The 48,423-nt window shown below is 37.6% G+C and carries 49 protein-coding genes and 14 tRNA genes; 60 read left to right on the plus strand and 3 right to left on the minus strand.

Annotation, left to right across the window (positions count from 1 at the left end; genetic code table 11):
• Positions 1-2: 2 nt before the first annotated feature.
• From V2145_RS20920 to rocF, 9 genes are all read left to right on the plus strand, one after another.
• Positions 3-77 (plus strand) — tRNA-Glu (locus tag V2145_RS20920).
• Between the two features lie 23 nt (positions 78-100).
• Positions 101-176: transfer RNA gene (locus V2145_RS20925), tRNA-Val, on the plus strand.
• 10 nt (positions 177-186) lie between these two features.
• Positions 187-262, plus strand: a tRNA-Thr gene (locus tag V2145_RS20930).
• An 8-nt stretch (positions 263-270) separates the two neighbouring features.
• Positions 271-354, plus strand: a tRNA-Tyr gene (locus tag V2145_RS20935).
• Between the two features lie 6 nt (positions 355-360).
• A tRNA-Gln gene (locus tag V2145_RS20940) sits at positions 361-435 on the plus strand.
• Between the two features lie 4 nt (positions 436-439).
• A tRNA-Lys gene (locus V2145_RS20945) sits at positions 440-512 on the plus strand.
• A 9-nt stretch (positions 513-521) separates the two neighbouring features.
• Positions 522-596: transfer RNA gene (locus tag V2145_RS20950), tRNA-Gly, on the plus strand.
• Between the two features lie 22 nt (positions 597-618).
• Positions 619-694 (plus strand) — tRNA-Ala (locus tag V2145_RS20955).
• A 151-nt stretch (positions 695-845) separates the two neighbouring features.
• Positions 846-1,745 carry an arginase gene (gene rocF / locus V2145_RS20960; RefSeq protein WP_094913149.1) on the plus strand — a complete coding sequence of 300 codons (900 nt, stop codon included), beginning with the start codon at positions 846-848 and terminating at the stop codon, positions 1,743-1,745.
• Positions 1,746-1,783: 38 nt separating this feature from the next.
• Here the strand turns inward: rocF and V2145_RS20965 are convergent, their stop codons facing one another.
• Positions 1,784-1,942: an aspartyl-phosphate phosphatase Spo0E family protein gene (locus V2145_RS20965; protein WP_094913150.1), complete on the minus strand. Its 159-nt coding sequence runs from the start codon at positions 1,940-1,942 to the stop codon at positions 1,784-1,786.
• A gap of 160 nt (positions 1,943-2,102) precedes the next feature.
• Between V2145_RS20965 and sigW the strand changes: the two genes are divergently transcribed.
• The 30 genes from sigW (at position 2,103) to uvsE (ending at position 35,305) form a co-directional block, all read left to right on the plus strand.
• Positions 2,103-2,666, plus strand: a complete 564-nt coding sequence (sigW, locus tag V2145_RS20970) for an RNA polymerase sigma factor SigW (RefSeq protein ID WP_094913151.1) — start codon at positions 2,103-2,105, stop codon at positions 2,664-2,666.
• 12 nt (positions 2,667-2,678) lie between these two features.
• The gene (locus V2145_RS20975; RefSeq protein WP_094913152.1) at positions 2,679-3,296 is read left to right on the plus strand and encodes an anti-sigma factor family protein; all 618 of its coding nucleotides are present in this window, start codon (positions 2,679-2,681) and stop codon (positions 3,294-3,296) included.
• A gap of 191 nt (positions 3,297-3,487) precedes the next feature.
• Positions 3,488-4,309 (plus strand): diadenylate cyclase CdaA, encoded by an 822-nt coding sequence (gene cdaA, locus V2145_RS20980; RefSeq protein WP_061786223.1) that lies wholly within the window; start codon positions 3,488-3,490, stop codon positions 4,307-4,309.
• Complete coding sequence (locus V2145_RS20985) at positions 4,302-5,768, plus strand: CdaR family protein (protein ID WP_330988246.1); 1,467 nt, start codon at positions 4,302-4,304, stop codon at positions 5,766-5,768. The genes cdaA and V2145_RS20985 overlap by 8 nt, the downstream gene beginning before the upstream one ends.
• A 33-nt stretch (positions 5,769-5,801) precedes the next feature.
• Entirely contained in the window at positions 5,802-7,148 is a 1,347-nt protein-coding gene (gene glmM / locus V2145_RS20990) for a phosphoglucosamine mutase (protein WP_094913154.1), read from the plus strand.
• Between the two features lie 426 nt (positions 7,149-7,574).
• Positions 7,575-9,377, plus strand: coding sequence for a glutamine--fructose-6-phosphate transaminase (isomerizing) (gene glmS / locus V2145_RS20995; RefSeq protein WP_210611430.1), 1,803 nt, complete (start codon positions 7,575-7,577; stop codon positions 9,375-9,377).
• Positions 9,378-9,519: 142 nt separating this feature from the next.
• Positions 9,520-9,774 (plus strand): hypothetical protein, encoded by a 255-nt coding sequence (locus tag V2145_RS21000; RefSeq protein WP_094913156.1) that lies wholly within the window; start codon positions 9,520-9,522, stop codon positions 9,772-9,774.
• Between the two features lie 33 nt (positions 9,775-9,807).
• Entirely contained in the window at positions 9,808-10,362 is a 555-nt protein-coding gene (locus V2145_RS21005) for a hypothetical protein (protein ID WP_311859870.1), read from the plus strand.
• A 249-nt stretch (positions 10,363-10,611) separates the two neighbouring features.
• Positions 10,612-12,192 (plus strand): L-lactate permease, encoded by a 1,581-nt coding sequence (locus V2145_RS21010; protein WP_330988247.1) that lies wholly within the window; start codon positions 10,612-10,614, stop codon positions 12,190-12,192.
• A 79-nt stretch (positions 12,193-12,271) separates the two neighbouring features.
• Positions 12,272-12,979 (plus strand): FadR/GntR family transcriptional regulator, encoded by a 708-nt coding sequence (locus tag V2145_RS21015; RefSeq protein ID WP_131888586.1) that lies wholly within the window; start codon positions 12,272-12,274, stop codon positions 12,977-12,979.
• A 41-nt stretch (positions 12,980-13,020) separates the two neighbouring features.
• Entirely contained in the window at positions 13,021-13,737 is a 717-nt protein-coding gene (locus V2145_RS21020; protein ID WP_311859863.1) for a (Fe-S)-binding protein, read from the plus strand.
• 17 nt (positions 13,738-13,754) lie between these two features.
• The gene (locus V2145_RS21025; protein ID WP_311859861.1) at positions 13,755-15,185 is read left to right on the plus strand and encodes a LutB/LldF family L-lactate oxidation iron-sulfur protein; all 1,431 of its coding nucleotides are present in this window, start codon (positions 13,755-13,757) and stop codon (positions 15,183-15,185) included.
• Positions 15,182-15,880: a LutC/YkgG family protein gene (locus V2145_RS21030; RefSeq protein ID WP_094913162.1), complete on the plus strand. Its 699-nt coding sequence runs from the start codon at positions 15,182-15,184 to the stop codon at positions 15,878-15,880. The genes V2145_RS21025 and V2145_RS21030 overlap by 4 nt, the downstream gene beginning before the upstream one ends.
• A gap of 98 nt (positions 15,881-15,978) precedes the next feature.
• Positions 15,979-16,386: a GNAT family N-acetyltransferase gene (locus tag V2145_RS21035; protein ID WP_094913163.1), complete on the plus strand. Its 408-nt coding sequence runs from the start codon at positions 15,979-15,981 to the stop codon at positions 16,384-16,386.
• Between the two features lie 109 nt (positions 16,387-16,495).
• Positions 16,496-17,113: an HAD family hydrolase gene (locus V2145_RS21040; RefSeq protein WP_094913164.1), complete on the plus strand. Its 618-nt coding sequence runs from the start codon at positions 16,496-16,498 to the stop codon at positions 17,111-17,113.
• A 177-nt stretch (positions 17,114-17,290) separates the two neighbouring features.
• Positions 17,291-19,186 carry a PTS mannitol transporter subunit IICBA gene (locus V2145_RS21045; RefSeq protein ID WP_094913165.1) on the plus strand — a complete coding sequence of 632 codons (1,896 nt, stop codon included), beginning with the start codon at positions 17,291-17,293 and terminating at the stop codon, positions 19,184-19,186.
• A gap of 88 nt (positions 19,187-19,274) precedes the next feature.
• Positions 19,275-21,362, plus strand: a complete 2,088-nt coding sequence (locus tag V2145_RS21050) for a BglG family transcription antiterminator (protein WP_094913166.1) — start codon at positions 19,275-19,277, stop codon at positions 21,360-21,362.
• Between the two features lie 5 nt (positions 21,363-21,367).
• Positions 21,368-22,510: a mannitol-1-phosphate 5-dehydrogenase gene (locus V2145_RS21055; protein ID WP_131888584.1), complete on the plus strand. Its 1,143-nt coding sequence runs from the start codon at positions 21,368-21,370 to the stop codon at positions 22,508-22,510.
• 75 nt (positions 22,511-22,585) lie between these two features.
• Entirely contained in the window at positions 22,586-23,131 is a 546-nt protein-coding gene (locus tag V2145_RS21060; RefSeq protein ID WP_131888583.1) for a GNAT family N-acetyltransferase, read from the plus strand.
• Positions 23,132-23,208: 77 nt separating this feature from the next.
• Positions 23,209-23,910: an acetolactate decarboxylase gene (gene budA, locus V2145_RS21065; protein ID WP_330988248.1), complete on the plus strand. Its 702-nt coding sequence runs from the start codon at positions 23,209-23,211 to the stop codon at positions 23,908-23,910.
• Positions 23,911-24,110: 200 nt separating this feature from the next.
• Positions 24,111-24,653, plus strand: a complete 543-nt coding sequence (locus V2145_RS21070) for a helix-turn-helix domain-containing protein (RefSeq protein ID WP_094913170.1) — start codon at positions 24,111-24,113, stop codon at positions 24,651-24,653.
• A gap of 26 nt (positions 24,654-24,679) precedes the next feature.
• Positions 24,680-25,789: an ABC transporter ATP-binding protein gene (locus V2145_RS21075; protein WP_094913171.1), complete on the plus strand. Its 1,110-nt coding sequence runs from the start codon at positions 24,680-24,682 to the stop codon at positions 25,787-25,789.
• Positions 25,779-26,579, plus strand: a complete 801-nt coding sequence (locus V2145_RS21080) for an ABC transporter permease (protein ID WP_094913172.1) — start codon at positions 25,779-25,781, stop codon at positions 26,577-26,579. The genes V2145_RS21075 and V2145_RS21080 overlap by 11 nt, the downstream gene beginning before the upstream one ends.
• Before the next feature lies 1 nt (position 26,580).
• On the plus strand, positions 26,581-27,384 hold the full coding sequence (locus tag V2145_RS21085) for an ABC transporter permease (RefSeq protein ID WP_131888581.1): 804 nt from the start codon (positions 26,581-26,583) through the stop codon (positions 27,382-27,384).
• Positions 27,381-28,454, plus strand: coding sequence for an ABC transporter substrate-binding protein (locus V2145_RS21090; protein ID WP_094913174.1), 1,074 nt, complete (start codon positions 27,381-27,383; stop codon positions 28,452-28,454). The genes V2145_RS21085 and V2145_RS21090 overlap by 4 nt, the downstream gene beginning before the upstream one ends.
• Positions 28,455-28,701: 247 nt before the next feature.
• Positions 28,702-29,802, plus strand: coding sequence for an acyltransferase (locus tag V2145_RS21095; RefSeq protein WP_094913175.1), 1,101 nt, complete (start codon positions 28,702-28,704; stop codon positions 29,800-29,802).
• 231 nt (positions 29,803-30,033) lie between these two features.
• The gene (locus V2145_RS21100; protein WP_094913176.1) at positions 30,034-31,119 is read left to right on the plus strand and encodes a D-alanine--D-alanine ligase; all 1,086 of its coding nucleotides are present in this window, start codon (positions 30,034-30,036) and stop codon (positions 31,117-31,119) included.
• A 66-nt stretch (positions 31,120-31,185) separates the two neighbouring features.
• The gene (locus V2145_RS21105) at positions 31,186-32,559 is read left to right on the plus strand and encodes a UDP-N-acetylmuramoyl-tripeptide--D-alanyl-D-alanine ligase (protein WP_094913177.1); all 1,374 of its coding nucleotides are present in this window, start codon (positions 31,186-31,188) and stop codon (positions 32,557-32,559) included.
• A gap of 193 nt (positions 32,560-32,752) precedes the next feature.
• Positions 32,753-34,261, plus strand: a complete 1,509-nt coding sequence (locus V2145_RS21110) for a DEAD/DEAH box helicase (RefSeq protein ID WP_094913178.1) — start codon at positions 32,753-32,755, stop codon at positions 34,259-34,261.
• Positions 34,262-34,336: 75 nt separating this feature from the next.
• Positions 34,337-35,305, plus strand: coding sequence for a UV DNA damage repair endonuclease UvsE (gene uvsE, locus V2145_RS21115; protein ID WP_094913179.1), 969 nt, complete (start codon positions 34,337-34,339; stop codon positions 35,303-35,305).
• A 35-nt stretch (positions 35,306-35,340) separates the two neighbouring features.
• Here uvsE and V2145_RS21120 read toward each other — a convergent pair whose 3' ends face one another.
• Entirely contained in the window at positions 35,341-35,928 is a 588-nt protein-coding gene (locus V2145_RS21120; protein WP_222582624.1) for a rhomboid family intramembrane serine protease, read from the minus strand.
• Between the two features lie 96 nt (positions 35,929-36,024).
• On the opposite strand from V2145_RS21120, the gene acpS reads away from it, so the two are divergent.
• The 14 genes from acpS to V2145_RS21190 all read left to right on the plus strand — a co-directional run bounded on the left by acpS (position 36,025) and on the right by V2145_RS21190 (position 47,006).
• The gene (gene acpS, locus V2145_RS21125) at positions 36,025-36,393 is read left to right on the plus strand and encodes a holo-ACP synthase (RefSeq protein WP_131888579.1); all 369 of its coding nucleotides are present in this window, start codon (positions 36,025-36,027) and stop codon (positions 36,391-36,393) included.
• Positions 36,394-36,506: 113 nt separating this feature from the next.
• Positions 36,507-37,523, plus strand: a complete 1,017-nt coding sequence (locus tag V2145_RS21130) for a LolA family protein (RefSeq protein ID WP_094913181.1) — start codon at positions 36,507-36,509, stop codon at positions 37,521-37,523.
• 188 nt (positions 37,524-37,711) lie between these two features.
• Positions 37,712-38,884: an alanine racemase gene (gene alr, locus V2145_RS21135; protein ID WP_094913182.1), complete on the plus strand. Its 1,173-nt coding sequence runs from the start codon at positions 37,712-37,714 to the stop codon at positions 38,882-38,884.
• A 175-nt stretch (positions 38,885-39,059) separates the two neighbouring features.
• Positions 39,060-39,341: a CopG family ribbon-helix-helix protein gene (locus V2145_RS21140; protein ID WP_025910605.1), complete on the plus strand. Its 282-nt coding sequence runs from the start codon at positions 39,060-39,062 to the stop codon at positions 39,339-39,341.
• Positions 39,342-39,345: 4 nt separating this feature from the next.
• Complete coding sequence (locus V2145_RS21145) at positions 39,346-39,696, plus strand: type II toxin-antitoxin system PemK/MazF family toxin (RefSeq protein WP_025910606.1); 351 nt, start codon at positions 39,346-39,348, stop codon at positions 39,694-39,696.
• A 173-nt stretch (positions 39,697-39,869) separates the two neighbouring features.
• Positions 39,870-40,706, plus strand: coding sequence for an RsbT co-antagonist protein RsbRA (locus V2145_RS21150; RefSeq protein WP_094913183.1), 837 nt, complete (start codon positions 39,870-39,872; stop codon positions 40,704-40,706).
• The gene (locus tag V2145_RS21155; protein ID WP_311859839.1) at positions 40,703-41,065 is read left to right on the plus strand and encodes an STAS domain-containing protein; all 363 of its coding nucleotides are present in this window, start codon (positions 40,703-40,705) and stop codon (positions 41,063-41,065) included. The genes V2145_RS21150 and V2145_RS21155 overlap by 4 nt, the downstream gene beginning before the upstream one ends.
• Before the next feature lie 3 nt (positions 41,066-41,068).
• Complete coding sequence (locus tag V2145_RS21160; protein ID WP_094913185.1) at positions 41,069-41,470, plus strand: anti-sigma regulatory factor; 402 nt, start codon at positions 41,069-41,071, stop codon at positions 41,468-41,470.
• Between the two features lie 11 nt (positions 41,471-41,481).
• Entirely contained in the window at positions 41,482-42,495 is a 1,014-nt protein-coding gene (locus tag V2145_RS21165; protein ID WP_094913186.1) for a PP2C family protein-serine/threonine phosphatase, read from the plus strand.
• A gap of 62 nt (positions 42,496-42,557) precedes the next feature.
• On the plus strand, positions 42,558-42,890 hold the full coding sequence (locus V2145_RS21170) for an anti-sigma factor antagonist (protein ID WP_094913187.1): 333 nt from the start codon (positions 42,558-42,560) through the stop codon (positions 42,888-42,890).
• Entirely contained in the window at positions 42,887-43,372 is a 486-nt protein-coding gene (gene rsbW / locus V2145_RS21175; RefSeq protein WP_094913188.1) for an anti-sigma B factor RsbW, read from the plus strand. Before V2145_RS21170 ends, rsbW begins: the two co-directional genes overlap by 4 nt.
• Positions 43,338-44,132, plus strand: coding sequence for an RNA polymerase sigma factor SigB (gene sigB / locus V2145_RS21180; RefSeq protein WP_094913189.1), 795 nt, complete (start codon positions 43,338-43,340; stop codon positions 44,130-44,132). The genes rsbW and sigB overlap by 35 nt, the downstream gene beginning before the upstream one ends.
• Complete coding sequence (locus tag V2145_RS21185; protein WP_222582626.1) at positions 44,129-44,740, plus strand: PP2C family serine/threonine-protein phosphatase; 612 nt, start codon at positions 44,129-44,131, stop codon at positions 44,738-44,740. The genes sigB and V2145_RS21185 overlap by 4 nt, the downstream gene beginning before the upstream one ends.
• A gap of 118 nt (positions 44,741-44,858) precedes the next feature.
• A complete protein-coding gene (locus V2145_RS21190) occupies positions 44,859-47,006 on the plus strand; it encodes a Tex family protein (protein WP_094913193.1) in 2,148 nt (715 codons plus the stop codon).
• 60 nt (positions 47,007-47,066) lie between these two features.
• On the opposite strand, the gene cmpA is transcribed toward V2145_RS21190, so the two are convergent.
• Complete coding sequence (gene cmpA / locus V2145_RS21195) at positions 47,067-47,186, minus strand: cortex morphogenetic protein CmpA (RefSeq protein ID WP_090752704.1); 120 nt, start codon at positions 47,184-47,186, stop codon at positions 47,067-47,069.
• A 96-nt stretch (positions 47,187-47,282) separates the two neighbouring features.
• Here cmpA and V2145_RS21200 point away from each other — a divergent pair, with 96 nt between their 5' ends.
• From V2145_RS21200 to V2145_RS21230, 7 genes are all read left to right on the plus strand, one after another.
• The gene (locus V2145_RS21200; RefSeq protein WP_094913190.1) at positions 47,283-47,741 is read left to right on the plus strand and encodes a SprT family protein; all 459 of its coding nucleotides are present in this window, start codon (positions 47,283-47,285) and stop codon (positions 47,739-47,741) included.
• Positions 47,742-47,868: 127 nt separating this feature from the next.
• Positions 47,869-47,943 (plus strand) — tRNA-Asn (locus V2145_RS21205).
• 7 nt (positions 47,944-47,950) lie between these two features.
• Positions 47,951-48,041, plus strand: a tRNA-Ser gene (locus tag V2145_RS21210).
• Between the two features lie 9 nt (positions 48,042-48,050).
• Positions 48,051-48,122: transfer RNA gene (locus V2145_RS21215), tRNA-Glu, on the plus strand.
• 31 nt (positions 48,123-48,153) lie between these two features.
• Positions 48,154-48,226 (plus strand) — tRNA-Val (locus V2145_RS21220).
• Between the two features lie 29 nt (positions 48,227-48,255).
• Positions 48,256-48,331, plus strand: a tRNA-Asp gene (locus V2145_RS21225).
• Positions 48,332-48,344: 13 nt separating this feature from the next.
• Positions 48,345-48,419: transfer RNA gene (locus V2145_RS21230), tRNA-Gln, on the plus strand.
• The last annotated feature ends 4 nt before the right edge of the window (positions 48,420-48,423 follow it).

Consider the following 48,423-nt stretch of genomic DNA (forward strand, 5'->3'; position numbering starts at 1 on the left):
ATGGCCCGTTGGTCAAGTGGTTAAGACACCGCCCTTTCACGGCGGTAACACGGGTTCGAATCCCGTACGGGTCACCACTTATTTTTATATAAGAAATTTTGGAGGATTAGCTCAGCTGGGAGAGCACCTGCCTTACAAGCAGGGGGTCGGCGGTTCGATCCCGTCATCCTCCACCATGAACATGTTGCCGGTGTAGCTCAACTGGTAGAGCAACTGACTTGTAATCAGTAGGTTGGGGGTTCAAGTCCTCTTGCCGGCACCATTGTTTTTGGAGGGGTAGCGAAGTGGCTAAACGCGGCGGACTGTAAATCCGCTCCTTCGGGTTCGGCAGTTCGAATCTGCCCCCCTCCACCATTTTATTGGGCTATAGCCAAGCGGTAAGGCAACGGACTTTGACTCCGTCATGCGTTGGTTCGAATCCAGCTAGCCCAGCCATTAAGAGCCATTAGCTCAGTTGGTAGAGCATCTGACTTTTAATCAGAGGGTCGAAGGTTCGAGTCCTTCATGGCTCACTCTTATATGCGGAAGTAGTTCAGTGGTAGAACACCACCTTGCCAAGGTGGGGGTCGCGAGTTCGAACCTCGTCTTCCGCTCCAATTATTATTATTTGCTTTTGTTGGGGCCTTAGCTCAGCTGGGAGAGCGCCTGCCTTGCACGCAGGAGGTCAGCGGTTCGATCCCGCTAGGCTCCACCAATTACATAAATCATTCACCTCTAAACTATCGTTTAGAGGTTTTTTTGTCCCTTTTAAATTTGTATATATATTCAGAAAAATGTCGAGTTGAGCCATTCATACTTTTAGCTATACAATAGAAGTATAAAAGGTAAAAAGGGGAGAAAGAGAAATGAAAAATGTATCAATTATTGGTGTACCAATGGATTTAGGGCAAACACGTCGAGGGGTAGACATGGGGCCAAGTGCTATTCGTTATGCTGGTGTAGTAGAGCGTATTGAAAGCATTGGATATGTTGTGGAAGATGAAGGCAACATTGAGATTGCTCCTGCAGAAAGAGTACATAATGATGTAAAAACTAACTTAAAAAATCTAACGGCCGTAGCAGATGCTAGTGAGCGGCTAGCTTCTAAAGTAGATCATGTAATTACAAACGGTAATTTTCCACTTGTACTTGGTGGTGACCATAGTATTGCTATTGGAACGTTAGCTGGTGTGAGCAAGCATTATGAGAATCTAGGAGTTATTTGGTATGATGCACATGGAGATTTGAATACAGCTGATACTTCTCCATCAGGAAACATACATGGAATGCCATTAGCAGCTAGCTTAGGAATTGGACACCCAACACTAATCAATATTTTTGGATATATGCCAAAAATTAAACCTGAAAATGTTGTAATTATTGGTGCACGTTCTTTAGATGAAGGAGAAAGGGCTTTAATTAAAGAGATTGGTATTAAGGTATACACAATGCATGAGGTTGATCGTCTTGGAATGGCACACGTTATGGAAGAAACAATTGCTTATCTAAAAGATAAAACAGATGGGGTACATTTGTCACTTGATTTAGATGGTTTAGATCCTCATGACGCACCTGGAGTAGGAACACCTGTTATTGGAGGAATCAGCTACAGAGAAAGCCATTTAGCTATGGAAATGCTAGCTGAATCTAACGTCATTACTTCCGCTGAATTTGTAGAAGTAAATCCTATTTTAGATGAGCGCAATAAAACAGCAACGGTGGCTGTTGCATTAATGGGCTCCTTATTTGGTGAAAAATTATTATAAAAAAGAATCAGCTCTTGTTTGTAAAAGCAAGAGCTGATTTAGTTTGATTGTTTTGTGTATTGATTTAATAGTGTGTCTAACTCTGAACTTAGCCTCAGTACCTCTTTAGAACATAGAGAAGTTTGTTGTGCGGTACTTAACATCATGTGACGATGTTCTTCAATTCTTTCCAGTAAATTTTTCTCCATCAGCGACATTCCTCCACTTTATAATAGTCTTTTTCTTCATAAATAACCCAATTTGCAAAATCTTAAACATAGGCAGCAAATTTTTGTTAAAATAATTAAGCATGAATGAAACTTTAACTAGAAGTAAACGTATATATACTATCCCGCAATGGGCGGAGGTCACTGTTACATGGATTTATTATTAAAACGGAAAATAAAAAAAGTAAAAAAAGGCGATCAAGATGCGTTTGCTGATATTGTAGAATATCATAAAGATAAGCTCTATCAGCTGTGTTATCGAATGTTAGGGAATCGTGAAGAAGCGCAAGATGCGGCTCAGGAAGCTTTTATTAGAGCCTATGTTAATATTCATAGTTATGATTCATCCAAGAAATTTTCCACATGGCTATATCGGATTGCCACAAACCTTTGTATCGATAAAATTCGTAAAAAGAAGCCAGATTACTATTTAGATGCAGAAGTAGCTGGAACGGAAGGTCTGAATATGTACTCACAGATTGCTGCAGATCAAGCACTTCCTGAAGATGAATTAGAAAGAGGAGAGTTGCAAGATTTAATTCAATCTGAAATTCTAAAGCTACCTGAGAAATATCGTACAGTTATTGTGCTGAAATATATTGATGAGCTTTCTTTGAAGGAAATTAGTGAAATCTTAGAGCTACCGATTGGTACTGTAAAGACAAGAATTCATAGAGGACGGGAAGCCTTAAGAAACAGACTTCGCCATTTGTAAGGAGTGAAAATAATGAAATGCTCAAGTTCCTATGTAAATCTAATCCATGAATACTTAGATGGAGATCTTACAAAAGAGAATGAACAATTACTGAAGCAGCATTTACAGGAATGTGATGCATGCCAAGAACATTTTAAACAATTAAAGCGAACAATTGCTTTTGTTCAAAGCACTTCTCATATTGATACACCTATGAACTTTACGGCTAATATTATGGCGGGTCTTCCTAAAGAGAAGAACGCTGTAAGAATGAATCGTTGGTTTACCAATCACCCATTTTTAACGGCAGCTGCTGTATTTACGTTATTAATGTCTGGAGCGACTTTTTCAGCTTGGAATACAAATGAAGAGTTTGCAGTCTCTAAGCAAGATAATCTTGTAATTGAAAATAAGACTGTTATTGTGCCAGCTGGCGAAGTAGTTAAAGGAGATGTTACTGTACGTAATGGTGATATAAAGGTAGAAGGAAAGGTCGATGGAAATATTACTATTATTAATGGTGATCAGTATCTTGCATCTGCGGGAGAGGTTACCGGTGATATTGAAGAATTAGACCAAATGTTTGAATGGATTTGGTACAACGTAAAGAATGGTGTTAAAGACGCAGTTAACCTATCAAATCATCAATAAAAAGAAGTTTGGTTGACGGTAACAACATAGATTTGCTAAAGAATCGTCCTCGGTCATCAAGACTATTGGACGATTCTTTTTGTAAATGAAAACCAATTGTTATTATGTCTAGCTAGTAGGAAATTTTAAATTTGTGATATAATAAAAAAGTTATGTTTAATTGACTACATATAAATAGAGGAAGTGAGACGATGCCTTTTGGAGAGCTACCGATCTTTGCATATTTAGGAAATATAATCGATGTTCTCCTTGTTTGGTTTGTTATATATAAATTGATAATGGTCATCAGAGGTACGAAAGCTGTACAGTTACTCAAAGGAATAATCGTCATCGTTGTTGTACGCTTTATTAGTAACTTCCTGGGCCTAAACACATTACAATGGTTAATGGATCAAGCCTTAACATGGGGATTTTTAGCAGTTATTATTATTTTCCAACCTGAAGTTCGCAGAGCGTTGGAGCAGTTAGGAAGAGGAAGTTTGTTTTCTAAAGCTAGTCTTCCTGAAGAAGATGAACGCGCATTAACAATTGAAGCTATTACAAAAGCTACACATTATATGGCAAAGCGTCGTATAGGAGCTTTAATCTCGATTGAGCGAGAAACAGGCATGAATGATTATATTGAAACCGGCATTCCGTTAAATGCCAATGTGTCGTCAGAACTATTGATTAATTTATTTATTCCTAATACGCCATTGCATGATGGAGCCGTTATTTTACAGCGCAATCAAGTTTCAGCTGCCGCTTGCTACTTGCCACTTTCCGAAAGCCCTTTTATTTCAAAGGAGCTAGGGACTCGTCACCGAGCAGCTGTTGGTATTAGTGAAGTAACAGATAGTATAACGGTTATAGTATCTGAAGAAACAGGTGGTATTTCTGTGACAAAGAATGGTGAGTTATACCGTGAGTTAACAATCGATACGTTAAAAGAAATGCTTGAGAAAGAGTTGGTTAATACTTCAAGAGCATCTTCTTCAGCTCGTTGGCAATGGAGGTCGAAGAAGAATGGATAGATTATTAAACAATCCTTGGATCATGAAAATAATTGCGCTTCTTTTAGCCTTAATGCTTTATTTATCTGTTAGCATCGATAATCAAGATACAAATACAATTCTTGGCACAAGTAAATCGTCAGGAACAGGTACAGAAACCATTACAAATGTTCCTGTAGAAGTTTCTTATGATCAAGATAATATGATCATTAGCGGTGTTCCAGATACGGTTAACGTTACTTTAGAAGGTTCTAAGAGTGCCCTTCAACAAGAAAAGCTAAAGCAAGACTTGGAAGTGTATGTGGATTTAAATAACTATGGTTTGGGAGAGCACCAAGTAGAGTTGCAGCACCGAAACATTTCAGATCGTTTGGATGTCAAAATTGATCCACAAGTTGTAACGGTCAGTATTGAAAATCAACAATCACAAGAATTTCCGGTAGAAGCAAGCTTTGATAAAAATCAGGTGAAAAAAGGCTATAAAGCGGGATCAGCACAAATTAGCCCAGAGACGGTAACGGTTACTGGAGCGAAGAGTCAGCTATCACAAGTAGCCTATGTAAAAGCACTTGTTGAATTAGATAATGTAAGTAAAGATGTAAATGAACAAGCAGAGGTAGTAGCATTTGATAAAAATCTGAATAAGCTAGATGTATCTATTGAACCAGAAGTAGTTAATGTTATAATCCCAATTGAAAATAGAAGTAAAAAGGTACCAATTAGCCTTGAGCAAACTGGTACCCTAGGCGAAGGTATTGAAATTACAGGTATTTCTTTAGATAGAGATGAAGTAACTGTTATTGGTGAGAAAGACGTATTAGATTCTATTTCATCAATTGATAATATTCCGGTCGACGTAACGGGGATTTCTAAAACGTCCGATATAAAAGTTGATGTGCCTGTTCCAGAAGGTGTAGATAGTGTTCAGCCTAAGCAGGTGACAGTAAGTGTAAAAGTCAAAAAGCTGGATGAGGAAGCAGAAGAAGAAACTGATGCAGAAGAAACCTCTGTAGCCGAAGAAGAGAAAGATGGAAAAAAGTCGTTTGAAAGCTTGTCAGTGACACTAAATGGGCAAAACTCAAAATATAGATATGAAATTTTATCTCCTAAAAACGGAGTGGTGGGAGTTGACCTGTTAGGACCACAACAACAGCTAAGAAACGTTACCCGAAGTGATATTAGTATAACTGCTAATGTTGCAAGGCTAACACCTGGTGAGTTTTCGGTTCCTATTTCTCTAACGGTTCCAAATGGTGTTGAAGGCACCCTTTCTACAAAGACGCTAAGAGTAAAAGTTAGTGAAAAAAATCCTTCAAATGAAGAAGAACAAAACCCTTCTGAACCACCAGAAGAAGGTGGTAATAATAATCCGGACGAGCCTTCTGATCCATCTGATAACACGGGGTCTAACGAAGAAGATGAAGGTAATGGCGACAACGGTGCAAATGATGAAGAAAATGATTCATCATCGGCAAACTAATATACACAATGGATATAAAAGGAGAGAACAAGAATGGGTAAGTATTTTGGAACAGACGGTGTAAGGGGTGTTGCAAACAGTGAATTAACACCTGAGCTTGCATTTAAAATTGGTCGTTTTGGCGGGTACGTATTAACAAAAGACACTGAAAGACCAAAAGTCCTAATAGGTCGCGATACTCGTGTATCAGGTCATATGTTGGAGGGAGCTTTAGTAGCGGGTCTTCTATCAATTGGAGCTGAGGTGATGCGCTTAGGTGTAATTTCAACGCCAGGTGTTTCCTACTTAACGAAAGCGTTAGGTGCGCAAGCAGGTGTTATGATTTCTGCGTCACACAACCCAGTGCAAGATAACGGTATTAAGTTTTTTGGACCGGATGGATTCAAGCTATCTGATGCTCAAGAAAATGAGATTGAAGCATTAATTGATGCTTCAAAAGATGAACTACCAAGACCTGCAGGTAAAGACCTTGGACAAGTAAATGACTACTTTGAAGGTGGTCAAAAGTACCTTCAGTACCTCAAGCAAACAATTGATGAAGATTTTTCTGGTTTGCACGTTGCGCTAGACTGCGCGCATGGTGCCACTTCATCTTTAGCAGCACATTTATTTGCAGACTTAGATGCTGATATTTCAACAATGGGTGCATCTCCAAATGGATTAAATATTAACGAAGGTGTGGGTTCTACTCATCCGGAAGCATTAGCAGCATTTGTAAAAGAAAAAAATGCAGACGTAGGGTTAGCCTTTGATGGTGATGGGGATCGACTAATTGCAATCGATGAAAATGGCGACATTGTAGATGGTGATCAAATTATGTTCATCTGTGCAAAGTATCTATTCGAACAAGGTCGTTTAAAGCATAATACGCTTGTTTCTACGGTGATGAGTAACCTTGGGTTCTACAAAGCTCTTGAGGCAAACGGAATTCAAAGTGCTCAGACAGCGGTGGGTGACCGCTACGTAGTAGAAGAAATGAAAGCACATCAATATAATTTAGGTGGAGAGCAATCAGGCCATATTATTTTCCTTGACTACAATACAACAGGAGACGGTATGTTGTCTGCGATTCAGCTTGTAAACATTATGAAAGCAACAAATAAAAAGTTATCTGAATTAGCGAGCGAAATGAAAAAGTTCCCGCAGCTTCTTGTGAACGTGAGAGTAACGGATAAGCATCACGTAACTGAAAATGAAAAGGTAAAAGAAGTAATTACAGAGGTAGAAAAAGAAATGGCTGGAAACGGTCGTGTTCTTGTTCGTCCTTCAGGTACAGAGCCACTTGTGCGCGTAATGGTTGAAGCACCAAGCCAAAATGAGTGTGATGTGTACGTAAATCGTATTGTTGAAGTAGTAAAAGCAGAAATGGGACTAGAGTAATTCATCATTCTATGCATAAGCAGTGACCACAAGGGCTGCTTATGCATATTTTTATATTATGCCAATTGTACACAGCGGCACGCAAAAAGCCCTGTTTTTACTATTGGTAATAAAGATAATTGACGATTTCTTATGCTTTGTTGTAAGATTAAATCTGTTCGTCTCTAATTTACAAAAGGAGGGAATGTTAAAAGCAGTTTATAATTTAAATAAAAGCGCCTGAACTAGGTCTGAGACGACAGTGACTTAGTTGACGAGGAGGAGGTTTATCGAAGTATCGGCGGATGCCTCCCGGTTGTTGATTATCACAATCGAAAGCTTGATGTGAAAAACAAAGGGGTGACTCTTTGGACAAACGCATTAAGAAGATAATCGTTATTGTGAAGAAGGTAACGTTCTTCATTACTTTAAGGAGGATTACAATCTATGTGCGGAATTGTAGGTTATATTGGAACTCAAGATTCAAAGGAAATTTTATTACGAGGTCTTGAAAAATTAGAATATCGTGGATATGACTCAGCAGGTATTGCAGTTGTTAATGACGGTGGCGTACACGTATTTAAAGAAAAAGGACGTATTGCTGAACTACGTCAATCAGTGGATAACAATGTTGTAGCACCAGCTGGTATCGGTCACACGCGCTGGGCAACACACGGTGTTCCAAGCCGTGAAAATGCTCACCCACATCAAAGTAATAACGGGCGCTTTACGTTAGTTCACAATGGAGTTATTGAGAACTACGCAATTTTAAAGCGTGAGTATTTACAAGGTGTTGAATTCAAAAGTGAAACGGATACAGAAGTAATCGTTCATTTAATTGAAAAAATCGCAAGCGAAGGATTAGGAGTAGAAGAAGCATTCCGTAAAGCGGTAAGCTTACTACACGGTTCTTATGCACTAGCATTAATTGATAATGAAGATAAAAATACAATTTATGTTGCTAAAAATAAAAGTCCATTACTTGTTGGTTTAGGCGAAGGCTTTAACGTTGTAGCAAGTGATGCAATGGCGATGCTGCAAGTAACAAACCAATATGTAGAGTTAATGGATAAAGAAACAGTAATTGTAACAAAAGAAGCAGTTACAATTAAAACATTAGATGGTCAAGTAGTAGAGCGTGCACCTTACACTGCTGAATTAGATGCAAGTGATATCGAAAAGGGTACGTATCCTCACTACATGCTAAAAGAAATTGACGAGCAGCCTCTAGTAATGCGTAAAATCATTCAGCAATACCAAGGTGATGACAATGAGCTTCACGTGGATGAGGACATTGTAAAAGCTATGAATAACTCTGATCGCGTATACATCGTTGCTTGTGGAACAAGTTACCATGCTGGACTAGTAGGAAAACAATTCATTGAAACATGGGCGAAAGTACCTGTTGAAGTGCACGTAGCAAGTGAATTCTCTTACAACATGCCGCTTTTATCTGAAAAACCACTATTCATCTTTATTTCTCAAAGTGGTGAAACAGCAGATAGCCGTGCAGTCCTTGTTCAAATTAAAGAGCTTGGCCATAAAGCATTAACAATTACAAACGTTCCTGGTTCAACTTTATCTCGTGAGTCAGACTACACGCTGTTATTACACGCTGGTCCAGAGATTGCTGTTGCTTCTACAAAAGCATATACAGCTCAGTTAGCAGTGCTTTCAATTTTAGCAGCAGTAACTGCACAAGCACGCGGCATTAAGCTTGATTTCGACTTAATGCAAGAACTAGCAATCGTTGCTAATACAATGGAAGTTCTATGTGATGATAAGGAAGAAATGGAAAGCATTGCTCTTCAGTTCTTAGCAACAACGCGTAACGCATTCTTTATCGGGCGTTCTGTAGACTATTACGTTGGATTAGAAGGTGCATTAAAGCTTAAAGAAATCTCTTACATCCAAGCAGAAGGATTTGCTGGTGGAGAGCTGAAGCACGGAACAATTGCTTTAATTGAAAACAATACGCCTGTTATTGCCCTTGCAACACAAGAGCACGTGAATTTAAGCATTCGCGGAAACGTAAAAGAAGTAGTAGCGCGCGGAGCTAACCCTTGCATTATCTCTATGAAGGGCTTAGAAACGGAAGAAGATCGCTATGTAATTCCAAAGGTACACGAAACATTAGCACCTTTAGCAGCGGTTATTCCATTACAATTAATTTCTTACTACGCAGCTCTACACCGTGATTGTGACGTAGATAAACCACGTAACTTAGCTAAGTCTGTTACGGTTGAGTAATAGTTAATCGGGTTTTTAAATCATATAAAAAGAGAGTAACCTGTTGGTTGCTCTCTTTCTTTTTGTGTTTATATTAGTGGAAATTACAAAAAAGTAAATTTATTCTATGTTAAAATTAGGATAGATATAAAGGAGGTTGAGAATGAAGATATTTGCCTGGTTTTTAATTTTATTTCATATAGCTGTTGCACTCTTCTGGATAGGAAATTCTTCTTACCTCTTTTCAAAAAGTGGGCTTTTCTGTTGGGTTTTCTCCATTGTAGTAGGTTACTTAATGTATAAGAAACAAAAACAAAAAAATTTCACAAGGAAAATCTTATTGAGTTCAAGCACCTTTATGGTGTTTTTAATCATTTTCACAGGCTTAATAGAAGTTGCGGTATCCTCTATGTCTTAAATGTAAAAATAATTCAAGTATGAGGGAGTAAATATGTCATTTGTAATTTTTATTATTTTACTGCTTATGATAGCAGGGATCTTTTTTTGGAAAATAAACCGCTGGCTTTCTCTTTTACTTTTAGTACCTATGTTGGTTCTATTTGGTTTTGCTAGTTATGTTCTTTTTAATATGTGGTATGAAACAACCCCTGAATCTTTAAACTTTAGCGTGCAGCATGAAGGATCTGAATACATAATTGAAAACAGTTGGGAAAAGCCTTTAGATGTGTATCGGTTTCCAACTGATTTTGTCGTTTTCTATGTACCAAATACTAGTACAGTAACAAATGTTAAAAGAGAACGAGTGAAAGATTATAAGGAAATGGCAGAATTAGAAGACTCGGTTAAAGGATGGGTAGAAGAAAAATATCCGTCAAACTTAACAACACAAGTTTTTGATATAAAAGCAAGTAAGAACGGTCGCTTTACTTTTTCTTTACCGCAGGGAATAAAAGAAAAAGAGGTGGAAGTATATTACGTGCATTTACGTTCAGAACCAATGGATACAATTGAATTCTGGATAAAAGAAATTGAAATAAAGCCATAAAGAGCAATGGGAACTAGCATCATAAACAAACATATATTCGAGGGTCAAGCTTAGGAACTCCATAAGTTTGGCTTTTTTTGTTCTAATAAAGCTGAAGATATGTAGTTGCTATAAAATAAATTAGATAAAAATGCAAAATTCCCCATTGTCTATTTATGAAATTTATGTAACTATATTAATGAGGTCATCAGATGACCTCATTAGATATGAGTGCTCAATACTATAAGTCAACTAGGGGGAAGGGTTTATATGTTATTGTTCATTGCGCTAAGTGCGATTATTGCTCCATTTTTATTTCTTGTAGTTCTGAGGATGTCAGCTGCTAAAGGAATGGCATTGAGTTCAATTATCGTCATATTGTTAGCGCTTACTATCTGGGGGATGGAAGGGAAAGTAATTTTAGCATCAATGTTTCAAGGAATACATAAAACATTTACGATTTTGTGGATTTTATTCGGTGCATTGGTATTGTTGAATACCCTTCGAAATACGGGTGGAGTTGTTCGAATCAATCAAGGCTTTCAAAGCATTTCAGCTGATATGCGTGTCCAAGTAGTCATTGTAGCTTTTTTATTTGGCTCACTTATTGAAGGAGCCGCTGGTTTTGGGACACCGGCGATGGTGACAGGCCCGCTATTATTGGCTCTGGGTTTTCAACCACTGGTGGCCGCCACCATTGCGTTAATTGCTGATAGTACAGCCGTTATGTTTGGAGCAGTGGGGACGCCAGTAGCAGTCGGACTCAGTAATATTCCAAGCGCCGATATTAATTTCTTTAAAGAAATTGCGGTGCAAGTCACAAGTTTAGACTTATTGGCGGGTGTCTTTATTCCATTTATTTTAATGGTTGTATTAACCACATTTAGTCGCAGTGGTATAAAAGATGCGCTGCAAATGTTTCCGTGGACGTTCCTCATTGGAATTGTATATACGGTAAGCGCATTTCTGATTGCTAATTTCTTTGGGCATGAATTTGTCTCCATTTTAGCCTCTCTTATTACGTTAATTGTAGCAACTTTGACAGCAAAGAGAGGAATCTTATTACCTAAGGGAGAATGGAGAAAGGTAGTGAGGAAAGATTTCAAGATAGCGGAAGATAAAGCGGAAATGGGCATTTTAACAGCATGGGCACCGTATATTAGCGTTGTAGTCTTATTGCTGTTGACTAGAGTTATCCCAGGACTTAAGCAATTTGCGTTAACCGCTATTGACTTAACCTGGACAGATATTTTAGGAGTAGAAGGTATTGTTTCTAAGTGGGAGTTTTTATATTCTCCAGGAACGATTCTAACTTTGGCAGCTGTGTTTGCTTTTCTTATTCAAAGAAAGTCTTATAAAACATTTTTGCAAGCATCAAAAGAGTCACTAGGTACAATGAAAATAACAGCGATTTCACTCATTGCAACGCTGGCGATGGTACAGGTGTTTGTTAATTCTGGATTGAACCTAAACAATTTAAATAGCATGCCCGAATACATTGCCGAATCATTGGCGAGCTCTTTAGGGTCAGTATGGATTTTTGTGGCGCCATTCCTTGGAAAACTTGGGGCGTTCATCACTGGAAGTGCAACGGTATCCACATTAACCTTTTCACCAATCCAATATAATGTTGCCCAGGCAATTGGGTTAAACTTAAACACTGTTTTAGCAGTTCAACTAATTGGTGCTGCAGCGGGAAATATGATTTGCGTTCACAATGTTGTGGCTGCTAGTGCTGTTGTTGGTTTATCTGGTAAAGAGGGAGAAATCATTCGCAAAACGTTAGGGACAGCAGTTGTATATGGAGTATTAGCGGGTATAGCAGGGTTTCTCTTTTTAAATGTTTTTTAAATAAGAAAAGCGGGGTTTCCCATTGTATTCTCTTGTAAGTAAATCGATATAATAGAGAGATAGATGGGAGTTGAATGAAATGAACTATAAACGTGTTCGTGGAAAAAAAGCATATGAGGAAGTAGCTGAAACATTAATTGAATTAATTAAAGCAGGAGATTTAAAGCCTGGTGATAAATTAGAGTCTGTTGAAAAATTAGCAAAAAGTTTTGATGTAGGGACGTCAACTATTCGCGAGGCTTTAAGTGGCTTACGTACAATGGGGCTAGTCGCAGCAAGGCATGGAGAAGGTACGTTTGTAAATAACTTTGATCCTTCTAAATTTCAGTTACCTGTCAACATTGCTTTTTTAATGAAGATTGAAGATATTAAAGAACTTTACAAAGTTCGTGAAATTTTAGAGTTAGGTACGGTGGCTCAAGCAGCAGCAGTGCACGAAGAAGAGGATCTTTTAGCGCTTGAGAAAGCATTGATTGTGATGGAGAATGCAAGCGGAAATGAAGAGTTAGCCTCAAGCGCGGATTTAGACTTCCATTTGGCCATTGCGAACGCGACACATAATAAATTACTTATTAATTTAATGAGCAGCGTGTCGTCGTTAATCTCTGAAACGATTCAAGAAACAAGAAAAGTATTCTTATATTCAGGTAATACAGTCGAAGATTTAAAAGTAGAGCATCGAAGAATCTTTGAAGCTATTAAAAATAGGCAGCCAAATGAGGCGAGTGAAGCGATGCTTGAACATTTGCAAAATGTTCAAAGCCGTCTTTTTACATATATTGAATGATGTAGCCGGCTGTTTACCAATTTTCTGAGAGGTGAGCAAGTATGAGAGTTTCCTTATTTAGTACATGCCTAAGTGATATTCTTTTTGCCAATGTAGCAAAAGACACGCTTGAAATCCTGGAACGATGCGGCTGTAAAGTTGATTATCCTATGGAGCAAACGTGCTGTGGCCAACCAGCGTATAACAGTGGATACCTACAGGAAGCAAAGCAGTCTATGAAGCAAATGATGAAAGCTTTTCGTCATTCTGAATATATAGTGGGACCATCAGGATCATGCATCAGTATGTTGAAGGAGTATCCCGCGGTGTTTAGAGGAGATGTAGAATGGGAGAAAGAAGCGGAAGCTTTTGCAGCTAAGTGCTATGAAATTACTGAATTCCTTGTAGATATATTAAACGTTACAGACTTAAATTCTTCGTTTAAGGGAAAAGTCACTTTTCATTCCTCTTGTCATATGAAACGACTGTTAGGAGTAAAGGAACAGCCTAAAGTACTGTTGAAAAACGTAAAAGGTGTAGAACTAGTTGATTTACCGTGTGAAGAAGATTGCTGTGGATTTGGTGGTACGTTCGCCGTGAAAAACTCTATTATTTCACAAGAGATGGTCAGTGAAAAGTCACGTCATGTCTCAGAAACAGAAGCCGAATATTTAGTGGGTGCTGATATGGGCTGTTTAATGAATATCGGCGGTCGCATGAGTCGTGAAGGGAAAGAAGTTAAAGTTGTTCATATTACTGAGATTCTAAACACCCATTAAGAAAGGGAGGAACGAAAATGAGCGTCAAAATTGGTGAAATTCCATACAAAGAACGAATTCAAAAAGGAATTGCAGACGACTTTATGAGGCAAGCCGTTTCCTCCGCTCAAGGAAGACTTCGAAGTGGACGGTTAAATCAGGCAGAAGCATGGGGGAATTGGGAAGAGTGGCGACAGCTCGGTTCTGAAATTCGTTCACATACATTAGAGAATCTAGACTACTATTTACATCAACTGAGCGAACAAGTAGCTAGACGGGGAGGAAATGTCTTTTTTGCAGAAACAGCAGAAGAAGCAAATGATTATGTTAAAAATGTGATAAAAAAGAAGGAAGCGAAAAAAGTTGTTAAATCAAAATCGATGGTAACTGAAGAAATTGGTTTAAATAAAGCGCTTGAAGAAGTAGGTGCTGAGGTTGTGGAATCTGATTTGGGTGAATGGATTTTGCAACTGGATGAAGATCCACCTTCTCACATCGTAGCTCCTGCTCTTCATAAAAACAAAGGACAAATACGAGAAACGTTTGCTAATAAAAAAGGATACGGTGGCTCAGATACTCCCGAAGAGCTGGCAGCGTTTGCTCGAGAACAACTTCGTCAAGATTTCTTAGCGGCTGACGTAGGAGTTACAGGGTGTAATTTCGCTATTGCAGAATCAGGTGCTATCACCCTTGTTACCAATGAGGGAAACGCAGAAATGGTTACAAGTCTACCGGACACTGTTATTACGGTGATGGGAATGGAGAGAATTGTTCCCACTTGGGAAGAGATGGAGGTGCTTGTTAGTTTACTAACCCGAGCAGCGGTTGGACAAAAACTAACGAGCTATATTACGGCTATTACAGGAACAAGGCTCGAAGAAGAAATAGATGGTCCAGATGAGTTTCATTTAGTCATTGTAGACAATGGTCGTTCAAAAATTTTAGGAACAGAATTTCAATCAGCACTTCACTGTATTCGCTGTGCCGCCTGTATTAACGCATGTCCTGTTTATCGTCATATTGGAGGGCATGCTTACAACTCAATTTATCCAGGGCCAATCGGTGCAGTCATCACGCCACTTTTAGAAGGCTATGACGATCATAAAGAGCTTCCGTATGCATCTACGCTATGTGCAGCGTGCTCAGAAGCATGTCCTGTTAAAATACCACTGCACGAGCATTTAGTTCGCCATCGTCAAATCATTGTGGAACGAGAAAAGAAAGCACCCCTGACTGAAAAGCTCATGATGAAGGGATTCGCGAAGTGGTCGGCCAATCCATCTCTTTATAACTTAAGTGCAAATCTCGCTAAGCCTGCTCTTAGACCATGGACAAAAGAGGGTATGATTGAAAATGGGCCAGGTCCCCTGAAGGATTGGACGAATGTACGTGATTTCTATGCTCCGGAAGGTCAGTCATTCCGTTCTTGGTTTAAACAACGGCAGAAGGAGAGTGAATCGTCATCATGATACAGAATCGAGAGGCTTTTTTAGATAAATTAGCTACTACTTTAGGTAGAGAACGAAAAGTCGAAGGTGTACAGCGCCCAAGCTGGAGCGTTACGCCACAGTATGATGTATTCAAAGATAGGACACAGGATGAACTTGTCGATATTTTACAAGAGCATTGTAAAGTAATTCATACAACTTTTAAGCGAACAGATCGTGAAGGATTGGTTGGTGTTCTTGCAGAAACGATTAAAGGTTACGAGGGAAAGTCGTTAATCACTTCAAATGATCTGCGAAATAAAGAATATGGGTTAACCGGCTTTTTTGAGAGAAATGCTGAAGACCTCCAAGTTCATATCTGGGATGCAGAGAAAAAAAAGGTAAATCAACAAATTGCAGAAGCAGCCGACGTAGGGCTTGTTTTTAGCGATGTGACGCTTGCAGAGTCAGGAACGGTAACGCTCTTTCATAATAAAGATCACGGTAGGTCAATCAGTTTGTTACCGAAAACGTTTGTTGCAATTATTCCTAAAAGCACGCTAGTTCCACGGATGACACAAGCAGCTTCGCTTATACACAAAAAGCAGCTAGAGGGTGAAGATGTCCCTTCTTATGTGAGTTTTATCACTGGACCAAGCAACAGCGCTGATATTGAGATGAACTTGATTGTTGGAGTGCATGGACCTGTAAAAGCAACTTATATTGTAGTAGACTAACTTCTAGTAAAAATAGCCTTTTCGTATAATAGTTACGAAAAGGCTATTTTTATAGAAAGACCCAAGTAGCGGAGATAGATGAAATAGGAGGGGAAAGATTGAATCAACGTATATGTTATACAATTAAGGGACCCAAAGATTTTAATCAGATGCGAGTTTTATATGACTCTTTAGGTTGGAATTCAATCAATCTAACAACAGATGAACTAAAGAAAATGTGCGAGCAGAGCTGGTATACACTATATGCATTTGATGCAGACGAGCTAGTTGGTACAGCGAGAGTTATATCTGATGGTATTATTACAGCTACAATCTGTGGTGTGGGTGTCGCTCCTGCATATCAATCAAAGGGAATTGGTAAAGAGCTTATGAACCGCATTATTAAGTACTGTGAGAAGCAAAGAGTCATTCCTCAACTTATGTGTGTAGATAGTCTTAAGCCCTATTATGAATCCTTGGGATTTGAAGAATTTGCAACTGCCATGGTTAAGCGAATAAATAGATAAAATTTTGTAATGGTGTATATAAGCTTTTATAAGGCTTCCTTTGATAATTGAAAAAGGAAGCTTTGTTATGTTTATAATGACGGTAAGACAAATTAAAGGGGATGACTAGATGGATAGTATAATCTTTGACTTAGACGGAACACTCTGGAATTCAATTGGGACGGTAACCGTCGCTTGGAACGAAGTCATTAAAAGAAGCAAGTATGTGAAAAAAGAAGTAACGGAAAGAGACTTTGAACAAACCATGGGTCTTCCATTTCAAGAGATTGCTCAAAAGCTATTTCCAGAGTTAGATGAACAAAAGCAAAAGCAGATTCTAGCAGAATGTTGTGAAGTAGAGAATGCTTATTTAGAGAAAAGTGGCGGTCTTTTGTACCCACAAGTAGAGAGAACACTAAAAGAGCTTTCTAAAAAATATAAATTGTATATTGTAAGTAATTGTCAAGAAGGGTATATTGAAGCTTTTTATAACTATCACAAGCTAGACGCACATTTTATTGACTTTGAAAACCCTGGGCGTACAGGTTTATCAAAAGGTGAGAATATTAAGCTCATTATCGAGCGTAATAACTTAAAAGAACCAGTATATGTAGGGGATACACAAGGAGATTACGAAGCAGCTCGATATGCAGGTATTCCATTTGTTTATGCATCGTATGGATTTGGAAAAGTAGATGACCCAGACTATACAATTGGTGCGTTTAAAGAACTAAACGAACTGTTCTAGAATTTCTCTTTCAATAAGATATACGTATGCAAATATACTTCTCTTCAAAGCCTATATACATAAATATACCTTTGTCTCGTTAAGGTGTGACAAAGTTAGTTTTCTTCTTCATTGAATGTAAGCGGTTCATATCCTAACATTATAAGTGTAATTATGATATAGAAAGGGAGAGAGCATATGGCTCAATCAAATATAAAAGTAGGCGTTCAAAAGTTTGGTAACTTTCTAAGCTCAATGGTTATGCCAAATATCGGGGCATTTATTGCCTGGGGGCTAATTACAGCACTATTTATTGAAAAAGGCTTTTTTCCAAATGAAGAGCTTGCTAAGCTTGTTGGACCAATGGTTACGTACTTATTACCGCTATTGATTGGTTATACCGGCGGTAAGCTAGTTCATGACCAGCGTGGTGCAGTCGTTGGTGCCATTGCTACAATGGGGGTTATCGTTGGAGCAGATATTCCAATGTTCCTTGGAGCGATGATTGTAGGTCCACTTGGTGGATACGTTATTAAGAAATTTGATCAGTTAATTGACGGTAAAATTAAAACAGGTTTTGAAATGCTTGTAAATAACTTTTCGGCAGGTATTTTAGGTGGCATATTAGCTATTTTAGCTTTCTTAGGTATTAGTCCTGCAGTAGACGCGTTTACACAAGCACTAATTGTTGGGGTAGATTGGTTAGTAGGTGCTGGATTACTCCCACTAACAAGTATTTTAATTGAACCAGCAAAAATCCTATTCTTAAATAATGCAATCAACCATGGAATCTTATCACCAATTGGTGCAGAGCAAATTCGTACTACTGGTCAGTCTGTTTTGCTACTTCTTGAAGCAAACCCAGGTCCTGGTCTAGGAGTACTATTAGCTTATTGGTTCTTTGGACGTGGAACAGCAAAGCAATCTGCTCCAGGTGCAGCCGTTATTCACTTTATTGGGGGTATTCACGAAATCTATTTCCCGTACGTGTTAATGCGTCCAATGCTTATTATTGCAACAATTTTAGGAGGTATGAGTGGTGTATTCACGCTTGTACTCCTAGGTGGAGGACTTCAAGCTGTTGCATCTCCAGGTAGTATCTTAGCTATTTTAGCTGCAACACCAGGTAATGCAGGAAGTTACATTGCAAACATTGCAGGCGTTCTGGTAGCGACAGTTGTATCATTTGTTGTTTCAGCGTTTATCTTAAAAACAGGTAAGCAAACAGAGGATCTAGATGAGGCAACGCGCAAGATGCAAGAGATGAAGGGGAAGAAGAGTTCGGTAGCTGGCTCAATTGTGACAAATAAAGGAGCGTTACCAAAAGAAGTTAACAAAGTTGTATTCGCTTGTGACGCTGGAATGGGATCAAGTGCAATGGGAGCATCATTACTTCGTAAAAAAGTAAAAGAAGCTGGTTTAGATATTTTTGTTACAAATACAGCAATCAGCAATATTCCAAGTGATGCTCAAATCGTTATTACACAAGAAGAACTTACTCCACGTGCTCAAAATAAAATTCCAGAAGCATATCATATTTCAGTAGATAATTTCTTATCGAGCCCTGAATATGACAAGCTTATTAATAAGCTTAAAAATGATTCTTCAGCGGAAGGAAGAATTCCTCAAGTAGAGGAAGTAGTAGAATCAAGTCCAGAAGATGATAGCTTGCTGCGCGAAGAGAATATTTTTCTTAATCAAGAATTTAGCAACAAAGAAGAAGCAATTCGATTTGCAGGAGAAGTTCTTGTAAAAGGTGGTTATGTGGAAGAGAGTTATATTGAAGCTATGATTGAACGTGACAATATAACATCTACTTATATGGGAAATGATGTTGCTATTCCGCATGGTACAGAAGAAGCAAAAAAGAACGTATTAAAATCTGGATTTACGGTGCTGCAAGTTCCAAATGGTGTTGATTTCGATGGAGAACAAGTACGTTTAATCTTTGGTATTGCAGGCAAAGATGGTACGCATCTCGAAATCCTGTCGGGTATCGCCGTAACATGTTCTGATATGGATAACATTGAAAAAATGGTTCAAGCTACATCAGCTAAAGAACTTAAAGCAATTATTCAAGGTGAGTTGAACTAAAAAAGTAAAAGTGTAGAAAGGCATGTAAAGTGCCTTTCTATTCGTTCTTTCTGCAAGGCGTTAATTTCTTTAGATAAGAAATGAGTTGATGCATGTGTTTATTACATCCAGGGAAAAAAACATTATTGAATTAATCATTAAAACATCAGGAAAACATACGGCTTTATCCATTGCTAGTTTTTTGAAGGTAAGTGCTAGAACCGTACATCGGGATTTGAAAACAATTGAATCCTTACTGAAGCAATTTAATTTGCAATTAGTTCGTACACCAGATGAAGGATTGATAATTAGCGGTAAAGATGAACAGATTTTCAAGTTGATCCAAGAGCTTATGAAAGTTCAACCTACCGATCAGTCTCCGAAAGAACGTAAGCTATTATTGGTTATTAAGCTATTGGAAGAAGCATCTTTTAAGCTCCAAACGCTAGCTAAAGACTTAGGTGTTAGCATCACTACCTTAACTTCGTACTTGGATGAATTAACAGATTGGCTTGAACATTACAGTGTAACCCTTGTTCGAAGAAGAGGAGTTGGGTTAGAGGTCGTTTCAACTGAAATCAACAAACGAAAAGCACTTGCTAATTACTTTCTTGTTTATTTTGGAGAAGAGCTAATCGAACAGCTTTTTTTGCTTCAAAACAATAAATTAAAGCAAGAAAAGGTTTTATACTATTTTAATGCTGCTTATTTGGCGGAAGTGGATCGTATTGTTAATTTAAAGATAAATAAAGGCCAATCGAGGTTAGCAGACAGCGATTATATGGGGTTAATCATTCATACATGTATCATGCTACAAAGGTCTGAGAAAGGCTTTCAGTTAGAAGAATCAGTGTTAATTAAGGAAGCGTCAAATGAGTACCAATTAATCGAAAGTCTGTGCAAAGAGCTAGAGGAACAGTTTTCTCTCAGCATTAACACTAATGATATTACATTCCTAGCGGTTGTACTACGAGCATCTAAACTTCAAGTAGCCAACGCAGTAGATTACGATAGTATAGTTTTAGGACGCATGATTAAGAGAGTTATTCAAGATGTTTCCATTCAGCTGCATATCGACTTAACAAATGACTTTTCACTATTTCAAGGGTTATTAGCGCACATGGAGCCATCTATCTTTCGCATTCAACAGCAGCTAGAAGCATTTAATCCATTAACGGAAGAGATTAAAAAGAAGTATCCACTACTCTTTATGGCGGTACGAAACAGCATGGAAAAAGAGTTTAACGAGTTATCTTTTTCAGATGATGAAATTGCGTATGTAGTTCTTCATTTTGGCTCTTCTTTAGTAGTGCGAGAAGAAAATGTTGTAATCAAAGCATTAGTGGTATGTCCAACAGGTATCGGTACATCTAAGATGCTAGCGAGTCGAATAAAGAAAGAATTTATTGAAATTGACTCTGTTGATGTAAAATCGATTAAAGAAATTCATGAAACAAATATAGAAAAGTACGACCTTATTATTTCAACCGTCCGTTTACCGTTTTTAGCATGTGAATACATCTTAGTTAATCCGCTCCTTAGCGATGAGGATATTCATGCTATTCGAACCTTTCTTCAAAAAAATGTGGAGGAGTTAACACAAAAGAATCGATATACAGCAAAAAGCAGCATAACTGCTACTTCAAATGCAAACGATAGACCACCTTTTCAACAAGTAATGAAAGAAATAAAAGAAGTGTATACAAGTATTGATTCCATTTTTGACAACCTAAGGATTTACCGAGAAGGTTCAATTTTAGATCATGAGCAAATCATTGCTCGTATGGTTGCGGCTGCAGGTCGTGAAGGTTTGGTTAAAAACACACAAAGCATTATTCAAAAGCTCAAGGAGCGAGAAGAAAAAGGTGGGCTTGGTATTCCAGAAACAAGTATGGCTCTTTTTCACTGTCGACATGAAGGGATAGGGCAACTATTGTTTCAAATTTCTCATTTGCACAATCCTTGTCAGGTGAAAGGGATGGATGGAAAAATGATGGAAACACGAAACCTACTGCTGATGTTGGCCCCAGAAAAGCTTACAATCCGTGAGCAAGAGATTTTAAGCCTAATTAGTACAAGCTTGATTGAAGATAAAGAGGCGATGATGATTTTTTCGTCCTCTAATGAAGAGATGATTCGAAAAAAACTGGAAGATACATTTTATGAATACTTACAAAATAATTTGATAAAGGAATGATAAGTGTGAAAACAGTTGTACATTTTGGTGCAGGCAACATTGGAAGAGGGTTTATCGGTGCGCTTTTTGCTCAGTCGGGATATCATGTTACGTTTGTGGATATTGCCCAACCAATTATTGATAAACTAAACGAAGATAAAAGGTACCATGTGAAAACGGCAGCGGAAGATACGGAAATAATTGAAGTGAATAATGTGTCTGGCTTAAATAATATGACGCAAGAGCAAGAAGTGTTAGAAGCTTTAAAAACTGCTACTTACATCACAACAGCTATCGGCCCGACAATTTTACCTCGTATTGCACCATTGATTGCAAAAGGCTTAGCAGCTCGCGTAAAAGAAAACGATGAGAAAGTATATGTTATCGCATGTGAGAATCAAATTTCTGCAACGGAGCTCTTAAAAGGCTACATTCTAGAGAGCCTAGATGAGGAAACAAAGGAACAGCTTAGTGGGAAAGTGTCGTTCTTTAATTCAGCAGTCGATCGTATTGTACCGATTCAATCGAATCCAGAATCTATCGATGTATTGGTTGAGCCATATTATGAGTGGGTGGTAGAAACAAAAGAACATATTCCAACAGTTGAAGGAATGAAAATTGTTCCGGACTTAGCACCATTTATTGAACGTAAACTTTTTACGGTTAACACAGGACATGCGGTCATTGCCTATTTAGGTTACTTGCAAAGAAAAGAGACGATTGATCAGACATTAGAGGATGCTGCGATTTACGAACAGGTAAAAAAGACATTGCAGGAAACAGGGGCGTACCTTGTTCATCGATATGGTCTTGATCAAAATGAACATGAAGCATATATTAAGAAAATTATTGAGCGCTTCAAAAATGCGTACTTAAACGATTCTGTCAATCGCGTAGGTCGTTCACCTCTTCGTAAGCTAGGGCCGCAAGATCGATTAGTTCGTCCAGCTGTAGAAGCAAAGCAAGCAGGTTTATCATATACAAACTTAGCCAAGGCAATCGCTGCAGCATTGCTGTTTGACCCTTCGGAGGATGAAGAAGCTGTTCAGCTCCAAACAATGCTTGAAGAGCATGGTATTTTATATGTGCTAAGTAAAGTGAGCGACCTACATGAAAATGATGACCTAACCCAGGAAATTATTGAGCACTACTCTCAATTACAGAAATAAAAATATCTTTTTCTAAACGAGCCTTATAATAAAACAAAGGCTCGTTTTTTAATGGGTTAAAAGAGGGAGAGAAGATTGGTGGTAAAATCAAAAACATTTCAAGTCAAGGGAATAGAGTATACCATTCGTGTTGCTGCGATCAGCGATGCATCTGCACTTGCTGAATTACGATTACAAATTGATGGTGAAACAGAACATCTCGATCGTGTAAAAGGAGAGGGGATAATTGATGAAGAGGGATTCAGGGAACTGATTTTAATAGATACGTCGACACCTAATCATTTATTTCTCGTCGCGGAAGTAGAAAACAACCTTGTGGGATTCTCTAGGTGTGCAGGCAGTCAACTTCAGCGTCTCATGCATCAAGTTGAATTTGGTGTAGGGGTTAAAAGAGATTTTTGGGGACTAAAGGTTGGTCAGGAATTATTAAATCAATCGCTTCTTTGGGCTGGCTATCAAGGCTTCGTTAAGGTAACCCTAAAGGTTATTGAAACGAATAAAAGTGCTATACATGTTTATAAGAAGTATAAATTTGAAGTAGAAGGTGTACTGAAAAAAGATAAGAAATTATCTGATGGCAACTATTACAGCACGCTTATTATGAGTCGATTCTTTAAATAGCTCCGTTGTTTCAGCTTCTTTTCAGAGGGAATAATTGTTATATCAATAGTTATCTGTAACGGAAGGGGAAACGAATAATGACCTCTAGTATTTATCAAAAATCTACGATGGTAGCACTCTTAGAGGGTGTTTACGATGGAACAATTACAAAAGAAGAGCTTTCTCAAAAAGGAGATTTTGGCCTTGGGACATTCCAGGCGCTAGATGGTGAAATGTTAGCGGTGGATGGGGATTTTTATCATTTAAGAGAAGGAGAAGCGGTAAAGGTCCATTCAAAAGATATACTGCCATTTGCCGTGATGACGTATTTTAAAGGGCGAACAGAAATTAATCTTGATAAGGTGTTAACTCAGAAAGAGCTTGAGCAGCAGCTAGAGGCTAATATGAGTAGTCAAAATGTCTTTTATGCAATAAAGGTGGAGGGGGCTTTTCAACAAGTAAAAACAAGAACGGTAGCTAAACAAAACAAGCCCTATCCACCAATGACGAAAGTTGCTGAAAGCCAGCCTGTTTTTGAGCTGGAAAATGTTAAGGGAACTATGGTTGGATTTTTCACTCCAGCTTATGTAGCAGGTATAGGTGTGCCAGGGTACCATTTTCATTTTATTGATGAATACAAAACGGCAGGTGGTCACGTTTTAGATGTGACCGTTGAGCATGTAAAGATAAGTTTAGAAGAAAAAACATCGTTGGAGCTGGACCTTGATAATACCCAACGTTTTCGTAACGCAGATTTAGATAAAGAAGATATTCAAAAAGAAATTGAAGAAGTAGAATAGAGCAAAGCATCGTTTAAGCGGTGCTTTTTTTAATGCAACCAAGCTGCAACTTTTAAGTACCATAATTGCTAAAAAAACTTCTTGTGCTTAGCTTTAAAACATGTATAATAATACGAGTTGAAAGTAAACTTTAAGTTAAGTATTATAAAACTTTATTTACTAGAAGTTTACTTATTTTAAACATGTCGAGGTTTAAATAAATGGAGATAGGTAAGAAGATTAAGAACTTACGTTTAAAAAAGGGATTAACGCAAGAAGAGCTTGGAGAACGGACGGACCTTAGCAAAGGTTATATTTCACAGTTAGAGCGAGATTTAAGCTCGCCTTCTCTTGAAACGTTTTTTAGTATTTTAGAAGTGTTAGGTTGCCAACCAAAAGAGTTTTTTGATCAAGATACAACGGTGCAAAAAGTTGTATATAAAAAAGAAGACTACACAAATTATTGTGATGAAGAAAAAGGCTATCATATTGAATGGTTAGTTCATGAATCGAATGAAAAAGAAATGGAGCCTATTCGGTTAATTTTAGAACGAAAAGGTGAATTTAAAGAATTTGAGCCTTCCCTATCTGAGACCTTTGGCTATGTGCTAAAAGGAGCTGTTATTGTTCAAATTGGTCAGCGAACGTATGAAGCGAAAGAAGGAGAAACAATTTATTTTCAAGCTGCTGAAGAGCACAAAATGTTTAATGCCTACGACGGCGTCACTGAGCTTATTGTGGTAGCGACAGAGTCATATTTATAAAGAGATTAAGAGGAGAGAAGATTGAAATGAACGATAATCAAGCGATTATTCGCTTTGAAAATGTAACAAAGCAATACGATAACGATTCAATAGTGCTTGATAGCGTAAGCTTTGAAATTGAGAGAGGGAAATTTTACACGTTACTAGGTCCATCAGGGTGTGGTAAAACAACTATTTTACGTTTAATTGCAGGGTTTACAGAGGCTTCAAGCGGAGATATTTATTTCAACGGTAAGAAAATCAATTCCGTACCAGCTAACAAACGTCAGGTTAATACCGTTTTTCAGGATTATGCATTATTTCCGCATCTTAATGTATTTGAAAACATTGCATTTGGATTACGAATAAAAAAAGTAAAGAATGCCGAAGTCAAAGAGCGGGTGAGTGAAGCACTTCGATTCGTCAATCTAGAAGGATATGAAAATCGTGAAATTAAAGAGATGTCTGGAGGCCAACGTCAACGCGTGGCAATTGCTCGAGCAATTGTAAATCAACCGGAGGTCATTTTACTTGATGAACCACTATCAGCATTGGATTTAAAGCTGCGTACGGAAATGCAGTATGAACTAAGAGAGCTTCAGCGCCGATTAGGCATTACATTTATTTTTGTTACGCATGATCAAGAAGAAGCATTAGCGATGTCCGATGAAATCTTTGTACTTAACAAAGGGAATATCCAGCAAAGCGGTGCACCAACAGATATTTATGATGAACCTATTAATCGTTTCGTAGCAGATTTCATTGGAGAGTCAAATATTATTCCAGGAAGTATGGTTGAAGACTTTGTCGTAGAGTTTGCAGGTGAACGTTTTGAATGTGTGGATAAAGGCTTCAATCCAAATGAAAAAGTAGAAATTGTCATCCGTCCAGAGGATTTAGAAATTACGGATCCAGAAAAGGGTAAAATTCAAGTGAAAGTTGACTCTCAGCTGTTTAGAGGGGTCCACTATGAAATTTGTGGATACGATAAGGATGGAAACGAGTGGCTTGTGCATTCAACAAAAAAAGCAACAGTAGACGAAGAGATCGGTCTTTACTTTGATCCTGAAGCAATTCACGTTATGCGCTTTGGTGAAACAGAGGAAGAGTTTGATAAAAGGCTAGAAGCATATGGTGACGAGACTCATGCAAACTAAGTCACGTAATATTTATTTAATACCTTATCTGCTTTTTATTGCTTTGTTTGTTATTGCACCGATTGCCTTAGTTGTTTATTATTCGTTCTTTGATATTCATAATGAGTTTACCTTCGCTAACTATGAGAAATTTTTTACACCAGTTTATTTAAAAATGACGCTCAGCTCGTTTTGGTATGCTTTTTTGATTACGCTATTTTCGTTACTAATTGCTTATCCTACAGCGTACTTACTAACCAAAACAAGACATAAGCAGCTATGGCTGTTGTTAATTATTTTACCGACTTGGATTAACTTACTGCTAAAAGCGTATGCATTTTTAGGGATTTTCGGTACGTACGGAACAATTAATAGTTTTAGTGAGTTTTTAGGATTTGGCACTCATCAAATATTATTTACTGATTTTAGTTTTGTTTTTGTATCTGTTTATATCTTTATTCCATTTATGATTTTACCTATTTTCAACTCGTTAGAAGAGCTGAACCCTTCTTTAATATACGCATCCAGAGATCTAGGGGCTTCTTCATGGACAACATTCCGTCGCGTTGTATTTCCGCTCACATTAAATGGTGTGAAGTCCGGATGCCAAGCAGTCTTTATTCCTGCATTATCACTCTTCATGATTACTCGTCTAATTGCCGGGAACCGAGTAATTACGCTTGGTACAGCAATTGAACAGCATTTCTTAGTAACACAAGACTGGGGAATGGGAGCGACGATTGCGGTCTTCTTAATTATTGCGATGGCAATTATGATGATTGCAACTGGAACTAGAAAGAGAGGGCTATAAAATGATGAAGAAATGGAAATGGAGCAATATATATTTAATTTTGGTTTTTGTCATTTTATATGCGCCAATTTTTTACCTTATGTATTACTCATTTAATAGTGGGGGCTCAATGAGGGAGTTTGAAGGCTTTACATTGCAGTGGTATAAGGAAGTCTTCCAAGATACAAGACTATTAATTATTGTATTAAACACGCTTATTATTGCATTGCTTTCATCGGTGATTTCAACCATTCTTGGAATCATTGGAGCGCTTGCAATTATTTATGTAAAAAGAAGAAGAATTCAAAATACGCTGTTGACGTTAAATAATGTTCTCATTGTTAGTCCAGATGTCATCATAGGAGCTTCTTTTCTTATTTTATTTACGATTGTTGGGATTAAGCTGGGCTTTACATCTGTTCTGCTTGCCCACATTGCTTTTAGTGTACCAATTGTTGTCATTATGATTCTCCCGAAGCTTCAAGAAATGAGTTCAACTTTGATTGATGCAGCAAGGGATTTAGGTGCAAGTCGTTTTCAAGTATTGTCAAAAGTCATTTTACCGTTTATTGCACCAGGAATCTTTGCAGGCTTCTTTTTAGCACTAACTTATTCATTAGATGATTTTGCAGTTACGTTCTTTGTAACGGGAAATGGGTTTTCTACACTGTCAGTTGAAATTTATTCACTAGCAAGACGTGGCGTATCATTAACAATTAATGCATTGTCTACTCTGATTTTCTTATTCACTGTGCTGTTGGTAGTGGGCTACTACTTTGTTAGTCAACGCAATCTTCGTACGAAAGGAGGCGGGGGTGAGAAATGAAGCAACTAATGCGGTCATTTATTGTTATTGTAGCCATTTCACTCGTCTTAATGTACGTTGTATCTCAGTTAAACTCTGCCCAAGGATATTCAGGAGACAATACTCTGACTGTTTATAACTGGGGGGACTATATTGATCCAGAAATTATTGATGAGTTTGAGGAAGAGACAGGGATTAAAGTTATCTATCAAACGTTTGATTCCAACGAGGCAATGATGACAAAAATTGAACAAGGTGGCACTACGTTTGATATTGCGGTACCATCAGAGTATGCCATTAGTAAAATGAAGGAAGAAGATTTACTACTTCCTGTAGACCATAAGCAGCTACCTAACTTAAAGCATATTAATCCACGCTTTCTGAACTTATCGTTTGATGAAGGAAATAGATATTCTATTCCTTACTTCTGGGGAACAGTAGGTGTTGTCTATAACAAAGAAATGCTAAACGGCAAGGAAATTACGAGTTGGGACGATCTATGGGATCCAAAGTTGAAAAATCAAATCCTTTTAGCTGATGGGGCACGAGAAGTGATAGGGATGGGACTTAATAGCTTAGACTATTCGCTAAATGACACGGATAAAAAGCATTTAAGAGAAGCGAAAGAAAAGTTAGATACGTTAACACCCAACGTGAAAGCAATTGTTGGAGACGAAATTAAAATGTTGCTAGCAAATGAAGAGGCAGCGGTAGGGTTAGTTTGGTCTGGTGATGCTTCAGAGATTATGAGTGAAAATGAGAATCTAGATTATGTAGTTCCAGAAGAAGGATCGAACCTGTGGTTTGACAATATGGTGATTCCTAAAACGGCAAACAATATTGAGGGAGCTCATCAATTTATGAACTTTATGTTAGATCCGAAAATTGCAGCTCGAAACGCGGAATACGTGGGGTACTCAACACCAAATGAAAAAGCGTTAGATTACTTACCTGAGGAAGTTGCAAAAGATGAACGTTTCTATCCAGATGAAGCATTAACTGAAAAGTTAGAGGTTTACGATAATCTAGGAAAAGAAATGTTAGGTTACTACAACGAATTGTTTTTAGAATTTAAAATGCATAGAAAATAGGTCTGGTTTTTTGTTGCTTTATGTTGATATCAAGGATAATTGTGTAAAATAAATAGGTTTTACTGCCTGTTGAAAAGATAAAAATAGACCTTTAATATAGAGATAAGGAAGCTAATGACATGATTTATCATGTCATTAGCTTTTTTTATGAAACTTTTTTTAAAATAGGGGAAAAGTAAAGCGTAACACTTATGGCATAGGGGAATAGAGATGACGTGTTAAATTTTTTCATAATAGGAGACAGAATGTGAAGAAACAACAAATTGAATCAATTTACTTTTTAAGATTATTTGCCATGATGATGGTTGTACTTGTACACGTAACGGCAGCGTATGCAAGCGTCCTTCCATATAGCGGAGATGCGTACCAAAAGTATCACTTTATCAATCGCATTATTCGGATAGAAGCGGGAATCTTTATTGTAATTACAGGACTCGTATTCTTTTATAGCTATATTAAGAAGCCGTTAACAAAAGAGTTGTGGAAAAGTTATTATACGAGACGAGTTACATATATCCTTATACCATATATTATCTGGGCATTGATTTATGAAGCATATTCAATTTATGTAGGTGCAAGAGAGTTTAACGCGACAGAAATTTTGCTACGCATTTTAAAAGGTGAATCGTACTATCAACTGCACTTTATTTTCTTAATTGTGCAAATTTATCTTTTTTTACCTGTTTTTGTATGGGTTGCTCAAAAGTTTACTTTTTTTCGCCGCTATATGTGGTTATTCGGAGTCGTCCTACAGTTAGTTTATCTGCAATTAAATTCAATGTACGGCCTGGTATCATTTACTTTATTCATTAGTTCGTTATCTACCTTCTTATTAGGAGCATGGATTGGCGTTTACTATAATGAACAGAAAGCAAAAAGCGCAAATAAATCTACGATTGTGTTTCTAATTGTTGCGCTAATTGCAGGAGCAGTCGTCTCTTCTTTACATTATTATGTGTATACAGTTAAGACACTTTACCTATCGGGAGTTATGTACGAAGTCATCAATACATTTTATCTCGTATTAGGTAGCTATGTAGCCTTCCGTATCGGAGAGATTTTGGCCGCAAAACTTCCTAGAAGAGCAGTTATTACAGTTCGAAATATTGCGATGTACTCTTTTGGTTTTTATTTAATTCATCCTTTGGTGTTAAATATCGTCTCTGGATTTGTACCAGCACATAGTAATCAATTATTTCATATTGAAATGCTAATTCGTTATATACTAACTTTAACTCTATGTTACCTTATTATCTGGGCTTGTCATCGGTTTTTACCGTTTGCAAATTTATTGTATGGAAAGCTTCCAAAGAAAGCTGTATTCTTATATAAGCGTGAAGCACAATAATTATTAAAGTGGTAAAAAGACCAACTCTTTTTACCACTTTTTTATTGGAGTCGGAAGTCCCTTACTGATTGGAGTAGAAGCTGTTATGATTACAAGTAAGTCAAAAATAAATTATAATTTGACTCACATCTGCCCACTTTTTACATAAGTAATAAAGAAAGAAACTGTTTCCTATAAGGATAGAGAAAGTGATAAAATAGAAAAGATGAAATTGTGTTAGGAGGAACACTTGTGAAAATTAAGCTTGGTCTTTTATACGGGGGAAAATCCGCTGAACATAAAGTATCTCTACAAACAGCTTTAGCAGTAACAAAAGCAATTAACCATGATAAATACGAAGTGCATCCAATTTATATTACTGAAACAGGCGAATGGGTTCGCGGTACAAAATTGATGGGTCCACTTGAAACAGTCAACGAACTTGAGATTAGTAACAGTGGTACGGTTATTTCACCCGTATCTTTAAATACAAATATGTTCGCTTTATCCGATGTGAAAAATGAAGAAACGCTTGATGTAATCTTCCCACTTCTACACGGTCCAAACGGTGAAGATGGAACAGTCCAAGGGCTGTTAGAACTATTAAACCTACCTTATGTAGGGAACGGAGTTTTAGCATCTGCAGCAGGGATGGATAAAGTCGTGATGAAACAACTTTTCTCTCAAGCAGGTTTAAAGCAAGTAAAATACGAATATTTCATTCGCAAAGAGTGGGATGAGAACCGTGAAGCATCATATGAAGCTGTTGAGAAAAACTTAGGGTATCCATGTTTTGTCAAGCCAGCGAACTTAGGTTCAAGCGTTGGTATTAGTAAATGTGATAATCGTAACGAATTAGAAGCAGCATTTGAAGAAGCCTTCCAATTTGACCGTAAAATTATTATTGAAGAAGCGGCAATTGGACGCGAAGTGGAAATTGGTGTATTAGGTAATGATGATCCATCTTGCTCAGTTGTTGGAGAAATTTTACCAAAGGCTGCTTTCTATGACTATAAAGCAAAGTACGAAGATGGTAGCACGGGTCTTGCTATTCCGGCTGAAATTAGCCAAGAAACGTATTTAGAAATGAAAGAATTGGCAATTAAAGCATTTAAAGCAATTGATGGCTCAGGGCTTGTTCGTGCTGATTTCTTCTTAACAAAAGAAGGCGAGTTAATTATTAATGAAGTAAATACAATGCCAGGTTTTACACCGTTTAGCATGTTCCCGTTACTATGGAAGCATGCAGGTGTTGAATATCCAGTGTTAATTGAAACATTAGTAGATTTAGCGCTTCAGCGTCATGATGAAAAGCAAAAAATTAAACATACGATGTGAGAAAAAAGCTAACACTATTCAAAATGAATAGTGTTTCTGCTTTTTGCGAAAGGAGCTATAAACATTATGATTAATCGAAAGCTAAAAGATGTAGTGAAGATGATTCCAAACAGCAGCTTAGCTCATGGTGACGAACAGGTTCATATTAAAGGGGTTTCAATTGATACAAGAACATTGCAACCAGAGAATTTATATGTACCAATTAAAGGTGATCGATTTAATGGCCATGACTTTGTTGAAAAAGCAATTGAAGCAGGTGCTGTGGCAACTTTATGGAATAAAAATGAAAAAGATATTCCGCAAAATGTACCTGTCATTTTGGTAGACGATACGCTTGAAGCCCTACAGAAATTAGCAAAAGCATATCGTCATGAACTAGCTGTAAAAGTTGTAGGAATTACGGGAAGTAACGGGAAAACAACAACAAAAGACATGGTCGATGCCGTTTTATCGACAACGTATAAAGTTTTAAAAACAGCAGGGAATTTTAACAATCACATCGGCATGCCATTAACGATCTTACGCTTAGAAGAAGATACGGATATTGCTGTTCTGGAAATGGGAATGAGTAGCCGCGGTGAAATTGAGTTTTTATCGAATTTGGCTGAGCCTGATGTTGCGGTCATTACAAACATCGGGGAATCTCACCTCCAGGATTTAGGTAGCCGAGAAGGAATTGCTGAAGCAAAACTTGAAATTACAAGTGGTCTATCAGAGCAAGGACAATTTATCTTTAATGGTGATGAACCTCTTTTAACAAGTCGAGTAAACAATCCAAAGTTTAAAGTTATTACGTTTGGAAGTTCACCAAATAATGACCTTTCTTTAACGGATATGACAAGAGAAGAACATGGAACGACATTTTTCGTTTCACGTGAAACACAAAAGTTTTTCATTCCTGTATTAGGTGAGCATAATGCACATAATGCGATGGCTGCTATTGCTGTGGGTCGCTACTTTAACCTGAGTGATGAAATAATTGCACAAGGGTTAGCTGAATTAAAGCTGACAAATATGCGAATGGAATTAGTGAAAGCTAAGAGTGGCTTAACGTTTATTAACGATGCGTATAATGCAAGTCCAACATCAATGAGAGCAGCGATTAAGCTAATCCATGAGATTAATGGTTATAATAAAAAAATCTTAGTGTTAGGAGATATGCTCGAACTTGGTGATCAAGAAATACAATTTCATAAAGAGATTGGGAAATTTATTGATCCTGCTGCAGTGGAATATGTATTTACATACGGTCCGCTAAGTAAAGAGATTGCTTCAGGAGCACAAGAGAATTTTCAAGAAGGAAAAGTTCTTCATTTTGACGATAAAGATACGTTAGCAGATCATTTACAATCTGTTAGCTCTTCAAATGATATTGTATTGGTGAAAGCATCTCGAGGTATGAAGCTTGAAGAAGTAATTACTAAAGTCATGTCGAAATAAGAAGAGGAATAATAGAATAAGCTCTATTGCAAATAAAAACTCATAGTGTTATGATGTAATTTGAGTGTCTTGAGATGCTTATTCTCTAAACGTTGATTTCATTAAGTAATCGTTTAGAGCATTTTCCGGGTATCGGGGAATGCTTTTTTTTGTAAAATATAGATAGTCTAAATATAGAAGGAGTTTGAAAAATTTGGCATTATTTCAAGAGTTAGGTTTAAGTCAACAGCTAAACAATGCTGTTAGTAAAATGGGTTTTGAGGAAGCTACACCAATCCAATCTGAAACAATTCCTTTAGCGTTACAAGGCCATGATTTAATTGGACAAGCACAAACAGGAACTGGTAAAACAGCTGCATTCGGTATTCCTCTTATTGAAAAAGTAGATGCAAACGTTGATGCAATTCAAGGTTTAATTATTGCACCTACACGTGAACTTGCGGTACAGGTATCTGAAGAACTTTATAAAATTGGACAAACAAAACGCGTTCGCGTTTTACCAATCTACGGTGGTCAAGATATCAGCCGTCAAATTCGCGCTCTAAAGAAACGCCCTCACATTATCGTTGGAACACCAGGACGTATGTTAGATCATATTAACCGTCGTACACTTCGCTTACAAGATGTTCACACTGTTGTATTAGATGAAGCGGATGAAATGTTAAACATGGGATTCATTGAAGATATTGAAAAAATCTTATCTAATGTTCCTGAAAGTCATCAAACGCTATTATTCTCAGCAACAATGCCTGACCCAATCCGCCGCATTGCTGAAAAATTCATGAGCGAACCTAAAGTTGTAAAAGTAAAAGCAAAAGAAGTAACGGTTCCAAACATTCAACAGTACTACATTGAAGTACAAGAAAAACGTAAATTTGATGTATTAACACGTCTTTTAGATATGCAATCACCAGAATTAGCTATTATCTTTGGTCGTACAAAGCGTCGTGTGGATGAGTTGTCAGAAGCTCTAAACGTACGTGGTTATTCTGCTCAAGGAATCCATGGTGATTTAACACAAGCGAAACGTCTATCTGTTTTACGTCAATTTAAAGAAGGTTCTATTGACGTGTTAGTTGCTACAGATGTAGCTGCTCGTGGATTAGATATCTCAGGCGTAACTCACGTTTATAACTTTGATATTCCACAAGATCCAGAAAGCTATGTTCACCGTATTGGACGTACAGGTCGTGCGGGCAAAATGGGTGCAGCGATGACGTTTGTAACACCAAGAGAATCTGGTCAATTACACAACATTGAGCGTACAACTAAGCGTAAAATGGATCGTATGACGCCTCCAACATTGGATGAGGCATTAGAAGGTCAACAGCGTATTGCTGCAGATAAGTTAGTTGAAACAGTAAAAACAGGCAACTTATCTTACTATAAGCAATTAGCTGAAGAGCTGTTAGAAGAAAATGAATCTGTAGCATTAGTAGCAGCAGCACTTAAGTTAGCGACAAAAGAGCCAAACGATGTGCCTGTAAACTTAACAGCTGAGCCACCTGTTGTTGGAAAAGGTGATAAGAAAAGACGCGGTGGTAATAACGGCAGTGGTCGTTCACGCTCTAATTCTAAAAACTATTCACAACAAAACCGTCGTGGAAACTCTAAGCGATTTGGAGATAAGCGCCGTAGCAATAACAGCGGTGGTCAAGGAAATCGTCAAAATAACCGCAAAGATTCACGTACAAAAGCATAAAATAAAAGCGAGCCAATTGGCTCGCTTATTTTTTTTGCCGTTAGGAAATACTAAAAGGAAAGTGAGGTGTTTTCAATGTCCACGTTAGTGCGTTTAGGGTATGTAGCAATGAGTGTGCAATTACAGAATGCATCGCCTTCTCAGACGATGACATTTGCACAGTTTGGGCGAATTCGAGACCGAGTAGCTGCCATTTCCAAACTAGAGCGTATTGCTATTTCAAACTTAGAAAATTGTTTGAGGTTATTAAAGCATAATGCTTGGAGTGAAGTGGAATTTTTTCGACTTAGTTCAAAGCTTATTCCCCTTGCTAACCATCCCGAACTTAGTGATTGGAACTACATAAACGCTTTAAAACCTGTCATGTTCAAGATTCGTCAGTTTCTAGAAGAAAATCCAATGCGCGTTGATTTTCATCCCGATCATTTTGTTGTGCTAAACTCTACAGATAAAGATATTTTCAAGCACTCTCTTGAAACGCTTCAAATGCATAAAAAGTTATTAAAAGGAATGGGGATACTACCCAAAAACCGTTGTGTTTTACATGTTGGCGGGGCTTATAATGACAAAGAAAAAGCGCTTGAACAGTTTATTCATAACTGGGGGTTAGTACCTCATTCTATTCAAGAAATGATTATGCTTGAAAATGATGATACAACATTCTCTGTTCAGGATGCGTTATATCTTTGTGAAAAACTAAACATTCCTTTAATATTTGATTTGCATCATCATCAAGCAAATCATGAAAACCCCGATTGGAAAGAATATTGGCCTAGGATTGTTGCTACGTGGGAACAGGAAAAGCTCCCATTGAAAATGCACATTTCAAGTCCCAAAAGCTCAAAAGAATTTCGTGCCCATGCGGATTACATTAATGCAGAAGAGTTTTATTCATTCCTACAATCAATTTCTGGGACAATACCACAGATTGACTGTATGATTGAAGCAAAACAAAAGGATGCAGCACTTTTTAAACTAATGAATGATTTAAAAATGTATAAAGGAATCGAAATAGTAAATGGATCCACGTTTATTGTAAAATAACAAGAGAACAGTTCTTTGAACGAACTGTTCTCTTGTTATTTACGAGCAAACAAAATGGTTAATAGATAGCCGCTTATAAATCCACCTATATGAGCAACGTTATTTACTCCACTATTTAAAAATCCAGATAGTAATCCTATAATCAGGAGCACAATAACAATTTGTTGATCGCTTTTTGTAAAATAGATCGTTTTGTTTCGAATGAAATAAATGTAGGCACCGAAAATGCCAAAGATTGCACCTGATGCGCCTACATGACTATAATAAGCAGGCTGAATGATAAAGGTAAGTACATTTGCTAATATGCCACATGCCATATAAAAGCCTAGAAATTTATAGCGTGAAAGCTCCCTTTCTAGACGTGGTGCAAATAAAAATAGTGAAAATGAGTTAAACAGCAAATGACCAAAGCTATTGTGTAGGAACATGGATGTTGCCAAGCGCCAATATTCTCCTTGGCTAATGGCACCGTTATAACCAATAAAGTTATAAAATAAGGATTGGATAGATTGGACAGGAATCAAAAATAAAATCCATAAAATTATATGAATACAAAGTAGTAGAAATGTAATTGGGTAGTAGGTTCTGAATTCACGAAAGCTTTCAGTTCGCACAAAGATCATAAACACTTCCTTTCGTAGGGAACTTAGTATAAGTGTTCTAGGTGCATTTCTTTATTTTATGCAGTGTACAAAAAGATAGAAGGATGTGAAGAACAATTGATTAAAGGAATCGGACTAGATATTACAGAGCTAGATCGAATTGAAAAGCTTGTAAAAAGACAGCCTTCATTTGTTACTCGTATTTTAACAAAAAATGAAAAGGTGAGCTACGATAAACTCCAAGGGAAAAGACAGATTGAGTTTCTAGCAGGACGTTTTTCAGCGAAAGAGGCCTATTCTAAAGCATTGGGAACAGGAATAGGAAAAGATTTAAGCTTTCAAGATATTGAAGTTTTAAATGAACACAGTGGAAAACCAGTGCTTTATGTGCTAAACAGAAACGATAACAAGGACATTCATGTCTCTATTTCACACAGTCAACATTATGTTGTAACACAGGTAATTATTGAAAGCTCGTCAAGCTAGTCTGCATATTCATATTCCCAACTTCATATATTCATATTGCGGACAAGGGAGACAGGGAATATCTTGTTTCTCTCTACATGTAGGTATGACATGATATAAAAGGAGTTGGGGAGATGCATAAAAAGTTTATTGGGTTATTCGCATGCGCTTTTTTACTATTACTATTGGCTGCTTGTGGAGAAAAAAGCCAGCAAGATGTAACGGATGCATTAGATGCTAAGATTGAAGATATGAAAGGGTATAAAGCTGAAGCAGAAATGAAGCTAAATACAGGAAAGGATGCGCAGGTATATGACGTTGAGATTTGGCACAGTAAGCCAACGTATTATCGTGTAAATTTAAAAAATACGAAGAAAGACCAAAGTCAAATGATTTTGCGCAACGATGAAGGTGTCTTTGTCTTAACACCGGCTTTGAACAAAAGCTTCCGTTTCCAAAGCGACTGGCCACAGAACAGTAGCCAAGCTTACTTGTACGAGTCGTTAGTACAAGACATTGTGCAGGATGAGAGTGCCGAATTTAAATCAAACGACAAACATTATGTATTTAAGACAAAGACAAATTATCAAAATAGCACGATGTTACCGAAGCAAGAAATTACGCTGAATAAAAAGGATTTAACACCTGTATCTGTAAAAATTATGGATACAGATAATAAGGTACTGATTGAAGTAGATTTTTCAAAAGTACAATTTGATTCAAAGTTTGATAAAGGTGCATTTGATACAAAGCGTAACATGACCGGGGCAAAAATTGATGTTCCGACAATGGCTACAGAAAAATCTGATGAGTTTGGTGTGCTTTATCCAGAAATTCTACCAAAGGGAGTTAAATTAGCAGAAGAGAAAAAAGTTGAAGGTGAAAATGGTGAGCGAGTTGTCTTAAAATATGAAGGCAAAAAGTCGTTTACGCTTGTGCAAGAGAAAGCAAAAGTAGCGGAAACAGCGGTATCTACAGCTACTTTAACAGCAGGGGAGCCGTTTGATTTGGGATTTACAGTTGGAGCGCTAACAGATAAGACACTTTCTTGGTCTTATGATGGAATTGACTTTATGATTGCTTCGGAAAACTTAACGCCTGAAGAAATGAGTAAAGTAGCAAACTCAGTTCAAACTCAGCTTGGTAAATAACTGCTTTTAATACAGGCTCGCGAATAGCGAGCCTTTTTGTTTTCTTCTTTGAATGCGATTGCATTTGTGAGAAAATTCAAATCCGTTTAGGCTGATTTTTATTTCCTGCTAATGAACTTTAATTTTGGATGTATTATACTAGCAAAGTAGCATATGTTTATAATGGTTCTGAAAAAGGAAGTGTCACAATGGTTAAAGCATTTTACCGAGAAACATGGGCAGAAATTAATGCGGATGCAATCTTGTATAATGTTGAAGAAATTAAAAAGTTCTTAAAGTCAGGTCAAAAGCTTATGGCTGTAGTGAAAGCAAATGCATATGGGCATGGAGATGTAGAAGTAGCAGATTTAGCACTACAAGCAGGTGCTAACATGTTGGCAGTTGCATTTTTGGATGAAGCAATCTCACTTCGTCAGAAAGGGATTAAAGCCCCCATTTTAGTACTAGGAGCTGTGCCACCTCTCTACGTTAAAGAGGCAATTAAATGGAATATTATAATAACAGCTTATAGTAAGCAATGGATAGAAGAAGTAATGGCAGACCAAGCTAATAATGGAAAGTTAACTATTCATTTGAAAATAGATACTGGAATGGGAAGGCTAGGCTTACGAAGTGATGATGAGATTAAGGAAGTAGCAACACTTTTGAAGTCACAATCCTTTATGGAGGTAGAGGGGGTATTTACTCACTTTGCAACGGCAGATGAACTAAATTCAACGTACTTTCAAAATCAATATAACCGATTTCAAAACGTAGTTCAGCTCATTCAATCTCTAGGAATTAATCCTCCTTTAATTCACTGTGCAAACAGTGCGGCTATTTTTCAGCAGCCAGAAAATTTGTTTACGGCTGCTAGACTAGGCATTTCAATGTATGGATTAAGGCCTTCACCAGAGATGAAGGAGATCATTTCGATCCCTTTAAAAGAGGCTTTTTCATTGCATAGTACACTTGTACATGTTAAAAAAGTAGAGCCGGGTAGTGGAATCAGCTATGGTATTACGTATGAATCGGAGAAAGAAGAATGGATTGGAACGATTCCAATCGGTTATGCGGACGGATGGATTCGAAAGCTTCATAACTTCAATATTCTCGTTGAAGGAAAAAAAGTTCCTGTGGTGGGGCGTATTTGTATGGATCAACTAATGGTACGTCTTCCAGAGCGTTATCCAGTAGGCACAAAAGTGACGCTTATTGGTAAGCAGGGTGACGAAAAAATATCGATTGATCAAGTAGCACAGCACTTAGAAACAATTAACTATGAAATTCCTTGTATGATTTCAGCTCGCGTACCAAGGGTAATTGTGAAGAATCAAGAACAAGTGAATATTACGAACTACTTGTTGAACAAGCACGATTGACGTAGAATTTAATAAATATTCAGCTTAAAAATTAAATTTATGCATAAAACAATACGTCGATTGACAATAATAGTGTAGAAATTGACAGAATTAACTTTCCATTAATACGTATGAGTGTTATGATAAGGAAAGATGAGACTATTGGTGTGTGTATTGATGTTGGAGGTGTATGTTTGTGTCTGAAGCGAGCGCAACTACAGAAATCCTGGTAAGATTGCCGAAAAATTTAGTATCGGAACTTGATCTTATGGTGAAACAAGAAAATGGTAACAGAAGCGAATTTATTTACCAAGCAACGAAATTATACCTTCGTGAGCGAAAAAAACGCCATATTCGCGAGTCTATGCGTCGCGGATATATGGAGATGGCAAAGATAAATTTAAACATTGCTTCTGAAGCTTTCTTAGCTGAGTCTGAAGCAAACCACACAGTGGATCGTTTAGTCAGCGGGGGTTAATGTCTTGGTAGTCAAACGCGGCGACGTTTATTTTGCTGACCTATCTCCTGTTGTTGGCTCAGAACAAGGAGGCGTTCGCCCTGTACTTGTCATCCAAAATGATATTGGAAATCGATTTAGTCCGACTGTCATTGTTGCTGCAATTACTGCTCAAATTCAAAAGGCAAAGTTGCCTACGCATGTAGAAATTAATGCGAAAAAATATGGGTTTGAGCGCGATTCAGTTATTTTGCTAGAGCAAATTCGAACAATTGACAAACAGCGACTAACTGATAAGATTACCCATTTAGATGATGAAATGATGGACAGAGTGGATGATGCCTTGCAAATCAGTGTAGGACTTATCGACTTTTAGAATTATACTTCCATTTATACTAAGTTGCTCCTTTAAGGGCAACTTTTTTAATTTGACGAAGAATAACTAGTAAACGTATATTGAAAGAAGAAATTTATTTAATAGGTTTATTAAATAGGATAAAAAATGGCGAAATAGCATAAAGAAATGTGATTTCTTACAAGGAGGAGCCCATGAATCAAAAAGAGTTATTTGATTATATTCAACAATCTAAAGCGGATATATTTGAACGTTGGCTTGTTACAATGAATGATATTGAAACAGGTCGAATTAAAAGCGTTGTATCGGAACAAGTCTATGTAAACGTTAGTTCAGATTTTGTGAATGTAGTTTTATCAAATGCATTTCGTTCTTTAAAAGAGTTTTCAAATGAACTCGAAGATATCGTAGAGAAAGTGGTCAAGCTAGGATGGCCGCTTGGATACCTAACCCAAGGCTTGCGCGAATTAGGACATGTTGTTGTAGAAGGATATTTGAACGAAGGAAACCCAAACAAAGAAGCACACTCAGAGCTTTTTTATCATTTTGATAAATGGCTTAGTCCAGTTTATAACAAGGTAGTAGAGCAGTATTCAAGTTCATGGGAAAATACGGTGATGCTACAAAAAGTAGCTTTACAAGAATTGTCAGCACCGCTAATTCCGGTATTTGATAAAATAACAGTTATGCCACTTGTGGGAACAATTGATACAGAGCGTGCAAGAAAAATTATGGAAAACCTTCTGCAAGGCGTTGTTAAGCATCGCTCAGAAGTGGTTTTAATTGATATTACAGGAGTGCCGGTAGTTGATACAATGGTAGCTCACCATATTATACAAGCAGCTGAGGCTGTACGATTAGTAGGAGCAAAATGCTTATTAGTAGGGATTCGTCCTGAAATTGCACAAACCATTGTTAATTTAGGAATTAATTTAAATGAGCTAATTACGAAGAACTCATTAAAGAAAGGAATCGAATTTGCGTTAGAAATGACTAACCGTCAAATTGTCGATATGGAGTCGGGGGAATGAACGTGAGAATACCGATCTTAAAACTATATGACTACTTACTAGTCTCGATTCAATGGGAGCTTGATGATCAAACAGCTATTCAATTTCAAGAAGACTTACTAAGCAAAATACACCAAACTGGAGCAAAAGGCGTAGTAATCGATTTAACATCCATTGATATGATTGACTCATTTATTGCTAAAGTGTTAGGTGATGTAGTTAGCATGTCTAGTTTAATGGGAGCGCGTGTTGTGTTAACAGGAATTCAACCTGCTGTTGCTATTACCTTAGTGGAGCTAGGTATTGGGTTAAATGATGTTTTCACTGCGCTTGACTTGGAAAAAGGTCTTGAGAAACTCCAATCGGAACTGGGGGAATAATAGATGGAATTCCAATCCAGTGTAAAAATTGTAACGGAGTGGGATATTGTAGCTGCGCGCCAACTAGGTAGGAATGTTTCCAAAGATTTAGGGTTTGGAACCGTAGACCAAGCGCGTATTACAACAGCCATCTCTGAGTTAGCACGTAACATTTATTTGTACGCAGGGAAAGGGCAGATTCATATTGAAAAGCTGGACCGTTCAACTACACGAGGGCTTTTAATCATTGCTAAAGATGAAGGACCAGGTATTCCTGATATCCGCAAAGTGATGGAAGATGGATATTCAACATCTGGGGGACTAGGTGCAGGTTTACCCGGAGTAAAGCGACTCATGGACGAATTTTCAATTGACTCAAATGTGGGAGACGGTACTGAAATCAAAGCAATTAAGTGGCTCCGCTAGGAGGAGAATAAATGTCTTTTGATAAAGAAATGAAACAACTATATAGAGATATTTTGGGGAACTATATTCAAACACAAGATGAGCAAGTTTTATACCAAGGACAAAAGTTAAGTCGCAAATCTTTAGAAAATGAAATATCGCCAGAAGACATCGTTAGTATTCATAAAGAGGTAATCGAGGAAATTTATTCTGATATTCCAGAGAAAGTATTGCATTCATTAGATTTTTTATTAGAAGTTATGATTAGCTATGGACTAGCCTTACGTGAACATCAAACGTTAAAAAGTAAGCAGAGGGAACTTCGGTCAGAGATTGAAGTAGCTGCAAACGTTCAGCAAAATTTATTGGGAACAAACATTCCCGACCATGTGGATACTTTAGAGATTGGCGCAGTGAGCGTACCAGCTAAGCAGATGAATGGCGATTATTTTCATTTTGTGGATGAAGATAAAGGCGGTGTTAGCATTGCCGTTGCAGACGTAATCGGTAAAGGAATACCAGCAGCAATGTGTATGTCGATGATTAAGTATGCGATGGATAGCTTACCAGATTCTCGGAAAAATCCAGGCTATGTGCTTGAAAATTTGAATAATATTGTAGAGCGTAATGTCGACCCGAGCATGTTTATTACAATGTTTTATGGGACGTACCACCCTACAACCAACTTGTTCACCTACGCATCAGCAGGTCATGAACCAGGGTTCTACTATGAAGCTTCAACTGATACATTTCATGATTTAGAAGCAAGAGGTCTAGTTTTAGGTGTAGATCGCCACGTGAAGTACGCACAGTATGAAAAAGAGCTTCACGAAGGTGATATGATTATCTTATTAACGGATGGTGTAACAGAATGTCGAACTGAAGAAGGATTTTTGGAAAGGTTGGACATCATAAAATTAATTCGTAAATACATGCATTTGACACCTCAAGAAATTGTTGAGGCGGTTTTTAAAGAATTAGAAAAGTTACAAGAGTTTCAGCTTAGAGATGATTTTACCCTAATTATTTTAAAAAAAGCGGTTTAATTCAAAAGAATAAAGGGTAAAGAATGTATAGTTTATGAAATCTGAGGGGGTTTATAGATACGATGAATTTAAAGATTGATGTTCAAGATGCTGGTCAGGAGTATCGTATTACATTGGCTGGCGAAATTGATGCATATACAGCTCCAAATTTAAAAGAGAAATTTATGGAAATAGCGGAACAAGACGGTGTTAAAATTACAATTGATTTAACAGACGTTTCATATATGGACAGTACAGGTCTTGGCGTTTTTATTGCGCTGTTAAAAGCGAGTAAAAAGCATAACGGTTCATTGAGGTTTGTTGGCGTGTCTGAGCGATTAAAGAGACTATTTGATATTACAGGATTGACGGATATTTTAAATGTGAATTCACAGGTAGAAGGTGGCGTGAAATGAAGCAACCGTATGATTTTGTTGAGATGAAGATTCCAGCCAAGCCAGATTATGTCGCAATCATTCGTCTAACTTTGTCAGGAGTAGCAAACCGTATGGGCTTCTCTTATGACGATATTGAAGATATGAAGATTGCTATAAGCGAAGCGTGTACGAATGCCGTTCAGCATGCTTATAAAGAAAATGAAAACGGTGAAGTTAAAGTAGGTTTTGGCCTTTTTTCTGACCGCTTAGAAATTATGGTGGTTGATAAAGGTGAAAGCTTTGATTTTGAAGAGTTAAAAGAAAAAATCGGTCCTTACGAGACAGCAGAAGAAGTTGAGATGCTGCCAGAAGGTGGATTAGGCTTATATTTAATTGAAACGCTCATGGATGAAGTGAAAATGATGAATTCTAAAGGTGTTACCCTCATGATGACAAAGTATTTGCAAAGAGAGCAGGTGGAGAGTGATGAAAACACAGTCTCAACCTATGAAATTAACTAAAGAGCAGGTTCAGGAACGAATTGAGCGTTTCCAAAAATTCCAAGATGAAGAAGCACAAAGTGAACTCGTTATTCATTATAAAAATCTTGTTGAATCAATTGCACGTCGTTATTCAAAAGGTCGCAGCTTGCATGAGGATATTGTCCAAGTAGGAATGCTCGGTCTTTTAGGTGCAATTCGCAGATATGATCCTTCGTTTGGAAGAAGCTTTGAGTCGTTTGCTGTTCCGACAATCATTGGTGAGATAAAACGATTCTTACGTGACAAAACGTGGAGCGTACATGTTCCTCGTCGAATTAAAGAGCTAGGTCCTAAAATTAAAGCAGCTGTTGAAGAGTTGACAACTCAGTTACAGCGCTCTCCTCAGGTGCAAGAGATTGCTGATTATATCGGATTCACGGAAGAAGAAGTTTTAGAGACGATGGAAATGGGGCAAAGCTACCAAGCGCTCTCTGTTGACCACTCCATTGAAGCGGATTCTGATGGCAGTACCGTAACTATTCTAGATTTAGTTGGAGAAAAAGAAGCAGGCTATGAAAAAACCGACCAAAGGTTGGTCTTAGAGAAGATTTTACATGTTTTAAGCGAGCGAGAAAGAGAAGTTATTCGTTATACATTTATTGAGAACTTAAGTCAAAAAGAAGCTGGAGAGAAATTAGGTATTTCTCAAATGCATGTCTCTCGTCTTCAAAGAAGAGCTCTTGATAAGCTTCGAAATGCTGCCCGAACCGATCTTAGCGAAGCGGAGTATAAAAAGTGACGAATCGTATATCTGCCAATCAATCTTTTATAAAAACAGCCACTTATCAAACACCCAAAGATGGAAATGCGTGTTGTGGTGATGGCTTTTATATCAAAGAAACTAGCGATTATTTCTTATGCGCTATTGCAGATGGGTTAGGAAGCGGTGAACATGCGAAAATAGCGTCCGATGCTGTCATTGAAACTGCAAAGCAAAATTATAATCTTGAGCTCGATGATTTAATGATGCTGTGTAATGATGTGACTAAAGGAACAAGAGGCGCCGCTGTTGCTCTATTGAAATTTGATAAGCGCAGTAGGCAGTTTTCATACACAAACGTAGGCAATATTCGATTTTATCTATATGCCCCAGACGGAAAGCTTACGTATCCTTTACCTGTAAAAGGATTTTTATCAGGTCGAAAACAAAAAATCCAGGTTCAGACTTTTTCATATGAACCTAGCTCACAGTTTTTAATTCATACAGATGGATTAGATTTAAAAGAAGTTAGAGCTTTCTTTGGTTCTCGAATGAACATTGAACAACTATCTGCTCAGCTCAAAGCAAAATTATCCTCTCATAAAGACGATGTAACGTTCATATTGGGAGAGCTACCGACAAGCTAATGATGTAAAAATTTAACTCACATGTGCTAATACATGTGAGTTTTGTTACAATTAAAAGAAAACATTGCTAGGAGAGATTGAGTTGACGGCCATAGCAAAAGTGCAAACAATTGATGTAATGAAGCATGTAAGTAATCAAATAAACCTGTCCTTAAAACAAGTAAAGAATGTAATCGACTTAATTGAAGAGGGAAATACAGTTCCATTTATTGCTCGGTATCGCAAGGAGCAAACAGGCTCTCTTGATGAAGTGCAAATTCGAACAATTTTAGATGAGTGGACCTACTTAACAAACTTAAATAACCGAAAAGAAGAGGTTATTCGTTTAATTGAAGAACAAGGGAAATTAACCGATGAGCTTGCTACAAGAATTGTGAAAGCAACAAAGTTACAGCAAGTAGAAGATCTATATAGACCTTACAAACAAAAGCGAAGAACGAAAGCAACTGTTGCAAAAGAAAAAGGATTAGAACCATTTGCTCAATGGATTTTAACATTTCCTTTAGAAACAGTTAAGGAGAAAGCAAAGCTATACGTATCTAAGGAAAAAGGCGTCGATAACGTCGAAGATGCTATTCAAGGTGCTCTAGATATCATCGCAGAGATTATATCCGATGAACCTTCCTATCGTCAGTGGATTCGAGACTATACCTTTAAACATGGCGTGATTGAAACTGAAGCTAAAGCCCATGAAAAAGATGAAAAAAACGTCTATGAAATGTATTACGATTATAAGGAATCTGTAACCAAGATTGTTCCTCATCGCGTGTTAGCCATGAATAGAGGAGAAAAAGATGGGGTATTAAAAGTATCTATTAATGTATCTCCAGAAGGTATTCTTAGATATATCCAAACAGGGTTTATTAAAAATACGAAGTCACCTGTTGTCTTATTAGTAGAAGAAGCTATTGCGGATGCGTATAAGCGCCTAATTGCTCCTGCTATTGAACGAGAAATTCGAAAAGACCTAACAGAGAGAGCTGAAGCACAAGCTATACATATCTTTTCTGAAAATTTGAGAAAGCTACTTCTTCAACCTCCTCTAAAAGGAAAGGTTGTCTTAGCTGTAGATCCTGCATATCGAACTGGATGTAAGTTGGCAGCTATTGATGAAACAGGAAAAGTACTCAAAATTGATGTTGTTTACCCGCATCCTCCCGTTAACAAAAAAGAAGAAAGTGTAAAGCGAATCATTGAAATTATTGAAAAGTTTTCAATTGAGATGGTAGCAATCGGAAACGGTACAGCTTCTAGAGAAACAGAGCAGTTCATCGCAGAGATTCTACAGCAGCAGCCTAGAAATATCTTTTATTTAATTGTGAATGAAGCGGGCGCTAGCGTTTACTCTGCCTCAGACATTGCTAGAGATGAATTTCCGAACTTTCAGGTAGAAGAAAGAAGCGCAGTCTCAATTGGGCGAAGGTTACAAGACCCGCTTGCTGAGCTTGTCAAAATAGATCCGAAATCCGTTGGCGTTGGACAATATCAGCATGATGTTTCTCAAAAACAGCTAAATGATTCATTAACGTTCGTTGTGGAGACAGTAGTAAATCAAGTAGGAGTCAATGTAAATACAGCTTCTTCTTCTTTGCTTCAATATGTGTCAGGTTTGAATAAGACGGTTGCTCAAAACATCATTCGCTATCGAGAAGAGAACGGAAAGCTTAAAAGTCGAAAAGAGTTAAAGAAGATTCCGAGATTAGGGGCTAAAACATATGAACAATGTATTGGCTTCTTGCGAATTATTGATGGTCAAGAGCCGTTAGATCAAACAAGTATTCACCCTGAGAGTTATGGCTACGTTAACGAATTGTTAGGTAAATTGAATTTGACTTATGATGCTCTTGGAACAGATGAATTAAAACAAGCATTAAATAGCTTATCTGTCTCAGATCTTTCAAAAGAGCTAGGAGTTGGAGAGTTTACTTTAAAAGATATTATTCAAGCTTTGGTACAGCCGGGTAGAGACCCCAGAGACGATTTGCCAAAACCACTCCTAAAGAAAGATATTTTACAGCTTGAAGATTTATCAAAAGGTCTTCAACTTGAAGGAACAGTGCGTAACGTAGTAGATTTTGGCGCGTTTATAGATATCGGTGTAAAGCAGGACGGTCTTGTTCATATTTCAAAATTAACAACTAAGTATGTAAAGCATCCGTTAGACGTAATTTCTGTCGGAGATGTAGTAACTGTTTGGGTAGAAGATGTAGATGTGGCTAAAGGAAGAGTTTCATTGACAATGATTTCTCCAAAAGCTACTTCGTAAATCCATCAGAAAAATCGCTCTGGCATTAAAGTCAGGGCGATTTCTCTATTGTTGTAGAAGTTAGTCCATTGAAGAGTGGTTTTTACGGTAAAAAAACCAGCATTGGTTTAATAATCGAATTTGTGCACAATCTTTCTGTAAGTAAGCACGCTGCATTTGTCTTTGTAACCACATCGGCATCACAGCATTCGCTCCTTTTATATAAGTGTATAAAAATAATGTAATATTAAATGTATGCAAGGCATGCTAGTCAGGTGATACCAAGGGGGGAAGAAAATGGAGAACAATGAATTGCAGCAATTAGTAGAAGAAATATCAATGAAGTTTTTCCAAAAACCTTTTTTCCATAAAGCTTATTTTAATAGACGTTTAAGAGCAACGGGTGGGAGGTATCTGGTTCATAACTCTAATATTGAAATCAACTATGGTCACTATGAAGAACATGGTCAAGAAGAAGTTGTTAATATTATTAAACATGAGCTATGTCATTACCATTTGCACTTAGAAGGTAAAGGATATCGACATCGGGATCGAGATTTCCGTCAATTAATGAAAGAAGTAAACGCTCCAAGATTTTGCCAACCGCTTGCGAAAAACATAGAAAAGAAGCAAAATAGTCCAATACATCTTTATCAGTGCACTGGTTGCAAGATTAAATATACGAGAAAGCGAAAGATTCAGCTACAAAAATATCGCTGCGGTTATTGTAATGGAATGTTAAAAAAAATAGAGTAAGTCCTTGACTATGGAAAATTCATATGATAAATTTATAAAGCACTCAAAAGTGCTTAAATATTTCTTCGAAAACATATTGACAAAACCGTCAAAATATAGTAAATTTTAATGAGTCTGATAACATTATTCCACAGTAGCTCAGTGGTAGAGCAATCGGCTGTTAACCGATCGGTCGTAGGTTCGAGTCCTACCTGTGGAGCCATGAAAATGGGGAAGTACTCAAGAGGCTGAAGAGGCGCCCCTGCTAAGGGTGTAGGTCGCGTAAGCGGCGCGAGGGTTCAAATCCCTCCTTCTCCGCCATTTTATAATGGCCCGTTGGTCAAGTGGTTAAGACACCGCCCTTTCACGGCGGTAACACGGGTTCGAATCCCGTACGGGTCATACTTGTTTGAAGAATTCATGATTTAATTCCGGAGGATTAGCTCAGCTGGGAGAGCACCTGCCTTACAAGCAGGGGGTCGGCGGTTCGATCCCGTCATCCTCCATATTTTAGTTGTATATCATCTATATGGATGGTCCCGTGGTGTAGCGGTTAACATGCCTGCCTGTCACGCAGGAGATCGCGGGTTCGATTCCCGTCGGGACCGCCATTTCTTTCTTGATTGGGCTATAGCCAAGCGGTAAGGCAACGGACTTTGACTCCGTCATGCGTTGGTTCGAATCCAGCTAGCCCAGCCATCAA

This window comes from Priestia sp. GS2, assembly GCF_036409025.1.
In the GTDB taxonomy this organism is placed as follows: domain Bacteria; phylum Bacillota; class Bacilli; order Bacillales; family Bacillaceae_H; genus Priestia; species Priestia aryabhattai_A.

Bases quoted from the DNA above. Each gene is read 5' to 3' on its own strand.
- V2145_RS21070 (WP_094913170.1), top strand. From the start codon at position 24,111: ATGGAGATAGGTAAGAAGATTAAGAACTTACGTTTAAAAAAGGGATTA.
- V2145_RS21200 (WP_094913190.1), top strand. From the start codon at position 47,283: ATGGAGAACAATGAATTGCAGCAATTAGTAGAAGAAATATCAATGAAG.
- V2145_RS21000 (WP_094913156.1), top strand. From the start codon at position 9,520: ATGAAGATATTTGCCTGGTTTTTAATTTTATTTCATATAGCTGTTGCA.
- V2145_RS21085 (WP_131888581.1), top strand. From the start codon at position 26,581: ATGATGAAGAAATGGAAATGGAGCAATATATATTTAATTTTGGTTTTT.
- sigW (WP_094913151.1), top strand. From the start codon at position 2,103: ATGGATTTATTATTAAAACGGAAAATAAAAAAAGTAAAAAAAGGCGAT.
- V2145_RS21045 (WP_094913165.1), top strand. From the start codon at position 17,291: ATGGCTCAATCAAATATAAAAGTAGGCGTTCAAAAGTTTGGTAACTTT.
- V2145_RS21025 (WP_311859861.1), top strand. From the start codon at position 13,755: ATGAGCGTCAAAATTGGTGAAATTCCATACAAAGAACGAATTCAAAAA.
- sigB (WP_094913189.1), top strand. From the start codon at position 43,338: ATGAAAACACAGTCTCAACCTATGAAATTAACTAAAGAGCAGGTTCAG.
- V2145_RS21080 (WP_094913172.1), top strand. From the start codon at position 25,779: ATGCAAACTAAGTCACGTAATATTTATTTAATACCTTATCTGCTTTTT.
- V2145_RS21015 (WP_131888586.1), top strand. From the start codon at position 12,272: ATGAACTATAAACGTGTTCGTGGAAAAAAAGCATATGAGGAAGTAGCT.
- V2145_RS21120 (WP_222582624.1), bottom strand. From the start codon at position 35,928: ATGATCTTTGTGCGAACTGAAAGCTTTCGTGAATTCAGAACCTACTAC.
- V2145_RS20965 (WP_094913150.1), bottom strand. From the start codon at position 1,942: ATGTCGCTGATGGAGAAAAATTTACTGGAAAGAATTGAAGAACATCGT.
- V2145_RS21150 (WP_094913183.1), top strand. From the start codon at position 39,870: ATGAATCAAAAAGAGTTATTTGATTATATTCAACAATCTAAAGCGGAT.
- alr (WP_094913182.1), top strand. From the start codon at position 37,712: ATGGTTAAAGCATTTTACCGAGAAACATGGGCAGAAATTAATGCGGAT.
- cmpA (WP_090752704.1), bottom strand. From the start codon at position 47,186: ATGCCGATGTGGTTACAAAGACAAATGCAGCGTGCTTACTTACAGAAA.
- cdaA (WP_061786223.1), top strand. From the start codon at position 3,488: ATGCCTTTTGGAGAGCTACCGATCTTTGCATATTTAGGAAATATAATC.
- V2145_RS21160 (WP_094913185.1), top strand. From the start codon at position 41,069: ATGGAATTCCAATCCAGTGTAAAAATTGTAACGGAGTGGGATATTGTA.
- V2145_RS21050 (WP_094913166.1), top strand. From the start codon at position 19,275: ATGCATGTGTTTATTACATCCAGGGAAAAAAACATTATTGAATTAATC.
- V2145_RS21030 (WP_094913162.1), top strand. From the start codon at position 15,182: ATGATACAGAATCGAGAGGCTTTTTTAGATAAATTAGCTACTACTTTA.
- V2145_RS21040 (WP_094913164.1), top strand. From the start codon at position 16,496: ATGGATAGTATAATCTTTGACTTAGACGGAACACTCTGGAATTCAATT.
- V2145_RS20975 (WP_094913152.1), top strand. From the start codon at position 2,679: ATGAAATGCTCAAGTTCCTATGTAAATCTAATCCATGAATACTTAGAT.
- rocF (WP_094913149.1), top strand. From the start codon at position 846: ATGAAAAATGTATCAATTATTGGTGTACCAATGGATTTAGGGCAAACA.
- V2145_RS21170 (WP_094913187.1), top strand. From the start codon at position 42,558: ATGAATTTAAAGATTGATGTTCAAGATGCTGGTCAGGAGTATCGTATT.
- V2145_RS21155 (WP_311859839.1), top strand. From the start codon at position 40,703: ATGAACGTGAGAATACCGATCTTAAAACTATATGACTACTTACTAGTC.
- glmS (WP_210611430.1), top strand. From the start codon at position 7,575: ATGTGCGGAATTGTAGGTTATATTGGAACTCAAGATTCAAAGGAAATT.
- V2145_RS21005 (WP_311859870.1), top strand. From the start codon at position 9,808: ATGTCATTTGTAATTTTTATTATTTTACTGCTTATGATAGCAGGGATC.
- V2145_RS21130 (WP_094913181.1), top strand. From the start codon at position 36,507: ATGCATAAAAAGTTTATTGGGTTATTCGCATGCGCTTTTTTACTATTA.
- V2145_RS21190 (WP_094913193.1), top strand. From the start codon at position 44,859: ATGAAGCATGTAAGTAATCAAATAAACCTGTCCTTAAAACAAGTAAAG.
- glmM (WP_094913154.1), top strand. From the start codon at position 5,802: ATGGGTAAGTATTTTGGAACAGACGGTGTAAGGGGTGTTGCAAACAGT.
- V2145_RS21165 (WP_094913186.1), top strand. From the start codon at position 41,482: ATGTCTTTTGATAAAGAAATGAAACAACTATATAGAGATATTTTGGGG.
- V2145_RS21090 (WP_094913174.1), top strand. From the start codon at position 27,381: ATGAAGCAACTAATGCGGTCATTTATTGTTATTGTAGCCATTTCACTC.
- V2145_RS21020 (WP_311859863.1), top strand. From the start codon at position 13,021: ATGAGAGTTTCCTTATTTAGTACATGCCTAAGTGATATTCTTTTTGCC.
- uvsE (WP_094913179.1), top strand. From the start codon at position 34,337: ATGTCCACGTTAGTGCGTTTAGGGTATGTAGCAATGAGTGTGCAATTA.
- V2145_RS21075 (WP_094913171.1), top strand. From the start codon at position 24,680: ATGAACGATAATCAAGCGATTATTCGCTTTGAAAATGTAACAAAGCAA.
- budA (WP_330988248.1), top strand. From the start codon at position 23,209: ATGACCTCTAGTATTTATCAAAAATCTACGATGGTAGCACTCTTAGAG.
- rsbW (WP_094913188.1), top strand. From the start codon at position 42,887: ATGAAGCAACCGTATGATTTTGTTGAGATGAAGATTCCAGCCAAGCCA.
- V2145_RS21010 (WP_330988247.1), top strand. From the start codon at position 10,612: ATGTTATTGTTCATTGCGCTAAGTGCGATTATTGCTCCATTTTTATTT.
- V2145_RS20985 (WP_330988246.1), top strand. From the start codon at position 4,302: ATGGATAGATTATTAAACAATCCTTGGATCATGAAAATAATTGCGCTT.
- V2145_RS21105 (WP_094913177.1), top strand. From the start codon at position 31,186: ATGATTAATCGAAAGCTAAAAGATGTAGTGAAGATGATTCCAAACAGC.